66 protein-coding genes (2 of these 66 cut by a window edge) are annotated in these 55970 nt (G+C 44.8%); 25 read left to right on the top strand and 41 right to left on the bottom strand.

The window, feature by feature from the left end:
• Window positions 1-177, bottom strand: partial view of an AAA family ATPase gene (locus tag M0C34_RS01010; protein ID WP_248713813.1) — the start only. 1467 nt of this gene lie to the left of the window's left edge; only the first 177 of its 1644 coding nucleotides appear in the window; it begins with the start codon at window positions 175-177; its stop codon lies off the left edge, out of view.
• A 534-nt stretch (window positions 178-711) separates the two neighbouring features.
• Between M0C34_RS01010 and M0C34_RS01005 the strand changes: the two genes are divergently transcribed.
• On the top strand, window positions 712-1254 hold the full coding sequence (locus M0C34_RS01005; RefSeq protein ID WP_248713812.1) for a hypothetical protein: 543 nt from the start codon (window positions 712-714) through the stop codon (window positions 1252-1254).
• Window positions 1255-1557: 303 nt separating this feature from the next.
• On the opposite strand, the gene M0C34_RS01000 is transcribed toward M0C34_RS01005, so the two are convergent.
• Together M0C34_RS01000 and M0C34_RS00995 are read right to left on the bottom strand one after the other, a co-directional pair.
• Window positions 1558-1794 (bottom strand): NUDIX hydrolase, encoded by a 237-nt coding sequence (locus tag M0C34_RS01000; RefSeq protein WP_248713811.1) that lies wholly within the window; start codon window positions 1792-1794, stop codon window positions 1558-1560.
• A gap of 472 nt (window positions 1795-2266) precedes the next feature.
• Complete coding sequence (locus M0C34_RS00995; RefSeq protein WP_248713810.1) at window positions 2267-2647, bottom strand: hypothetical protein; 381 nt, start codon at window positions 2645-2647, stop codon at window positions 2267-2269.
• Between M0C34_RS00995 and M0C34_RS00990 the strand changes: the two genes are divergently transcribed.
• Window positions 2646-3800, top strand: coding sequence for a hypothetical protein (locus tag M0C34_RS00990; RefSeq protein ID WP_248713809.1), 1155 nt, complete (start codon window positions 2646-2648; stop codon window positions 3798-3800). The genes M0C34_RS00995 and M0C34_RS00990 overlap by 2 nt on opposite strands.
• A gap of 307 nt (window positions 3801-4107) precedes the next feature.
• Here M0C34_RS00990 and M0C34_RS00985 read toward each other — a convergent pair whose 3' ends face one another.
• Entirely contained in the window at window positions 4108-5430 is a 1323-nt protein-coding gene (locus M0C34_RS00985) for a 6-phospho-beta-glucosidase (RefSeq protein WP_248713808.1), read from the bottom strand.
• Between the two features lie 114 nt (window positions 5431-5544).
• Between M0C34_RS00985 and M0C34_RS00980 the strand changes: the two genes are divergently transcribed.
• Window positions 5545-6474 (top strand): LysR substrate-binding domain-containing protein, encoded by a 930-nt coding sequence (locus M0C34_RS00980; RefSeq protein WP_248713807.1) that lies wholly within the window; start codon window positions 5545-5547, stop codon window positions 6472-6474.
• Window positions 6475-6672: 198 nt separating this feature from the next.
• Here the strand turns inward: M0C34_RS00980 and M0C34_RS00975 are convergent, their stop codons facing one another.
• From M0C34_RS00975 to rpmE, 6 genes are all read right to left on the bottom strand, one after another.
• Window positions 6673-7383: a TPM domain-containing protein gene (locus M0C34_RS00975; protein WP_248713806.1), complete on the bottom strand. Its 711-nt coding sequence runs from the start codon at window positions 7381-7383 to the stop codon at window positions 6673-6675.
• A 36-nt stretch (window positions 7384-7419) separates the two neighbouring features.
• Window positions 7420-7845, bottom strand: a complete 426-nt coding sequence (locus tag M0C34_RS00970) for a DUF1493 family protein (RefSeq protein ID WP_248713805.1) — start codon at window positions 7843-7845, stop codon at window positions 7420-7422.
• A 563-nt stretch (window positions 7846-8408) separates the two neighbouring features.
• The gene (locus M0C34_RS00965) at window positions 8409-9317 is read right to left on the bottom strand and encodes a sensor domain-containing diguanylate cyclase (protein WP_248713804.1); all 909 of its coding nucleotides are present in this window, start codon (window positions 9315-9317) and stop codon (window positions 8409-8411) included.
• A gap of 135 nt (window positions 9318-9452) precedes the next feature.
• On the bottom strand, window positions 9453-10028 hold the full coding sequence (locus tag M0C34_RS00960; protein ID WP_248713803.1) for a YdeI/OmpD-associated family protein: 576 nt from the start codon (window positions 10026-10028) through the stop codon (window positions 9453-9455).
• Window positions 10029-10126: 98 nt separating this feature from the next.
• Window positions 10127-10447 carry a hypothetical protein gene (locus tag M0C34_RS00955; protein WP_248713802.1) on the bottom strand — a complete coding sequence of 107 codons (321 nt, stop codon included), beginning with the start codon at window positions 10445-10447 and terminating at the stop codon, window positions 10127-10129.
• A gap of 358 nt (window positions 10448-10805) precedes the next feature.
• Window positions 10806-11018 carry a 50S ribosomal protein L31 gene (gene rpmE / locus M0C34_RS00950; protein WP_248713801.1) on the bottom strand — a complete coding sequence of 71 codons (213 nt, stop codon included), beginning with the start codon at window positions 11016-11018 and terminating at the stop codon, window positions 10806-10808.
• A 239-nt stretch (window positions 11019-11257) separates the two neighbouring features.
• On the opposite strand from rpmE, the gene priA reads away from it, so the two are divergent.
• The 9 genes from priA to rraA all read left to right on the top strand — a co-directional run bounded on the left by priA (window position 11258) and on the right by rraA (window position 20350).
• A complete protein-coding gene (gene priA / locus M0C34_RS00945; protein WP_248713800.1) occupies window positions 11258-13462 on the top strand; it encodes a primosomal protein N' in 2205 nt (734 codons plus the stop codon).
• A 187-nt stretch (window positions 13463-13649) separates the two neighbouring features.
• Window positions 13650-15404, top strand: coding sequence for an arginine--tRNA ligase (gene argS / locus M0C34_RS00940; protein WP_248713799.1), 1755 nt, complete (start codon window positions 13650-13652; stop codon window positions 15402-15404).
• A gap of 2 nt (window positions 15405-15406) precedes the next feature.
• Window positions 15407-15967: an SPOR domain-containing protein gene (locus tag M0C34_RS00935; protein ID WP_248713798.1), complete on the top strand. Its 561-nt coding sequence runs from the start codon at window positions 15407-15409 to the stop codon at window positions 15965-15967.
• A 332-nt stretch (window positions 15968-16299) separates the two neighbouring features.
• Window positions 16300-16602 carry a PilZ domain-containing protein gene (locus M0C34_RS00930; protein ID WP_248713797.1) on the top strand — a complete coding sequence of 101 codons (303 nt, stop codon included), beginning with the start codon at window positions 16300-16302 and terminating at the stop codon, window positions 16600-16602.
• A 104-nt stretch (window positions 16603-16706) separates the two neighbouring features.
• On the top strand, window positions 16707-17375 hold the full coding sequence (locus tag M0C34_RS00925) for an AAA family ATPase (RefSeq protein WP_248713796.1): 669 nt from the start codon (window positions 16707-16709) through the stop codon (window positions 17373-17375).
• A complete protein-coding gene (locus M0C34_RS00920) occupies window positions 17362-17694 on the top strand; it encodes a replication protein RepA (RefSeq protein WP_248713795.1) in 333 nt (110 codons plus the stop codon). The genes M0C34_RS00925 and M0C34_RS00920 overlap by 14 nt, the downstream gene beginning before the upstream one ends.
• A 96-nt stretch (window positions 17695-17790) precedes the next feature.
• Window positions 17791-18321 (top strand): ATP-dependent protease subunit HslV, encoded by a 531-nt coding sequence (gene hslV, locus M0C34_RS00915; RefSeq protein ID WP_248713794.1) that lies wholly within the window; start codon window positions 17791-17793, stop codon window positions 18319-18321.
• A gap of 19 nt (window positions 18322-18340) precedes the next feature.
• A complete protein-coding gene (gene hslU / locus M0C34_RS00910) occupies window positions 18341-19672 on the top strand; it encodes an HslU--HslV peptidase ATPase subunit (RefSeq protein ID WP_248713793.1) in 1332 nt (443 codons plus the stop codon).
• Between the two features lie 189 nt (window positions 19673-19861).
• Window positions 19862-20350, top strand: coding sequence for a ribonuclease E activity regulator RraA (gene rraA, locus M0C34_RS00905; protein ID WP_248713792.1), 489 nt, complete (start codon window positions 19862-19864; stop codon window positions 20348-20350).
• 23 nt (window positions 20351-20373) lie between these two features.
• Here the strand turns inward: rraA and M0C34_RS00900 are convergent, their stop codons facing one another.
• Window positions 20374-20580 (bottom strand): cell division protein ZapB, encoded by a 207-nt coding sequence (locus M0C34_RS00900; RefSeq protein WP_248713791.1) that lies wholly within the window; start codon window positions 20578-20580, stop codon window positions 20374-20376.
• A 189-nt stretch (window positions 20581-20769) separates the two neighbouring features.
• Here M0C34_RS00900 and M0C34_RS00895 point away from each other — a divergent pair, with 189 nt between their 5' ends.
• Complete coding sequence (locus M0C34_RS00895; protein WP_248713790.1) at window positions 20770-20991, top strand: DUF1653 domain-containing protein; 222 nt, start codon at window positions 20770-20772, stop codon at window positions 20989-20991.
• Window positions 20992-20993: 2 nt separating this feature from the next.
• Here M0C34_RS00895 and cysE read toward each other — a convergent pair whose 3' ends face one another.
• Genes cysE through M0C34_RS00880 form a run of 3 tightly spaced genes read right to left on the bottom strand, consistent with a single transcriptional unit; the run spans window position 20994 to window position 23225 of the window.
• Window positions 20994-21806: a serine O-acetyltransferase gene (cysE, locus tag M0C34_RS00890; RefSeq protein WP_455905857.1), complete on the bottom strand. Its 813-nt coding sequence runs from the start codon at window positions 21804-21806 to the stop codon at window positions 20994-20996.
• Between the two features lie 9 nt (window positions 21807-21815).
• Window positions 21816-22718, bottom strand: a complete 903-nt coding sequence (locus M0C34_RS00885) for a cation diffusion facilitator family transporter (protein WP_248713789.1) — start codon at window positions 22716-22718, stop codon at window positions 21816-21818.
• A gap of 42 nt (window positions 22719-22760) precedes the next feature.
• Window positions 22761-23225, bottom strand: a complete 465-nt coding sequence (locus tag M0C34_RS00880) for a Spy/CpxP family protein refolding chaperone (RefSeq protein WP_248713788.1) — start codon at window positions 23223-23225, stop codon at window positions 22761-22763.
• Between the two features lie 160 nt (window positions 23226-23385).
• On the opposite strand from M0C34_RS00880, the gene M0C34_RS00875 reads away from it, so the two are divergent.
• From M0C34_RS00875 to trmL, 3 genes are read left to right on the top strand one after another with little or no spacing between them, the layout of a single operon-like run.
• On the top strand, window positions 23386-24072 hold the full coding sequence (locus tag M0C34_RS00875; protein ID WP_248713787.1) for a response regulator: 687 nt from the start codon (window positions 23386-23388) through the stop codon (window positions 24070-24072).
• Between the two features lie 2 nt (window positions 24073-24074).
• Window positions 24075-25427: an ATP-binding protein gene (locus M0C34_RS00870; protein ID WP_248713786.1), complete on the top strand. Its 1353-nt coding sequence runs from the start codon at window positions 24075-24077 to the stop codon at window positions 25425-25427.
• Window positions 25428-25453: 26 nt separating this feature from the next.
• Window positions 25454-25918, top strand: coding sequence for a tRNA (uridine(34)/cytosine(34)/5-carboxymethylaminomethyluridine(34)-2'-O)-methyltransferase TrmL (gene trmL / locus M0C34_RS00865; RefSeq protein WP_248713785.1), 465 nt, complete (start codon window positions 25454-25456; stop codon window positions 25916-25918).
• 27 nt (window positions 25919-25945) lie between these two features.
• Here trmL and dinF read toward each other — a convergent pair whose 3' ends face one another.
• The 5 genes from dinF to M0C34_RS00840 form a co-directional block, all read right to left on the bottom strand.
• On the bottom strand, window positions 25946-27280 hold the full coding sequence (gene dinF, locus M0C34_RS00860) for an MATE family efflux transporter DinF (protein WP_248713784.1): 1335 nt from the start codon (window positions 27278-27280) through the stop codon (window positions 25946-25948).
• Between the two features lie 158 nt (window positions 27281-27438).
• Window positions 27439-28353 carry a heme o synthase gene (gene cyoE / locus M0C34_RS00855; RefSeq protein ID WP_248713783.1) on the bottom strand — a complete coding sequence of 305 codons (915 nt, stop codon included), beginning with the start codon at window positions 28351-28353 and terminating at the stop codon, window positions 27439-27441.
• Window positions 28322-29350, bottom strand: a complete 1029-nt coding sequence (locus tag M0C34_RS00850; RefSeq protein WP_248713782.1) for a COX15/CtaA family protein — start codon at window positions 29348-29350, stop codon at window positions 28322-28324. Before M0C34_RS00850 ends, cyoE begins: the two co-directional genes overlap by 32 nt.
• Before the next feature lie 14 nt (window positions 29351-29364).
• On the bottom strand, window positions 29365-29883 hold the full coding sequence (locus M0C34_RS00845) for a hypothetical protein (RefSeq protein WP_248713781.1): 519 nt from the start codon (window positions 29881-29883) through the stop codon (window positions 29365-29367).
• Window positions 29880-30608, bottom strand: a complete 729-nt coding sequence (locus M0C34_RS00840; protein ID WP_248713780.1) for an SURF1 family protein — start codon at window positions 30606-30608, stop codon at window positions 29880-29882. The genes M0C34_RS00845 and M0C34_RS00840 overlap by 4 nt, the downstream gene beginning before the upstream one ends.
• On the opposite strand from M0C34_RS00840, the gene M0C34_RS00835 reads away from it, so the two are divergent.
• Window positions 30601-30804, top strand: coding sequence for a DUF2909 domain-containing protein (locus M0C34_RS00835; protein ID WP_248713779.1), 204 nt, complete (start codon window positions 30601-30603; stop codon window positions 30802-30804). The genes M0C34_RS00840 and M0C34_RS00835 overlap by 8 nt on opposite strands.
• Window positions 30805-30821: 17 nt before the next feature.
• Here M0C34_RS00835 and M0C34_RS00830 read toward each other — a convergent pair whose 3' ends face one another.
• The 6 genes from M0C34_RS00830 to M0C34_RS00805 form a co-directional block, all read right to left on the bottom strand.
• Complete coding sequence (locus M0C34_RS00830; protein ID WP_248713778.1) at window positions 30822-31697, bottom strand: cytochrome c oxidase subunit 3; 876 nt, start codon at window positions 31695-31697, stop codon at window positions 30822-30824.
• Window positions 31681-32262, bottom strand: coding sequence for a cytochrome c oxidase assembly protein (locus tag M0C34_RS00825; protein ID WP_248713777.1), 582 nt, complete (start codon window positions 32260-32262; stop codon window positions 31681-31683). The genes M0C34_RS00830 and M0C34_RS00825 overlap by 17 nt, the downstream gene beginning before the upstream one ends.
• 1 nt (window position 32263) lies before the next feature.
• Window positions 32264-33853 carry a cytochrome c oxidase subunit I gene (gene ctaD, locus M0C34_RS00820; RefSeq protein WP_248713776.1) on the bottom strand — a complete coding sequence of 530 codons (1590 nt, stop codon included), beginning with the start codon at window positions 33851-33853 and terminating at the stop codon, window positions 32264-32266.
• Between the two features lie 11 nt (window positions 33854-33864).
• Window positions 33865-34932: a cytochrome c oxidase subunit II gene (gene coxB, locus M0C34_RS00815; protein WP_248715570.1), complete on the bottom strand. Its 1068-nt coding sequence runs from the start codon at window positions 34930-34932 to the stop codon at window positions 33865-33867.
• 328 nt (window positions 34933-35260) lie between these two features.
• Window positions 35261-35902: a transcriptional repressor LexA gene (lexA, locus tag M0C34_RS00810; RefSeq protein ID WP_248713775.1), complete on the bottom strand. Its 642-nt coding sequence runs from the start codon at window positions 35900-35902 to the stop codon at window positions 35261-35263.
• Window positions 35903-36287: 385 nt separating this feature from the next.
• A complete protein-coding gene (locus M0C34_RS00805; RefSeq protein ID WP_248713774.1) occupies window positions 36288-36704 on the bottom strand; it encodes a hypothetical protein in 417 nt (138 codons plus the stop codon).
• A gap of 120 nt (window positions 36705-36824) precedes the next feature.
• On the opposite strand from M0C34_RS00805, the gene M0C34_RS00800 reads away from it, so the two are divergent.
• Window positions 36825-37079 carry a hypothetical protein gene (locus tag M0C34_RS00800; protein WP_248713773.1) on the top strand — a complete coding sequence of 85 codons (255 nt, stop codon included), beginning with the start codon at window positions 36825-36827 and terminating at the stop codon, window positions 37077-37079.
• 329 nt (window positions 37080-37408) lie between these two features.
• On the opposite strand, the gene M0C34_RS00795 is transcribed toward M0C34_RS00800, so the two are convergent.
• Window positions 37409-38233, bottom strand: coding sequence for a trypsin-like peptidase domain-containing protein (locus M0C34_RS00795; protein WP_248713772.1), 825 nt, complete (start codon window positions 38231-38233; stop codon window positions 37409-37411).
• A gap of 478 nt (window positions 38234-38711) precedes the next feature.
• Between M0C34_RS00795 and M0C34_RS00790 the strand changes: the two genes are divergently transcribed.
• On the top strand, window positions 38712-39695 hold the full coding sequence (locus M0C34_RS00790; RefSeq protein WP_248713771.1) for a hypothetical protein: 984 nt from the start codon (window positions 38712-38714) through the stop codon (window positions 39693-39695).
• A gap of 105 nt (window positions 39696-39800) precedes the next feature.
• On the opposite strand, the gene M0C34_RS00785 is transcribed toward M0C34_RS00790, so the two are convergent.
• A complete protein-coding gene (locus tag M0C34_RS00785) occupies window positions 39801-40280 on the bottom strand; it encodes a MarR family winged helix-turn-helix transcriptional regulator (RefSeq protein WP_248713770.1) in 480 nt (159 codons plus the stop codon).
• A 127-nt stretch (window positions 40281-40407) separates the two neighbouring features.
• On the opposite strand from M0C34_RS00785, the gene M0C34_RS00780 reads away from it, so the two are divergent.
• From M0C34_RS00780 to dbpA, 4 genes are all read left to right on the top strand, one after another.
• The gene (locus M0C34_RS00780; protein WP_248713769.1) at window positions 40408-41313 is read left to right on the top strand and encodes an EamA family transporter; all 906 of its coding nucleotides are present in this window, start codon (window positions 40408-40410) and stop codon (window positions 41311-41313) included.
• 675 nt (window positions 41314-41988) lie between these two features.
• The gene (locus tag M0C34_RS00775) at window positions 41989-42612 is read left to right on the top strand and encodes a hypothetical protein (RefSeq protein WP_248713768.1); all 624 of its coding nucleotides are present in this window, start codon (window positions 41989-41991) and stop codon (window positions 42610-42612) included.
• A gap of 207 nt (window positions 42613-42819) precedes the next feature.
• Window positions 42820-43293: an NYN domain-containing protein gene (locus tag M0C34_RS00770; RefSeq protein ID WP_248713767.1), complete on the top strand. Its 474-nt coding sequence runs from the start codon at window positions 42820-42822 to the stop codon at window positions 43291-43293.
• A gap of 174 nt (window positions 43294-43467) precedes the next feature.
• The gene (gene dbpA, locus M0C34_RS00765) at window positions 43468-44856 is read left to right on the top strand and encodes an ATP-dependent RNA helicase DbpA (RefSeq protein ID WP_248713766.1); all 1389 of its coding nucleotides are present in this window, start codon (window positions 43468-43470) and stop codon (window positions 44854-44856) included.
• Between the two features lie 39 nt (window positions 44857-44895).
• On the opposite strand, the gene M0C34_RS00760 is transcribed toward dbpA, so the two are convergent.
• From M0C34_RS00760 to M0C34_RS00740, 5 genes are all read right to left on the bottom strand, one after another.
• Window positions 44896-45921, bottom strand: coding sequence for a Solitary outer membrane autotransporter beta-barrel domain (locus M0C34_RS00760; RefSeq protein ID WP_248713765.1), 1026 nt, complete (start codon window positions 45919-45921; stop codon window positions 44896-44898).
• Between the two features lie 151 nt (window positions 45922-46072).
• Window positions 46073-46672, bottom strand: coding sequence for a glutathione S-transferase family protein (locus M0C34_RS00755; protein WP_248713764.1), 600 nt, complete (start codon window positions 46670-46672; stop codon window positions 46073-46075).
• A gap of 1 nt (window position 46673) precedes the next feature.
• Entirely contained in the window at window positions 46674-47558 is an 885-nt protein-coding gene (locus tag M0C34_RS00750; protein WP_248713763.1) for a DMT family transporter, read from the bottom strand.
• Window positions 47551-47907 carry a VOC family protein gene (locus tag M0C34_RS00745; RefSeq protein ID WP_248713762.1) on the bottom strand — a complete coding sequence of 119 codons (357 nt, stop codon included), beginning with the start codon at window positions 47905-47907 and terminating at the stop codon, window positions 47551-47553. The genes M0C34_RS00750 and M0C34_RS00745 overlap by 8 nt, the downstream gene beginning before the upstream one ends.
• A 35-nt stretch (window positions 47908-47942) precedes the next feature.
• Window positions 47943-48731: a PhzF family phenazine biosynthesis protein gene (locus M0C34_RS00740; RefSeq protein ID WP_248713761.1), complete on the bottom strand. Its 789-nt coding sequence runs from the start codon at window positions 48729-48731 to the stop codon at window positions 47943-47945.
• A 306-nt stretch (window positions 48732-49037) separates the two neighbouring features.
• On the opposite strand from M0C34_RS00740, the gene M0C34_RS00735 reads away from it, so the two are divergent.
• The gene (locus M0C34_RS00735; RefSeq protein ID WP_137672498.1) at window positions 49038-49238 is read left to right on the top strand and encodes a cold-shock protein; all 201 of its coding nucleotides are present in this window, start codon (window positions 49038-49040) and stop codon (window positions 49236-49238) included.
• Window positions 49239-49348: 110 nt separating this feature from the next.
• Here M0C34_RS00735 and M0C34_RS00730 read toward each other — a convergent pair whose 3' ends face one another.
• From M0C34_RS00730 to M0C34_RS00695, 8 genes are all read right to left on the bottom strand, one after another.
• A complete protein-coding gene (locus M0C34_RS00730; protein WP_248713760.1) occupies window positions 49349-50050 on the bottom strand; it encodes an aspartate/glutamate racemase family protein in 702 nt (233 codons plus the stop codon).
• 20 nt (window positions 50051-50070) lie between these two features.
• Window positions 50071-50319: a DUF2164 domain-containing protein gene (locus M0C34_RS00725; protein WP_248713759.1), complete on the bottom strand. Its 249-nt coding sequence runs from the start codon at window positions 50317-50319 to the stop codon at window positions 50071-50073.
• 2 nt (window positions 50320-50321) lie between these two features.
• The gene (locus M0C34_RS00720; RefSeq protein WP_248713758.1) at window positions 50322-50855 is read right to left on the bottom strand and encodes a GNAT family N-acetyltransferase; all 534 of its coding nucleotides are present in this window, start codon (window positions 50853-50855) and stop codon (window positions 50322-50324) included.
• Between the two features lie 206 nt (window positions 50856-51061).
• The gene (locus M0C34_RS00715) at window positions 51062-51484 is read right to left on the bottom strand and encodes a GNAT family N-acetyltransferase (RefSeq protein ID WP_248713757.1); all 423 of its coding nucleotides are present in this window, start codon (window positions 51482-51484) and stop codon (window positions 51062-51064) included.
• A gap of 24 nt (window positions 51485-51508) precedes the next feature.
• Window positions 51509-51994 carry a GNAT family N-acetyltransferase gene (locus tag M0C34_RS00710; RefSeq protein WP_248713756.1) on the bottom strand — a complete coding sequence of 162 codons (486 nt, stop codon included), beginning with the start codon at window positions 51992-51994 and terminating at the stop codon, window positions 51509-51511.
• A 94-nt stretch (window positions 51995-52088) separates the two neighbouring features.
• On the bottom strand, window positions 52089-53291 hold the full coding sequence (locus M0C34_RS00705) for a quaternary amine ABC transporter ATP-binding protein (RefSeq protein ID WP_248713755.1): 1203 nt from the start codon (window positions 53289-53291) through the stop codon (window positions 52089-52091).
• The gene (locus tag M0C34_RS00700) at window positions 53284-54183 is read right to left on the bottom strand and encodes an ABC transporter permease (RefSeq protein WP_248713754.1); all 900 of its coding nucleotides are present in this window, start codon (window positions 54181-54183) and stop codon (window positions 53284-53286) included. The genes M0C34_RS00705 and M0C34_RS00700 overlap by 8 nt, the downstream gene beginning before the upstream one ends.
• A 65-nt stretch (window positions 54184-54248) precedes the next feature.
• Window positions 54249-55241, bottom strand: coding sequence for an ABC transporter substrate-binding protein (locus tag M0C34_RS00695; protein WP_248713753.1), 993 nt, complete (start codon window positions 55239-55241; stop codon window positions 54249-54251).
• Between the two features lie 143 nt (window positions 55242-55384).
• On the opposite strand from M0C34_RS00695, the gene M0C34_RS00690 reads away from it, so the two are divergent.
• Window positions 55385-55876, top strand: a complete 492-nt coding sequence (locus M0C34_RS00690) for a MarR family winged helix-turn-helix transcriptional regulator (RefSeq protein WP_248713752.1) — start codon at window positions 55385-55387, stop codon at window positions 55874-55876.
• 34 nt (window positions 55877-55910) lie between these two features.
• Here the strand turns inward: M0C34_RS00690 and M0C34_RS00685 are convergent, their stop codons facing one another.
• Window positions 55911-55970, bottom strand: partial view of a pyridoxamine 5'-phosphate oxidase family protein gene (locus M0C34_RS00685; RefSeq protein ID WP_248713751.1) — the 3' portion only. It continues 501 nt past the right edge of the window; 60 of the gene's 561 nt are visible here — the last part of the coding sequence; the start codon falls outside the window, past its right edge; the stop codon is at window positions 55911-55913.

Genomic DNA, 55970 nt, shown 5'->3' with positions numbered 1-55970 from the left:
ACGATCTGTGATTTCAAGTTTGAAACCGCAATTTGCGACCAGAATATCAACTTGCTCAAATGACATGCCGAACCCAAGCAAGACATACGGATTCTGTTCAATAGCCTCAATGGATTCTTCACCGTGATGTTTGAGTAAGCGCTGCTGCACGCTGGTAGGGATTTGGTGCTCGCTCATCCAGTTACAGTAAGCCAGGTTTTTGTACTTGGCGTACCCCCTGAAAAGAGCATCTACTGAATCGTCACTCAGGATCGTTCTCAGGAGCTTTCTGGATTCAGGCGTGTCATTACCTCAGTGTGGCATGAAAGTCTTTCCCTAGGAGCTGCCAGAGCGCTCTGGCCTTACTTTCACCAACCCCCTTGAACTCTGACTCTCTGGCGATGAAGCGTATCAGTTGTTCGCCCGTTTCAGGTAAAGCACACTCAACATGCTCCGGTGATTCATAGGTGTGCTGCTGCATCACATAGTCACCCGTTTCCATATCTTTTATGGAGCGAGTGCCTTTGACTGTCCAGTGTTGGCCGAGCGACCGAGCACGTCTCTGAACAAAATGCGTTAGCGTCTTTGCCCTCTTTTTTGCTAGGTTCGATCAAACTATAATGCATTTGATAAGTCTTTATAGTATTCCGATAAGTAGCAAAGGTTCTGAGAAGAGCTATTCTTTATTAGGATTCTTGCTTACAAAGCGGCGCAATTAAAGGAGTGCTAGAAGTGGACACTAAACAATACACGCGATATGGCTGGATGTTGCTTTGCCTACCTCTACTTGTAATTGGATGTAGTTCACCCAGTGAACAAACCAAGTTAACCGATGAAGAGGTCATAGACTCGCCACCTGAGGCCGACGAGGTCAATACGTTAGATATTGGTGTGGCACCGCTCAGTGATATGAAGCCTATGAAGTACTCCATATTCACGCTTGAAAACATCGCTTTCTATAGAAAAAGCCTTCACTATGAGAACCCTGCTCAATTCACTATACATAACGATGGAAGTTGGGATTTCTATGCATCGCGCATTGCGAATTTTCGTCGTACCGGGTTGGGTGGCCAAACTTGGCACCTAACACTAAGAGCTAAGTACTATGGGGAGATTGGTTGTACGGGGCCGATAGTGCACGCACGCAATTACCACTTATTCTCGATAAAGTATCACGGTGATGAGAGAAACATCGCTAGAAGCGGACGGGATGAGAAGTTTGCAGAGCAGTCATCGCAAATACGATGCGTTAGTTACTCTCAATCGTGGCACTAAAGTACCGGTCAAATATTGACAACTAAACAGCACTGCATCAGATGACGCGCATGTTGATGTAAGGTTGTTTTGGCCCTCATAGCGAAATTTACCATTTCCACCCTCCCCCTTGCATGTGGTTAGTGGAGGATAACGCTACTAATGTGGGAAGCCAAGAATGTTTGACCGCAAATGTGAAGAATTGACACGATAACTGGCGAGTTGAGAGACAATGTTTGATCATTTTCGCACTTCATTTCGGCTCTACGAGTCCACCGAGTGACAATAAAGATTGATATATCTGAGCTAACCCTAACGTGTGCTTTATAGCGCACTGTTGTCTGCGAGTAGCTGCGTGATTTTTAGTAAAGCATGTTCAAATACAGAATGACAATCACTACATATTGGGCTTTCTAGGTCTTGCCAATAAAAAGAGAAATCTAGCCCACCATCATCCATCGTATGATTAATCCAAAAGTCCTGTAAGCCGCTTACTTCACAAAGAACGAAGTGCCATATTTGACCTTCATACCCAGTATTCCATTCGCCGAGGTATTCCACTCGAGTAATGTTTTCGATCCCTGCTTCTTCAAAAAGATCCCGCTTTGCACCGAATTCTATGGAGTCGTCACTACTCTCTAGACTGCCCTTAACGATTTAAATCCCAGCCAACGGGTGTTGGAATACAAGTATTTCAGTTCGACCATTTCGTCGTGTAACTACTGGGCAAACTCTGATCATATTTAAACCATCATTGGTAGGGATTGAATAGTTTTAACGATTAGTTTAATTAGGTCAAATTTGCATACAATAATGCGAGTCGCTATACAGTCTAAACAAACTTTGGGGCAATTTCGAGTTACGGATGGAAGCCACAAAATGTTGAGAACCTCGTATGTGGCTAGGATTCTTAGGCCTCACCAGTGGTGAAAAAAGCACATAACTGGTTCTCGGGCCTTACCATCGGCTTGGTTCTAATTGGTTGACCGCTACAATTTGCTTGGATGAAGAAACTAAAATGTTTTTTATCCAACTATGACGACCATTTCTTTGACCCGCATTTAGAGCATTTATATTTTTGATTGAAAATAACCTCCATTATCTCTTCCTTGAATGCCAAGATTGCAATGCCGCCACTCATCATTGCTACACAAATTAATAAGGCACAGCCAGTACCCGCAAATATATACTTAAGCCAAGCATAAAAGCCCATACCAGCCATGGAAGCACCAAATAACTTCAAAAAGAAATCTTTGTTGACAGTTTCGGTTTGCTCGCAGTTCATACATTGTATTTTCATGATTTTCAGCCTTTCGTTAAAGTTGCTTAAACTATAAGCCTTGAAAAACGTGTAATAAATGACATTTTTACGTACCATATTTAACGTATTCGCTCGAAAGATGGAAATGTTCATGCCCAGAACACCAAAGAATCAAACACTTGCTCTTGACCTATTTGAACTCCTTGCAACTGCAAACCTCAAGTTTTGCGTTCTAGACAACTCAATGATTAAGGCTCTTCGTCAATTAGCCATGGATATGGATACAAGCTTAAAAAAGTGTATTGATGAGCATCCAAGCACCAAAACGCTACAAACAGCACTTGGGCGTAATTTATATAAGTACCGAACGCTTAGTCTCATTATTTCCACCATTAATGCCTTCGCATACCGCGAAAAAATGAAGGGTGAGTCAATAGCGAGCCCATACCTTAAATCTGAAAGCTTTACACTGGAGGTGATAGAACTAGAGATAGAAAGAGTACAAGCGGCATACCCTAAGATTGTAAATGATGATGTTGATCTAGCTGTCGAAATGTTTATGGAGCACTACAACCTATTGGGAATGTTTTCATCGATTACTCAACAATGCTCCCAGAGTCAGTCTTTACGGTGGGATATGGGGTATTTCTATTTGTATTTTTTATTTTCGATCACACCAGCCGGAGCGGTGATAAGCCAATTCATGAGAAGAATGGAGGGGATTAACTTTTGTACACGATCAGCTAACTACCAACTCCCTACGTATGACGCACAAGACAATGAATCGTCCCACTTAATCGGATTATTCTTAGAGGGCTATATGGCATATAGGTATAGTGGCTTCTATGTTGCGAAAGCAGTGGATATTGTGAATCAAATTTCAGCCAACAAATCAATCAACCTATGCAATAAGTTCGAGCATGATGACTTAGAGCAGAGAGAGTTTGCGGTAGCAGTGAGATTGATGTATGAAAGCGATCAAGTATTACCGCATTTTGTGGTTAATGAAATCACCGATAAAGAGCTAGAGATCGCTTATACGAAAATGTTTATGGTCATTAGAGATTCATATGCCATCACAAGTGACGATTTCTTTGATGAGCTTAAACCTAGTGGGAGAAAATGGGTCAGTACCATTGGTGCTCTTATTCTCCATAATTTAAGAGTTCAACAGAACTTTGATGTTGAGGAAAAGCAATCTATAGAGGATATCAAAGAAAAAGCGGTAAATATATTAGCTAGGTACGGATGGATATTAACACCAGACACTATTTATAGGGCATATCTAAAAATGAAAATAAGATGACCGTATTGCTGGGGAACAATATAGTTTAGAGGCTTTTTTCTTAGCTCTGATACGTCAATGTGGCTCATAAATGGGCAAAGTGAGTCAGCTACAATTTGTAGACTCATAGTTGAACAAAGGGAAGTTAGAGAAAATGCTCAAATCTAATTTAACCGCAAATTGGAAAGTGACAAAATGATCCTGACAAATCCAATGTATAAAGTATCTGCATGGTCTTCGAACTCAACATAAAAAGCAGTAGAGATGATCAAATCTCTACTGCTCCATAGTTTCTTACCTTATAAGAGCAAATCACTGCGCCTTAACGTCAGACATTTTTTCGAAACTGAGGCATGTAATCCAAGTTAGCGTCAATGGTTTCATTTAAGGCTGTTTCTAGGACGGTACCAGTAGTGACAAGCGGGTTTAAAACTAGCGCTCGGTGCGCTGTGTTTCGATCTCCAGTAATGGCCGCTTCCACCGTCAGTGATTCAAATTCTTTCAATACCTGAATTAGACGCAAAGTATCGTTCGGGAATGGTGCAACGTTTAATGGAAGTGGGCCTGATTTAGTGATCACGCTGCTCACTTCTACTGTACAGTCATTGGGGAGCCCTTCAATGGCGCCATTGTTTCTTGTGTTTACATGCATAATAGTACGCTTGTCATTGAAGATAGAGCTCATTAGTTCACAAGCTGCTTCTGAATAATATTGCCCGCCACGCTTTTCTAACTCTTTAGGTTTTTCATTTTGTTCTGGATTTCGATAGATATCAAATAATCTATTTTCCATCGCTTTAACCACTTCACCACGTGTACCTTGCCCACTCGCTTCTTCCAGTTCTTGACCCAAGATGTCTTCACTGGTGTAGTAGTAACGTAAATAGGCACAAGGAATCATGCCCATATTACGCAGCAGTTCCGCAGGCCATTTAAATTTAGGGATATTCTGTGGCACAAGTGGATCATTGCCTGAAAGCATTTCTTCAACCACATCTTGCAGTTTATCGCGCCCCTCATGAAGTACTTTACGTGCCCAGATGAAGTGGTTTAGCCCAGCGACTTGCAATACGAAATCTTGTTCATTTGCGCCAAGCATTTTTGCTATGCCTTTTTGCATAATTACAGGGACATTGCACAAACCTACAGCTTTCACTTTGGTATGTTTCAAGATAGCTTCTGTCACCATACCCGATGGATTGGTAAAGTTAAGTAACCAAGCTTCAGGACACAATTCTTCCATCTCTTTTGCTATTTCTAAGGCGATAGGAATCGTGCGACATGCGTTTGCAAAACCGCCTAATCCATTGGTTTCTTGACCAATCATTCCATACTTAAGAGAAATACGTTCATCACGAATTCGACCTTCTAAACAACCCGCGCGAAATTGTGAACAAACAAAATCTGCCCCTTCAAGTGCAGGTTTTCGATCTAAGGTCACATGAACGGCAATATGTGACATATTATTCTTGGCCAGCATACGGCGTGTTAAATCACCGATGATGCTAACTTTTTCTGCACCATCTTCAATATCAACCAACCACAACTCACCAATGGGAAGTTCATCGTTACGCTTTATTAGGCCTTCAATAAGCTCTGGAGTGTAACTTGAGCCTGCACCAATAACGGTGATTTTTATATTCTTGTTCATCGTAATGCCTCGCATGGATAAGATAGGCTAATTTAAAAGCATACCCACCTGGTTTACAAACCAGAATTTAGCTGGTATGAATTAGCCAAGCTAATCCATATAGTTGTATGCACCATGAACCAAAAACAGCAAATGCTATCCAACATGTACACTTTTGCCATCGCGGGTAAATCTCTTAGCTTTACCAAAGCCGGTGAAGAGCTGTTTATTACACAAGGCGCTGTTAGCCAAAGAATTAAATCTTTAGAGAAGCAACTGGGTTTTAGTTTGTTTGTAAGGTTAACAAGGAGACTTGAACTGACCAACGAAGGAAAACGCTTACTTCATGCTTTAAATCAGTCTTTCGAGGTCATATTCTCCGAGCTAGATGATATTAAATTTAACGAGTTACGAGGCGAACTCTACATTGGCGCGGCACCCACGTTTGCTCAAAGGTGGATTCTAGAGAGGCTTCCAGATTTTCAACAACGCTACCCAAATCTGAAAATAAAGTTGAGAGTAAAAGCGAGCCGCTTAGACTTTCAACATGAACCTGTCGATATCGCCATATATTACAGCAACAACGAGCATCCAGGGTTCTATCATAAACGCTTGTTTGACGAGATATTAGTCCCCGTATGTAGCCCTCAGTATTTCGATGAATATTTTGACAATGCTGATCCAGTTGCAACGCAACTCTCAAACGTCTCATTTATCCATTGTACAGAATCATTAGAGGGCACTGAGCCAGACATAGAATGGTCAGTGTGGCGCGATCATCAACAAGACGAAGAACTACAATCCCTAGATATAATGAAAAAAACGTTTCAAATTAATCATTCTGATATGGCTATGATCGCCGCTCGAAATGGATTAGGTATAGGCATTGCTCGGAAATCACTTGTGCAAGAATATTTAGAAAATGGTCAGTTAGTTATGCCACTCTCCGAAGCGCCATCCGGTCTGGGATACGACTTAATATGTATGCAAGGACAACAAACCAGACCCAAAATAGCGGCATTTATAAACTGGATGTCATCACAGTTAACAATGTTAGACGCCTAGAGAGTTCGTTCACTACCATTTCTTAACTCACTTTATTTGGCAAACGTTTAGTAAGACTGCGTAAGCGAGTAATATATGCATGAGCTATTGCTCTTAGGTGCAATGGGCATAAAGGTGTTTAAATATCGCCTTTACTTAAACAAGAAAACGCTTGAAACCTAAAATGCAGGTGGCTGGTCGATTTGTTTCGCACTTTCTTTAATCCCCACCAGATGCGCCCCCACCGTCAGAGCTTCCTCCACCGAAGCCATCAGAGGCGTTCCCATCTTTAAGTAGACCCCAAATACCTAGAATAATAAACCCAGCAAATCCCAGTAAAACCCAGAACAATCCAGCGTTTTTCTTACGGTCAACAGAAAGGGCTATAAGTGTGGATAATAAAGCTCCGACACCGCCCAAGATATACCACTTATACCATTCAAAAAAAGAAACAGGCTCAGTGACGGCGGCTACGATTGCGTCAGTACCACTAACAATACCTTGCGAATAGGCATCAATTTTGAAGCTTGGGTATATGGTTTCATCAATGATGACCTTCATTATGTGGTTGAAGCGGCTTGGGTAGCCCGCACCAAGCTCTATACGTATCTTTCTCCCGCGTTCAGACACAAGCAACATGACACCGTCGTTTTCTGGAAGATTGCCGACTCCCCATTTATTAAAGAGGCTGGTGGCAAATGATTCCCATGTGGAGAATTGGTCACGGTATAGTTCAAAGTCATTTATGGTTACCACCGTTATCTCTATACCTGTGTAATACTCGACACTCTTTAACTTTTCAGTGAGTTCTACTTCATCACTGGAGCGGATTAAGCCCGCAAAATCATTAACGTATTCGGCTCTCGGTTTGGGTAGAGCTGCAAAACAAATATTTGATATCAATACCAATAGTAGTACGAAATGTTTCAACACTTTCTCCTTGATGTTTAACCCCTGCTGGCTTGCTTAGGTCCCAAACTTTTCAGATACCCAGAGCAATAGGCCGATTAACCCAAGGCCACCAATAATGATGTTGTTGCACATTAAATCAGGGCGCCCCTCACCCATTTGATGCGCGGGATAGGAAATTGGCCAAATTTTTGTACTGGCAGCTGCAAGTAATATATTGGGGGTTACATTAATTCTATCTACTTGGGCATAGGGTGGCTTGAAAAATAGCGCCCCGAAGTTCCAGCCTTCCTCTCGATGATGGAAGTACCAACGATATTCACTCATCTCCACACCAAATTTTTCCGCAAAGAGTTCGATGGTTTCTGACAAATCGTCTCCCTCTATACTAAGATCTTTAACTAGGTCTGAATCGGGGTGCAAACTAGACCTTTTAATAGCCTCTTCTTCAACGAGAAACGTGTATATCTCTTCGATATCCATTTGCATCTAACCTTCAGTAAGAAGCACGCGCTTCCTATCCCATTCAATGAGCATGCTTTCTAACTCAGGTAAGTGTCGCCTAATGCAAAGCCGCCAGGCTGTTCTTACTCTATCTTTAACTCATAGGCTACTTTGAAGATTTATTTTAATTTTATCAATAGTCCGTATTCACGTTTTGTGACCGCTTTGACAACCCCAGCATGATAAATGCAGGGGTTGTATGTCATTCACAGTGCTTTACTCGCCAATAAGTAGACAAGATAAAGCCGTATTTCAAATTTTTGGCTGTAGCTCACTATGCGGCATGTGCAGGTTTGCTTTTGCTTCCCTTGCCCTCTTCCATTATCGCCGAGTCGCGGAAGTAATAAGGGTTGTTTTAAACAAAGCATCGCTTTGTAAGCTTGAACACAGGATAACGATAATGCAGGGCGGCCTTTCTTTTTACTTGGCTACGCTTTGGTCGTTAAAGCTTAATGACGTCGTGAGAGACAGCAGCCAAAGGAGAACTACCTTTAACGGCCCTTCAACGATAACCGCTAACAAGGGCAAAGTATTGAACACGCTTACTGCTGCTGCGATACCAACACATAGGCTAGTTTTTCAACTTTAGACTGATACATGGCCTTATCCGCTTTATCTATCACTTGCGACAGTTCTTTACCATCATGCGGTAAGGTGCCAATACCAATACTTGCTCCAACGCTTAGGTCTTGGCCAAGTTTGTCATTGTGAATAGGTGCTGAAATCAAGCTATGTAGCTTGCTGCCAATGCCCTTTGCTTCGCCTAGATAGTCTTGATGGTCATTAATGTTAAACAGCACTAAAAACTCATCGCCACCAATTCGAAAACAAATATCACTGCTGCGTAACTGTTTGCTTAAACGGCTAGCCACTTCTACCAACAAGGCATCTCCAACATCATGCCCAAAGGTATCGTTGATCGCTTTAAAGCCATTTAAGTCTAAATATGCCACCCCTAAACAGCCAGAATCTTGAATCGCAAGGTACTGTTTGTCGATGACGTTTTCTAAGTGTCGTTTGTTAAACAAGCCCGTTAGCGGATCTGTGCTCGCTTCGCTTTTAAGCTCATCTATTAGCTCTTGCACGGTGGAGTAATCTTGTATGGTGGCAATGCCACACGCCTCACCGTTAAAAGCAATATTGGCAATAGATATTCTGGCGTTAAAGCCTTCGCCACTGGCATTTAGGCACGGCATAATGCTGCGCGACATCATCGGCTTGGCTTGCGATTGATTAACGATATAGTGGCTCACTTTAGAGCGATGCCCTTTCACAACGTTAGGCTTAATTAAGTCTTCTAAAGTGAGCTCTAATAATACTTCTTGTTGGTAACCAAATAACTTAGCGCAAGATTTGTTAGCGAACACAATGTTGGATTGCTCATTCACAATAACAATGGCGTCGGCCAGAAAATCCAAAAACCTTGCTATTTCATTCGATTGTTCGGTCACTACTCATCCTTAATGTCGACTCACTCACTGATTACAATAGTATATTTAATCAGCTACTAATGCCTTATTATTAAACAAACCATGGTGCCTAAAACGGCATTATGAGGCTAAAAAATCTAATCATACCTACCCCATTTATTTAGGTTTTTCTTGGTTAACCAGCATGTTCATGAATTTTTCAAAGCGCTTTTGTCTAGTTTCTGGTTTCTTGGCACTGAGTAAACCATAGGCGATAACATAGCGACTCGATTTATTGAGCGTTTCAAAAAAACGTTTCGCATTCGGCGTACACTCAAGCGCAGTGATGAAATCAGCCGGCACGTCCATTTCACTAACTACATAAGCGCTTTCCCAACGGCCATCGGCTTTAGCCGCACGAACGTGCACCAGCCCAGGCTCCATCATTCGGTCCGCTGCGATCAAGCGTTCTACATGCTCGGTGTTCCTTTTAGACCAGTTGCTACGCACTTTTCTAGGCGTAATACGCTGAAGATAGGCTTGATCATCAATCGACTTTTTAACGCCGTCGATCCACCCCCAGCACAGCGCCTCAATGACCACATCATCCCAAGTTACACTCTGCATACCGCTATTCTTTTTGTATATCTTCACCCACAGTTCATTTTCACAAGCGTAATTCACCTTAAGCCACTGACCGAGATCTTGTGATGTTGCAAAGGTGATGATTTTCGATGGGTCGGGCACAGGCATAAAATGAGATCCTTTAAATATATAGCGTCAATAATGCGCAACAAATACCGCAAGATCCAGCCTAGCAGGCTGGGCTATAGCGCTATGGCTTATTGATATTATTTTTTAATAAGCTTATAGGTAAAGCCAGCCATTGTGGCGTCCATTTCCTTGCTATCGAAGCGAGTAACCGTGATTTTTGCATAGCCTAGATCTATCACTGCTGGAGATACTGTAAAGGCATCAGGTGACATTCTTCTCCCAGCAATGTTTTGATAGAAATTTTGCCCCTCAAATTGCCACATATCACCATCGGGTTCTGGAGAACCATGAAACTCAGTAATGACCCAATCGCCCTGTAACGCTGACTGACTTAAGTCAGCAGCATATGCAGTGGTAGCAAAGACCATGACGATCAGAGTTAACAATACTTTTCTCATTTTACAAACTTCCTTGTTTAATAACTAAAAGATAGCGCCGCCGTAGGCAGCCATGTTGAATCGGCCTGTTTGTGATAGCAAAATGAAGCCAAACCACAAAGCTGACAACAACTAGAATATCAATTTTCACTATTTTTATCAGCTACCTAGAACACAAAATGACAAAAAAGTCATTAATGGACATAGTGAAATAAAGGGAAAGGAGGAGCAGTCATTCGCTGGTATACAATTGCTAAGCGTGAAGGGACAACTCAATCAAAGGCCTGCCGCATAGGCTTAATGGTTTGCTGAAACAGCAGACATAAAAAAAGCGCCCTTAGGCGCTTTTTCGTTACTGTATAGCGTAAATAAGGCTGGCTTATTTTTTGCCCAGTACAGCGAATTTCTTGTTGAAACGATCAACACGACCACCAGTATCAACGTTACGTTGCTTACCAGTGTAGAACGGGTGACATTTGTCACATACGTCTAGGAACATAGTACCAGTGCGAGTAGATTTAGTTTCGATTACGTTACCGCAAGAACAAGTAGCAGTAAGTACTTCGTAAGTTGGATGGATATCAGTTTTCATGGATTACCTCAATACTTGGGCCGTATCGCCATCTGGTCGTCACAATTGACACCAAACACCATACGAAAGCAACTCTATCAGAGCCTATAAATTTTAGGTGGCGGATCATATAAGAAGCCACCTAGCTTAGCAAGTACCCTGAGGCAATAAGCGAATAAAAAAACAACAAGGGCTTAATTTGCCCCACAGCGCACTCTACCAGTAGAATGAGTTAGGTTTTTCCTTGAGTTTACTAATTAGTGTCTATCGTTCGTGTTGCTTTAGCTATACCCCTGCGTCGCCTATTTGATTACAGCGTGCCTGACAACAGCCCTATGCCGGTAATTGGCAGCCGGGTTAAGGTACCGTTTGGCAAAGGTGAAAAAGTAGGTTTAGTGGTTGAGCACCCCGATGAAAGCGACATAGCTTTAGATAAGCTTAAGCCTTTCAGCGAAACCTTAGATAACCAAGCCTTATTACCAGAGAGCTTGTTTAAGCTACTTAATTGGGCCAGTTCTTACTATCACCACAGCTTAGGCGATGTATTAAACCAAGCGCTTCCTAGCTTATTACGCAAAGGTGACCCCGCTAAGCCTAAAACCGTGGTGGCGTGGCAACTTAGCGAGCAAGGCCAACAAGCTGAGCTAACCCGTTTTAGTCGCGCCCCCAAACAAGGGGTGATTATTGGCGCGTTGCAGCAACAGGCTAATTATCAGCTTAGTGATGAACAGTGTAAAAAAAGTGACTTTTCTCGCCCTGCCTTAAAAGCCTTACAAGAAAAAGGCTTTATTACGAAGCTTGAAGTAGCCCCCAAGGTTGAAGATTGGACTCAACAAGACACAAAAAAAACCCAGCCGCTAAACCTCAACGCAGAGCAAGCTATTGCCGTCGCCGCCATTAACCAAAGCTTGTCGAGCTTTCAGGCTTTTCTTATTGAAGGCATTACAGGCTCGGGTAAAACCGAAGTCTACCTCAACGTAATAGCCGAAGTGCTGGCAAAAGGGCAGCAGGCCTTAGTACTGGTACCTGAAATAGGCTTAACCCCACAAACGCTAGCCCGATTTGCCGAGCGTTTCAATGTACCGGTGTATGCCATTCACTCAGGCTTAAATGATAGCGAGCGCCTCAATGCATGGATAAAAGCCAAGCAAGGCGAGGCGGGCATTATTATTGGTACACGCTCGGCGGTATTTACGCCAATGGCAAGGCCTGGGGTGATTATTATCGACGAAGAACACGACAGCTCATTTAAGCAACAAGACAGCTTTCGTTATCATGCTCGCGACTTGGCCATTGTGCGGGCTCGCTTAGAAAAAATCCCTATAGTGTTGGGCTCGGCGACCCCTTCTTTAGAGAGTTTACATAATGCGCTATCGGGGCGTTACTCTCACCTTGAGCTAAAACAGCGGGCTGGCAGTGCCTCTTTAGCCGAGCAACAACTGCTCGACATTCGCCAGCAACCTTTGTCTTCGGGCTTATCTCCGGCCTTAATTAAAGCCATGCGCATAGAGCTAAAAGCTGGCCGCCAAGTGATGCTGTTTCTTAACCGCCGTGGTTACGCGCCAGCACTGTTATGTCACGAATGTGGCCATGTGTGTGAATGTGAACGCTGCGAGGCCTATTTTACCTATCACCAACAACCAAGGCACCTTGCTTGCCACCACTGCGGTAGCCAACGAGCGGTGCCCCATCAGTGTACTCAGTGTGGTTCTACCAACTTGGTCACTACCGGTTTAGGCACCGAGCAGCTACAAGAAGCCCTGTTAGACATTTTTCCTGAATACAAGGTGGCCCGCATTGATCGTGACAGCACTCGCCGTAAGGGCAGCTTAGAGCAGCTACTCAATGACATTCACGCTAATCAATATCAGATCTTAATTGGTACGCAAATGCTAGCCAAAGGCCACCACTTCCCCAATGTTACCTTGGTGGCATTATTGGATATTGACCATGCCCTGTTCTGTTCTGATTTTCGTGCGCCCGAGCGTTTAGCTCAGCTTTACGTGCAAGTGGCCGGGCGTGCTGGCCGCGCCAACCTGCTAGGCAAGGTATTGTTACAATCGCACCACCCAGAACACGAGCTGCTGCAAGATTTAATCAACAATGGCTACCAACATTTTGCTCGCTTTGCGTTAACTGAACGCAAAGACACCGAGTTACCGCCCTTTAGTTTTCAGGCGCTGTTTCGCTTTGAAGCCATCGACGGCAATGCAGTCACCGAGCTTAGCCAGCAGCTTTATCAAATAGCCCAGCCGCTACAACAAGGCAACACTTGGGTATTTCCACCGATGCCTGCCCCGCAGGCGCGCCGTGCCGGAAAATATAGAATGCAGCTGCTGATTCAAGCTGAGCATCGCCCTAACTTGCATCAACTGGTTCATCAATTACTGCCGCAATTAGAAAGCCTAAAACTGAGCAGAAAAGTGCGCTGGTCTTTAGATATAGACCCTTACGACATGCAATAAGCCGTGTAGTTTTAAATCGGCAATCGGCGGCTTTCAGCCAACAAGCTCCAGCATTGACTTCAGGCGATTTGAGCCGGTGAGGCGAAGTAAGCAGAATTAGCCTAGATAAGAGATAGTTTTCACGGCAAATTGTCGGTAAAATGCCCGCTTTGTATATTCTATTTACGCGAGATTGGTGTCAGCCTACATGAAAGAGCTTATTCAACAACTTCTGGAACAAACGGTCACAGCCCTGAAACAACAACAGGTGCTTCCTGAAGGATTCGAACCACGTATCCAAGTAGACCGAACCAAAGATAAAGCTCACGGCGACTTGGCGACCAATTTAGCCTTAATGGCTGCCAAACCTGCAGGCAAAAATCCACGAGAGTTAGCCCAGCTAATTGTTGATAACCTACCGGCATCAAGCTTGGTAGAAAAAACCAATATTGCTGGCCCTGGATTTATTAACTTCTACCTAAATAACGATTGGTTAGCCGCGCAAATCGAAGCCATGGCAACCTCTGCTACGGCCAACGTTAAGCCTGTTGAAAAAGCCCAAACCATTGTGGTGGATTATTCAGCCCCTAACGTAGCCAAAGAAATGCATGTAGGTCACCTGCGCTCAACCATTATTGGTGACGCGGTAGTGCGTACGCTCGAATTTTTAGGTCACAAAGTCGTTCGCGCTAATCACATTGGTGATTGGGGAACGCAGTTCGGTATGTTAATTGCCAACTTAGAAGAAGTAGAAGCCCGTGGTACCGATGCCGGTGACATTGAACTGGCCGACTTAGAAGTGTTTTACCGTGAATCTAAAGCCCGTTACGACAGCGATGAAGTATTTGCCGAACGCGCCCGTAACTACGTGGTTAAGCTACAAAGTGGCGATGAATACTGCAACACAATGTGGCGCAAATTGGTCGACATTACTCTTAGCCACAACCAAGCCGTATACGATCGCCTAAATGTATCACTCACTAAAAATGATGTGATGGGTGAGAGCATGTATAACAACATGCTACATGACGTGGTCAACGATCTTAAACAACAAGGTTTAGCGGTTGAAGATAACGGCGCCACGGTAGTATTCCTTGATGAATACAAGAATAAAGATGGTGACCCTATGGGAGTTATCATTCAGAAAAAAGATGGTGGCTTCCTGTATACCACTACCGATATTGCCTGTGCCAAATACCGCTATCAAACACTGCATGCCGATCGCGTGTTGTACTTCATTGACTCGCGCCAGCACCAGCATTTAATGCAAGCATGGAATATTGTTCGCAAAGCCGGTTACGTGCCTGAAGACGTACCGCTAGAGCACCATGCTTTTGGCATGATGTTGGGTAAAGATGGTCGTCCATTTAAAACCCGCAGTGGCGGCACGGTTAAATTAGTTGATTTACTAGAAGAAGCGGAGCAACGCGCGCAAACCTTGGTGGCCGAAAAATCTCGCGATTTAGATGCCGAGCAACAAGTACAAGCAGCAAAAGCTATCGCTATGGGCGCAGTAAAATACGCCGATCTATCTAAAAACCGCACCACCGATTACATCTTTGATTGGGAAAACATGTTGGCCTTTAACGGCAACACGGCTCCGTACCTGCAGTACGCTTATACCCGTATCCAATCAATCATTCGCCGCTCAGAAATTGACGTAGCCAACTTGCAACAAGCGGTTAGCCTTGACCAAGATGCTGAAATTGCCTTAGCGCAAAAGTTAATTCAGTTTAGCGACGCGGTGCATAACGTAGCCAACAAAGGAATGCCACACATGATGTGTAACTACCTTTACGAGCTAGCCGGTGCATTTATGACCCTTTACGAAGCCTGCCCAATCCTTAAAGACGATGTTGAGACCGAGGTAAAACACAGCCGCTTACGTTTAGCAGCGTTAACTGCCAAGGTACTTGATCAAGGGCTCTCATTATTAGGAATTGAGACCCTGGAACGCATGTAAGCATGGCTAAAGACTATGTAGGCCGTAGCAAGCCTAAGAAAAAACCGGCGGCTAAATCTAGCCGCGCGGTGAGCAACCAAAAACGCTTCCCTTTTGCCCTAGCAATTACCGTGTTGCTGGCGATTGCTGGGTTTTCGGTATTGCTATTTAACATTAAAGGCACGGCCCCGACACCGGCGCCAGAGTTAAGTGAAATAGTCAAACCGACTAAACCCGCTAAACCGGCAGCGGTATTGCCTGACCTGCCTAAAGAGCGACCTTACGTCAAAGAGTTAGAACAAAAACAGGTAGAAGTAGAACTGGCCGCCAAACCCAGCAAGCCAGCCAAACCCTATCAAATGCAGTGTGCGTCTTTCCGTAGCCGCGATAAAGCAGAAGAGAGTAAAGCCTTAATTGCTTTTGCTGGTTTAGAGAGCCAAATTCGCCGTACCGACGGAAAAAATGGCGCTTGGTATCGCGTGGTGCTAGGGCCCTATCCAACCAAACGTGACGCAGAGCGTGATAGGCACATTTTGCAACGAGCCAAAATTAACGGCTGCCAAATTTGGCATTGGAACTTTTAAGCCATTAATGATTAATTACGCCAAACTCACTTAGTTTGGCGTAATTAATAACCCCTTTATCATCACCAGCAATCTGCCCTCAGCATTTACCCTCTGGCACTCTCGAAAAGCTCAATACCGCCTCGTTAAAGTCGATGATGTTGATAAAAAACACATGTAATTAGTCATAATTTTCAAAAAATACAACGCTAAACGATTAAAAATATTACTTATTTGAACTTGTTCTCAAATATGTTATAAAAATGTAGCTAGGCTAGTATGTTAGGTACAACTAAAATATGCGGCAGGACTATTTAGCTCATTGACCGCTACTCGGACAGGAACGCGAAGTAATGGAAAACACCGATCTAGAGCAACTAGAACGACGCCGATCTATGCGACTCGACTTAGAAAACGAACCCGTACTGCTAAAATGGATGGATAGCAACGGTGACGCCCAGCAATTAGAGGCTACCTGCATCGACATTTCGCGCCGCGGCATGTTGATTTTGCATAGTGACGATCTACAGATAGGTACCAAGCTAACGGTATTATTCACCTCTGAGCATTCTGAAGCAAAAGAGATGCAAGCCAAAGTAGCGCGCTGCCATCGTAAAAACTTTTCTACTTACCATATGTTTCTGTTATTGCTATAAAAAGTACATCTAAGTAAGCAAACTTAGTACTTTGTCTTATACTTATTAAATCACTACCAACAGACAAGATTGGTAGCAAGGAAATATTTAGTAAGGAGAAGGCCATGTTGATATTAGTAGGTGGGGAAAAAGGTGGTAGCGGTAAAAGCTGCTTGGCCCAAAATATCGCCGTACACCTTAAAACCGATCTTGACGCTAATATCTTGATGGTTGATTGTGATCCACAGCGCACCACCTCAGATTGGATCCAGGCGCGTAACGAAGATGAATCTCTCCCCAGTATTAACTGCATTCAACTGTACGGTAAAATTCGAAAAGACTTACTAAGCCTAGAAAGCGCTTATGATTTCGTGATTGTTGACTGTGGCGGACAAGATAACCTAGCGATGCGCGCGGCTATGTCGGTCGCCAAATACGTGCTTATACCCCTTCGGCCCAAGCGACGAGACTTAAAAACCTTGCCTCACATGGAAGACATGTTAAGTACCTGCAAAATGGTTAACCCCAAAATGGTGGCCAATTTTGTTATCACCCAGTGCCCAGCCCTACCCAGCCAAGCCAAACGAATTTTAGATGCTAAAGATGTTTGCCGGTCCTTTGGCTTAGACGTGCTTGATTCGGTCACCTTCACGCGAAATATCTACGATGATAGCGAAGAGAGTGGGCGCTCAGTGATAGAAATCGAGCAAGATGGTAAGGCGGCAGCCGAAATAAAAGCCATTGTTACCGAGATGCTAGCTATTCAACAAGAAGACTCTCATGAGTTTAACTGATTTAAAAAAACAATCGCTGTCTCGTAACAAGCGTAAAAAAATATCAGTCGATGATTTCATCAACGATGCTGAGAACTATGCCCAAGGCAAACCCAGTGTCGCCACACTAAAAGCCGAAGCAAAGCCGCCCAAAAAAGCACACCCCAATTTTCGTCACTGCACCTTTACCTTTGATAATCTTGCGATTGTTCAGCTGCAGCAAGCATCAACTCAACATACACTCCCAAAATCAAAGTTATTGAGGATGCTACTAAAACAATTTTCCTCGCTTGATATCCAACAGCAACAACAATTGTTAGACAAACTGCAAGACAACTAAATCCGCTCAAACCTTGAAAATAGTCTAAAGCTCCCCCATCTCATTTTTATAACAAAGCTAACTCTTAGAGTAAGCCAAATTAAATGAGGAAATAACGTGACTACTATCGTCTCCGTCCGCCGCAACGGCAAAGTGATCATCGCTGGTGATGGCCAAGTATCACTTGGCAACACAGTAATGAAAGGTAACGCTAAAAAAGTCCGTCGCTTGTATCACGGTCAAGTATTAGCGGGTTTCGCCGGTGGTACAGCCGATGCCTTCACGCTATTCGAGCGTTTTGAAGCTAAGCTTGAAATGCACCAAGGCCATCTCACCAAGGCCGCTGTAGAACTGGCCAAAGATTGGCGAACCGATCGCATGTTGCGCAAATTAGAGGCCTTACTGGCAGTGGCCGACAGCGAAGCATCATTAATCATTACCGGTAACGGTGATGTGGTTCAGCCAGAAAACGACTTAATCGCCATTGGTTCAGGTGGCCCGTTTGCTCAATCAGCAGCGCTCGCTTTGCTTGAGAACACCGATTTAGGTGCTCGTGAAATTGCCGAAAAAAGCCTAACCATCGCAGGCAATATTTGTGTGTTTACTAACCTAAACCATACTATTGAAGAATTAGACGCTAAAGCTTAAGGCTTTGCAGGAAGAAATTATGTCGGAAATGACCCCAAGAGAAATCGTCTCAGAATTAGACAACCACATTATCGGCCAAGCCGATGCTAAACGTGCAGTAGCCATCGCCTTACGTAACCGCTGGCGCCGTATGCAGTTAGGCGATGAATTACGTCAAGAAGTGACCCCTAAAAATATCTTGATGATTGGCCCAACGGGTGTCGGTAAAACTGAGATTGCTCGCCGTTTAGCTAAGCTTGCTCATGCACCGTTTATCAAAGTGGAAGCGACCAAATTTACTGAAGTAGGTTATGTAGGTAAAGAAGTTGAAACCATTATTCGTGACCTCGCCGATGTCGCGTTTAAGTTAACGCGTGAACAAGAAACTGAAAAGTTTCGTTTTCGCGCCGAAGACCAAGCTGAAGACCGCATTTTAGACGCCTTGCTCCCCCCCGCGAAAGACAGCTTTGGCCACGATGAGAAAAAAGAAGATAACTCTACTCGCCAAGCATTTCGCAAAAAGCTACGCGAAGGCCAGCTAGATGATAAAGAAATTGAAATTGATGTTGCCCAACCCCAAGTTGGCGTAGAAATCATGGCGCCTCCAGGTATGGAAGAGATGACCAATCAATTACAAGGCATGTTCCAAAACCTATCGGGTAATAAAGACAGCAAAAAGCGTAAGGTAAAAATCAAAGAAGCCTTCAAGTTATTGATCGAAGAAGAAGCCGCTAAAATGGTTAACCCTGAAGAGCTAAAAGAAAAAGCCCTTCACGCGGTAGAAAATAACGGCATTGTATTCTTAGATGAAATAGACAAAATTTGTAAACGTGGTGACACCTCAGGTCCAGATGTTAGCCGTGAAGGCGTACAGCGCGACCTACTACCCTTAGTAGAAGGCTCAACCGTTAGTACTAAGCACGGCATGGTAAAAACTGACCACATCTTGTTTATTGCTTCAGGGGCGTTTCAAGTGGCGAAGCCTTCAGACCTTATTCCTGAGCTACAAGGCCGATTACCGATTCGAGTAAGCTTAGATGCTTTAACCGCTGAAGATTTTGTCAGAATTTTAACCGAGCCAAACGCCTCATTAACCGAGCAATATAAAGCCTTAATGGCCACAGAAGGTTTGAACATCGAGTTCACCGAAGACGGCATTCGCCGCATTGCTGATGCCGCTTGGCAAGTAAATGAACGTACCGAAAACATTGGTGCGCGTCGCTTACACACAGTGATGGAAAAGCTGATGGAAGAGTTAAGCTTTGTAGCATCGGATAGTGCAGGCCAACAAATCACTATTGACGCTGACTATGTAAATAACTCGCTAGATGATTTAGTGGCCGACGAAGATCTAAGCCGCTTTATTCTGTAAGCACTGCAACGCTGCTTCAGTCTGTAAGTACAATAAAGCCGCCGCTAAGGCGGCTTTATTCGTTCCACCTTCTCTCTCGCTATACCTTTGCCCTTGGGCATTCCTGAATAGATCTCATTTCTTAATTGAAAACCGCCACTTAGCGTTTATACTGGTAGCGCTAACTCGGCCAAAATCAGGATCCAAACCATGGAATATAATACCTCAGAACTTTGTGACCTATACGCAGATACGGTTGACGTTGTAGAACCCATGTTTGCCAGCTTCGGTGGCAGAAACTCTTTTGGGGGAGAAATCACTACGGTTAAGTGCTTTGAACACGCAGGGGTAATCTCACAAGTGGTACAAGAGTCGGGAACTGGTCGAGTATTACTGATTGATGGTGGTGGTTCGCTACGCCGTGCCCTGGTCGATATAAACATTGCCGAAACAGCCGCTGAAAATGAGTGGGACGGTATTATTGTTTATGGTTGCGTACGTGATGTAGACGCCTTGGAAGATTTAGATATCGGCATTCAAGCCTTGGCTTCTATTCCGGTTGGCGCTGACGTCAACGAAGAAATTGGCGATGTAAATATCCCGGTAAACTTTGGTGGAGTGACCTTCCTTCCAGAAGATCACATCTACGCAGATACCACAGGGGTAATCTTGTCACCTGAGCCCCTCGACATCGAGTAAAGGCTCAAGGTAAGCATTTACACCTACTCGGCGTGAACGTCTTCAATACGGCCTAATAAGGCTTTTAGACGTTCCTGCCAAGATTGCTGCTCTTGTAATAAACGGCCATTTTCATCACTTAGCTGGCTGTTTTGTTCTTTCAGTTCATCAATTTCCATACGTAAAAGCTCAATGCTATCTACTGCTACTTGAACTTTCGCTTCTAATTTTTCTAAAACATCAAAAGACATCTACATTACTCCCATTAACTGTGTCGAGCTTCGCTTAAGCATTTCTTTGCCAAGCTAGCGTCATGTATAAATGAACCCTAATTGGCGCCCACGTATTGATAAGAACGGCTTTAAAGCAGCATACTCTTGTCATCTTTAGCCAACAAGGGTAGAACAGTATTTACCTAACTAGTTGTCGAATTTATAGTCATGAAATTAAAGAAAGGCCGTTACCAGCATTACAAAGGTGCTGATTACCACGTTATTGATACCGTTATTCACTCTGAAACCGAAGAGTTACTAGTACTGTACCGCCCACTTTATGGGGAAGGCAAACTGTGGGTAAGGCCCTATGAGATGTTTTTTGAAACGGTGAATGTGAACGGAGAGCAAGTGCCACGATTTGCGTTCATCGAGGCACTTAAAGAATAGGCCTAAATATTTTGTCCCATGTCGATAGCCGGCATATCGCAACTTGGCGTACCCACTACTTTTGCGGGCACGCCTGCAACGGTGGTGTGGGCCGGTACATTTTCAAGTACCACACTGCCCGCGCCCACTTTAGCGCCACGCCCCACTTCGATATTACCTAAAATTTTTGCCCCTGCACCAATCAGTACCCCTTGACGAATTTTAGGGTGACGGTCACCACGATCTTTACCGGTACCGCCTAGCGTCACCGATTGTAAAATAGAGACATCATTCTCAATCACTGCTGTTTCACCCACCACAATTCCAGTGGCGTGATCGAGCATAATGCCTTTACCAATGGTTGCAGCTGGGTGTATATCCACCGAGAAAACGGCAGATATTTGGTTCTGAATATAGCGTGCTAAAGCCAAACGCCCCTGATGCCACAACCAGTTAGCCACTCGGTAACCTTGCAGGGCATGAAAGCCTTTTAAATATAACAAAGGAATAGCGTAATATTTCACCGCTGGATCTCGATCTTTTACCGCCACAATGTCGGCGGCTACCGCTTCCAATATGCAAGGGTCAGCAATTAAGGCTTCTTCGATAAACTCGCGCAACAAGATGGCCTGAACCGTTGAGCTATCTAATTTACTGGCCAACTGAAAACTCAAGGCCGAGGCAAGAGTATGGTGATTCAAAATCGTTGAATAGAAAAAGCTCGATAGCATCGGTTCATCTTCAGCCATACGGTGTGCTTCATCGCGTACTTGTAGCCACACGGTTTCCGCTAACGTTTGTTTGATTTGATAGTCCTTTAACTTTTCCTTTGCCACACTTTCACCTTACTCGAGCTCTAATTTCTTTTCTAGCGGAACCACCGACTGAGGGTCTTGGTGGATCAATACATCGGCTTCAGGCCATTGTTCAATCATTGCATCCTCAACCTTATCAGCAATGATATGCGCCTGATAAAGACTAAGTTTATCATCTAGTTCTAAATGAAGCTGAATAAATTTTGTCTGCCCTGACTGACGAGTTCTAATATCGTGAGCACCTAAAACATCGGGCACCGACAACGCGGTATTATATACCTGTAACTGGAAGGATTCTGGCAGTTCTCTGTCTAGTAGATTCTGTACTGAGTCTTTGGCTATTCCATAAGCGCCATAACAAATGTAAAGCGCAATCAAGATAGCAAACAAGCCATCGGCCCAATACCAGCCATACTGGCTAAGTAGCAAAGCAATCAACACCGCCGCGTTCATGTAAATATCCATGGCGTAATGCATCGAGTCGGCTTTAATCACACTGTTGTTGGTTTTAGCGACCACATATCGCTGAAACAACACCAAAGCGATGGTGATTACAGTCGATATTATCATCACAATAATACCCAACTGGCTATGCTCTAGGGCTTTAGGGTGAAGCAGTTCGGTGGCGCCGCCATATAACAGCATGCATGCCGAACCGGTGATAAAGGCCGCTTGGGCCACCCCCGCTAAGTGCTCGGCTTTGCCGTGACCAAAACGATGTTCTTTATCAGGGGGTTGTAAGGCGTAGCGGATCGCCAGTAGATTGACTAACGACATGCCAATATCCATTAGCGAATCAATCAGAGAGGCTAATATACTGACCGCGCCAGTATAAAAAAATGCAGCGCTTTTAATCACCAATAAAGCCACCGCTACACAGGTGGCAACCCATGTAGCTAAAGTGACTAAGCGTTTATAACTTTGCGGTTCCACGTTAATACTTCAGCGAGGTGTTTGCTAAAGTATAACGTTTAGTTAGTTTGAAGTTTGACCTTTTTTGCCGCCCTTCTCCATACGCTGCTGGTGTTTTTCCATTTTTTGGTTCACCAACTCTTGGTATTTTGTCTGCTGTTCAGGCGTTAATAATTGATATACCTGATGCTGAGCTTCTAACTTATCTAGCATGCGGCTTTGTTTCATTGCTTGCTGCTGAGTAATCAGTGTTTGGGCCGCGTCTTTATCGAACGTCGCTGAAGTGATAATAGCCATGCGCTGCTCATGCATCATTGCGCGCTGTTCAGTATTTGGCTGTTGCTTCTTCTGCGCTTGCATAATTGCTTTCACTTGCTGTTTTTGCTCTGCACTTAAGTCTAACTGTTTCATCATATGCATTTCAGCGCGCTGATCTTGTTTACCGCCTTGTTTTTCACCTTTAGCAGCGAAAGCAACAGGGGCCACAACTAACGCACCTACAAGTGCTGTTACTAGTAATTTTTTCATGATGTATTCCTCGGGTTTGTTAAGTCCTATTAAGTGTACATATGGCAATGCAAACAAATGCCAGCAAAGTGTAAAGCAATGTAAAAGCGCCAAATAAACCCTACAAAGCTCATTAAGTTTTGTACAATTTAACTACCAGTCAAATCAAAGAGAATCATTAGTGAAGCTGCTATTAATAGACGACGATAAAGAGTTAACTGAATTACTCGGTGAATTATTAGAACTTGAGGGCTTTGCTTGTGACATTAGAAATGACGGTATCAGCGGCTTAGCGCAGCTGCAGCAGCAGTCTTACGATTTAGTATTACTAGATGTAATGATGCCCGGAAAAAATGGCTTTGAAGTATTAAAAGACCTACGTAAGAACAACCAGCAGCCAGTATTAATGCTAACCGCAAAAGGCGATGAAATAGACCGAGTACTAGGTTTAGAGCTGGGAGCCGATGACTACCTTGCCAAGCCATTTAGCGAACGCGAGTTATTGGCAAGAATTCGCGCCATTTTGCGTCGCACCCAAGTGCCGGTAGCCACAGACAATCATACAGAGCTTATTTGCCACCAAGACTTAAGCTTGTCTATCGCTAAACAACAAGCTCACTGCGATGAACAAGAGCTGGACCTCACCAGTACTGAGCTATTACTACTTCAACAGCTGCTTGAGCATCCCGGGCAATTGTTAGATAAACACGATTTAAATAAAAAGGTGCTAGGCAAACGCCTACAAGCTTTTGACCGCAGCTTAGATATGCACATTAGTAATTTAAGAAAGAAGATCCCGGCTAGAAAAGACCAGCTACCCAGAATTAAAACGGTTCGGGGTAAAGGCTACATGTGGCTAGAGTGGTAAGCATGAAACGTTTCATAAACAACTTATTTGTAAAAATATTTGTCTCGTTTTGGATGATTTTGCTGGTGACGGCATTTGTATCCATTAACCTGTCGCAAATGCTCAGTACCGATAACTTTCCTGCGCCGAGCTGGGCCACCAAGAGCTTAGCCGAATTCTCAAAACGCATTGAAAGAAGCCCACAAAAAGCGCTACAACCAAGGCAAGATTCACACTTCAAAGCACGGTTTGGCAAGCCCTTCTTAGTGGACGCAGAAGGCGTGGTGGTTAATCAACCCCAAGTGAGTCGCAGTATGCGCCGTTTTATCGCTAACCATGATGCACTCAGCAACCCTAGAGTCACCTTAGACAAGCAACATATCTTAATGGGACCACAGGCTGTTACCCTGAATGACAAAAACTATTTGTTATATGTTGAGCGACGCAGCAACCCAGAACAAATGAATGCCTTACGCCACTTTGGGGTATCCCCGTGGTTTCTCTCCATGGTGGCTATCGCCTTGAGTTTAGCGCTGTGTTTTCTGCTAACAAGGCATATCGTTAATCCTTTAAAGCGGCTTCAAGCGGCGGCCAACAAAGTATCATTAGGACAGCTAGATACTCCATTACCTGAGATATCGCGCGGTGACGAGATTGGCCAACTATCCGACAGCTTACAGCGTATGGTCGATACCCTTAATCAAGCCATTAGTAACCAACAGCGCTTATTGAGCGACATATCGCATGAGCTGCGCTCGCCCTTAACTCGCTTAAACATGGCCTTAGCCATCAGTAAAAAGCGCCAAACCAGCACCCCTGAAATGGAACGCATCGAGCGCGAATCTCAACGCCTCGCAGAGATGATCAATGCTTTATTGTCATTATCTCGCATGCAGGTAAACGCTAAGCAACAATCAATAGCGTTAAGCGATGTAATGAATGACTTAGTCAATGACTGTGAGTTTGAAGCAGAGCAACTACATAAGCAGTTCTCAGCCCGTTTTCCAGAAGAAACAACACTGGTGTGTTACCCGCAGTTGCTCAGTTCGGCTATCGAAAACATTTGTCGCAATGCATTGAAATACGCCAGTAAAACGGTCTCGCTAAGCGCCACCATTGAACAGCAGCAGTTATTGATTACGGTGCGTGATGACGGGCCGGGGCTTGACGACAGTGAGCTCAGCAATATCTTCCGCCCTTTTTATCGTAGTGGCGAAGCGCGCGACCGAGACAGCGGCGGTGTGGGCTTGGGTTTAGCTATCGCTGAATCAGCCATTCGCCAACACGGCGGCGAGATCAGCGCCAAAAATCGTCACAGCGAACTGAATCAATTGAGCAAAGGGCTAGAAGTTAACCTGCGCTTACCACTACAATAGCGCTTTTGCAGCGACTTGGACTAACCATGATTAACATTGTGCTATATGAGCCAGAAATACCACAAAATACCGGCGCAATTATCCGTTTAGCGGCGAACAGCGGCTGTAACCTGCATTTAATCGAACCCTTAGGTTTTGCTTGGGACGATAAGAAAGTAAAACGCGCCGGGCTAGACTATCACGAGTTTGCTGAGGTTAAGCGCCATGCTAATTACCAAGCCTTTCTAGATAATGAGCAACCCAAGCGCTTATTAGCCTGCACCACCAAAGGCAGCGGTTTTCATAGTGACTTTAGCTTTGAAGCGGGTGATTACTTGATGTTTGGTCCTGAAACTCGCGGGCTACCCGACGAAGTATTATTGCAAATAAGCAGTGAGTTTCGTTTACGGATCCCCATGCTGGCCGATAGCCGCAGCATGAATTTGTCTAATGCGGTATCAGTATTTGCTTACGAAGCGTGGCGCCAACTAGGCTATATCGACGCAGTATAATAGCCTTGCTACTCTCAATATGACTATTTATGGCGCCTTAAACCAGCGATGCTGAATGAGGGCGCGATAATAGATATACCCTAAACTCAGCCCTCTTGCCGCCATAAAGCCACTCATGGCAAACCATAAAGCATGATTGCCCCAGGCTTGGCTTAGCCACCAAAGCGGAAAAAATACCGCGACACTGGCCAGTAACATTGAATTTCGCATGATTCGGCCTTCGGCAGTGGCAATAAACACGCCGTCTAAGATAAAACACCATACCGCCACCAGCGGCAGTAAAACCATCCAAGGCAGATATTGGTTGGCCGTTGTTCTGATGTCGGCAATGTCGGTTAATAGGGCCACCAAGGCCTCGCCAAACACGGCAAATAAGCCACTAAACCCAATGCCAGCAAACAAGGCTAGCAACAAACACCGGTTTATCACCGACACAAATTGCTGCCGATCTTGTTGGCCTTTGGCCTTGCCCGCCAGCGCTTCAACAGCATAGGCTAAGCCGTCTAAACCAAAAGACACAAACATCAAAAAGTTTAGTAATACCGCATTGGCTGCCACAATATTGTCACCAAGGCGCGAGCCCTGAAAAGTGATAAAAGCAAAGCAAGCCTGTAAAGCCAGTGAACGAACAAATATGTCTCTATTTAGTCTAAACAAGCCACCTAATTGCAAACGGTTAAACCCGCTAAAACACTCAGCCCAATCAGGTAAACCCTCAAAGCGACGCAAAAATTGCTGCCGACACAGATACAAGCCAACGGCTAAGCCAAGATAATCAGAGATGACCGTGGCTAAGGCCGCGCCAAACACGTTCATGTCAAAACCAACCACTAACAGTACATCTAAGGCAATATTCAAGCTGTTGGTTAGCATTACCAATAGCATCGGCGCGCGTGCGTTTTGCATGCCCAGCAACCACCCCAGTAATACCATATTAAGCAGGGCTGCTGGCGCCCCCCAAATCCGCGTAGCGAAGTATTCTCTAGCGTAAAATTGTACCTGCTCACTGCCACCAGCTAAGCGCATCCCTAAATCTAAAATGGGAGTTTGTAACAACAACAGCGTTAAACCTAAGCTAAGCGCGATAAGCCCTGAGTTAATCCCTAGATGAATAAGCTGACGTCGATCGTTCGCACCCGACGCTTGAGCCGCAAGCCCGGTGGTAGACATACGCAAAAAGCCACATAGCCAAAACACCAGCGTGATCATCATCGAACCCAGCGCCACCCCAGCCAAATAGTATGAGTGGTCTAAATGACCGATCACCGCGGTATCCACTAAGCCCAGTAATGGAATCGTAATATTCGACAAAATCATCGGAATAGCGATAGCGGCAATAGCCGAAAAACGAGAAGAATGCATATAGGCTTAAACGAGGGGCAATAAGCAGAGTTTAAGAGCTGGCGATAACAGCGGCAACCGTTAAATGGTTAGACGCTGATAAAGAATACACCGATGACGATAAAGCGAGAAAAATAACACTAGCCGAACAGCAGTGTTCGGCTAGTGACGGGTGGGTATCACAGCATTGCAAACAACCAATGGTCGGCCAACAAGGCCACAAACAACAACATCAAGTAAACGATCGAATAACCAAATAGTCGCATTGCATCTCGCTGGTTGTCCCCTTTGTATAAACGCCACGCCAAATAAATAAAGCGCAAGTTAAGCACACAACTGGCAGCCAAATAGAGTAAGCCGCTCATGCCGACTAAAAACGGCAACCAACACACGGCAAACAACAAAAAGCTATACAGTAGGGTTAAGATTTTAGTAAATGGAATGCCGTGAGTGACCGGCAACATCGGAATATTCACTTTGGCGTAGTCATCACGACGGGCGATAGCCAACGCCCAAAAATGCGGAGGCGTCCACGTAAAAATTAGCATCACCAATAACAATGGCTCGGCCGACACGCTGTTGTTTACCGCTGTCCAACCTAATAAGGGCGGCATGGCGCCAGCTAAACCGCCAATCACAATGTTTTGCGGTGTGGCGCGCTTTAACCACAAGGTATATACCACGGCATACCCCACCAAACTGGCCGCGGTTAGCCACGCCGTTAAGGGATTAACCCACCAATAAAGCATGGCAAAACCGACTATTGATAACAGCGAGGCCCAGCTAAGTGCTTGCCAACTGGCAATGGCGCCGGTGGGTAATGGTCGCTTATGGGTTCGCGCCATTGCCGCGTCGGCTTCACTATCAATGTAGTGATTAAACGCCGCAGCCCCGCCCGCCATTAAGCCAATACCCAGATTACCTATCAGCAATGCCTGCCAAGGAGGAAGCCCTGAGGTAGCTAAACAAGCCCCTACCATAGAGGTGAGCACTATCAGTGCCACCACTTTAGGTTTGGTAAGCTTATACAGTGCTCGCCAATTGATCCCTTTGTTTAACTGCCTAGGCTGGGTTAGCGCGTTCGATTTCGCCATAATGCCTCTCCTTCTGCAATACACGCTTACTACTCAGTGTAGCGCTTTGATAATGCGCAACCACTAAACTAATCAGACACAGCAGCAACATCGCCGCCATTAAATTGTGTGCCACCGCTACCGCCAGCGGCACCTGCCAAAGCACGTTAGCCACACCTAAACCAACCTGCATCAGTAATACAAAAATTAAGCGCGAGGCTCGCCCGCGAGTAATGTCACTGTGACGCTGCTGAATAAGGCTCAAGGCCAACACTAACAAGTAAAAAGCCGTTACGCCGGCCCAAATTCTATGGGTGACATGCACGGTGATTCGTTGTTGGTGACTCAGTACCCCAAACTCGTAGTTATCACCGCTTCGTTCAGGTAAAGGGTGAAAAGCATCCACTTGATAACTGGCGGTCCAATCTTCATGACATAGCGGTAAGCCTTGGCACGATATCGCTGAATAATTGGCCGAAGTCCAACCACCTAACGCAATTTGCACCACCAATATCGCCAAACCTAACCATAACCAGCGTCCAGAACGAACATTTTTTGCCAACGGCCGCTGACTTATCAGCAACCAAGTAAACAATAGCGCAAGCATCGAAAAGCCTCCCAGCAAATGCCCCATTACAACAATGGGCATTAAGCCAAGCGTAACGGTAAGCATTCCCAGCAGGGCTTGAAAAACAATCAGCACTACCGACGCCACCGCAATAAATCGGTGTTGTTTGCGCCACAAGGCAACGCCCGCTAAGCCCACCACCAGCAAACCTAAACTACCGGCGAAATAACGATGGATCATCTCGTTCCACGCTTTGTGCGCTTCTAGTGGTCGCTCGGGGAAGGCGTTTTCGGCATGCTCAATATGCTCCGCCGTTTGCGGAACCGCCAATCGGCCATAACAACCTGGCCAATCGGGGCAACCTAATCCAGCATCGGTTAAGCGGGTAAATGCGCCTAAACCAATCACCACCACCGCGAGTAAAATTGCGGCAATCAATCCTTTTTGCATAACTCTCCCTCTAACTACTGAAAACGAGAATTTTTAATTAAGCGTTTTAGGTCGGTAATCAAGCCTTTAACCTGCTCGTCACCCAAACTAGGTTGATAGCTCAGAATCACCCAACCGGTGGGGTCTACCACTAACCACTGTTGATCATAACCCGCCAAAGCCTGATTACGTTGGGTAAGGCGTAACTGAGCAACCCCTTCATCAATGGTCGCTAATTGCTCAACACTTAGCTGAACATCATTGAGAAGCGCCATCCGTTGCGTTTTTTGCTTAGCAATACCTAAGGCTAACCAGGCATTATCTAACTTGCTCCACTGCTCAGCACACTGCTCTTCACACTGTTGATGCACCACTTGAGCAATCGACCATTTTCCAGGGGTGTAGTTTTCTAACTGCAAGGGGGGCTCTAACCATTGCCCATGGCTTAATACACCACGCTCAAACCAGCCCATATTTAATACCAACCAAGCCAGTAGCAATGGCACTAAAAACACCGAAGCCACGAGTAACATGGTTTTTTGATGACTCTTCATGACGTTTCCTTGTCTCGATTATGCCAGTAAAAATAGCCCGTTAAGCCTGCAGCAACTAAGGCCATAAGCAACCATTGCACTGCATAGCCTAGGTGTTTTGCAGGCGATATAGAGACCAACTGCTTAGGCGAGTGGTCTATTTGGCTATCTAATACAAAGGGTAATAAGTCTATTTGCCAATATTTGGCTACCGCCTCAATATTGAGCTGCTGAACCCTTAGGCCTTGCGGTAAATCTTCTAACCAATACTGCTGATCTAGTACCAAGGGCAAACTTACTTGGCGTAGGCGATATTGCTCAGGCAATGCTTGAGCCACATCGGTTAGCGGTAATTGGCTTCTATCGTAAGACGCTTTATACCAAGCTAAACGCACCAATACATTGCCCTGCGGCGTATGCCCAACCACATACGCGTCGTAACCTACTTGGCCATCTTGTACTTGGTTATCTAACCAGAGTGAGTAATTTGAACGCTGCATGTCTGAAACATGTACCAACTGAAAGGGCACGGGGCCTTGCTCTAGGGCTTGCGGCAAACTGGTTTGCACTAACGATTGCTGCTGATATTGGTCTAACAACTGTTGTTTTTGCTCGCTCCGTTGCCATTGCCATAATGAAAGCTTGACCATCAAGACTATCAGCGCAAACATAAGCAACACAAACAGCAGCATGCGGTAAGACGCTGTTTTTTTATTAGCCTGTAGAGAGAACTTTGTTATGGTCATAAAACTTCTAATCACCGCACTCATTCTGTTTGTGGTTATTAATATGGTGTTTGCACTACGGGTAATGCTAAAAGGCGGCGATAAACCCATGAGCCATTATTTAGGCCGCCGCCTTATATTAAGTGTTATCGCTATCGCCATTGTATTGCTGGCGCTAGCCACGGGCTTAATTCAGCCCAACCCCCGTCCTTATTAGTGTTTACCCAAAGCGCTTTACAGCACGTACACAAAGATAAATAGTGTTAACCACACTACGTCGACAAAGTGCCAGTACCAACTCGACGCCATAAACGCAAAGTGACTCTTACCGGTAAAATGGCCCTTTAATACGCGCAAGAACATTACTGTTAACATGATTGCGCCTAAGGTCACGTGCAAACCATGAAAGCCAGTCAGCAAGAAGAAAGTATTGCCATAAATGCCCGAGTCGAGTCGTAGGTTCATTTCTTGATAGGCATGAACATATTCTTCAACTTGAAAAAACAAAAAGGCAAAACCCAATACCAAGGTAATGGCTAACCACAGTTTTAGCGGGCCGCGTTTATCTTTTTCTAAACTCACGTGAGCAAAGTGCAAAGTGATAGAAGAAATCACCAGAATCACCGTATTCAACAAAGGCAAGCCGTACCAGCCCATGGCTTCGGTGGTGGTGCCACCTGGGGTTTGAATTAGTGGCCATATGGCTTCAAATTCCGGCCACAATACCGCGCCGGTCATTTCGTTATTACCGGCCCCCCCTAACCATGGCACCGCAATCATTCGGGCGTAGAATAAGGCCCCAAAAAAGGCGCCAAAAAACATCACTTCAGAAAAAATAAACCAGCTCATGCCTTGGCGAAACGAACGATCCATTTGCGCGCTGTACAAGCCGTCCATGCTTTCTTGAATAACATTGCCAAACCAACCAAACATCATGGTGATGATCACCACAAAGCCACAGGACAATATCCATACTCCGTAGCTTTGTTCGCTGTTCATCTGCTGTACGGTAAAGCCTGCCCCCATTGCGATTAAAAATAGGCCTACTGCGCCAACAATCGGCCAAACACTTTGGGCAGGAACATAATACTTATCATAAGGCTGCGTCATTGCTCACCTCTCCCTCTGCACTCGCTTGTGCGGTTTTCGATTCATTTAGCTCAACGCCCTCTACGGCAAATAAGGTGTAAGCTAAGGTTAATGTGTTTATATCTTTGGGTAACTCCGGGTCAACGTAGAAAAATAACGGCATGTCTTGTTGCTGACCAGGCGCCAGCGTTTGCTGTTCAAAACAAAAACAACTGACTTTTTTAAGATGATTAGCGGCCAAGCCGGGGCTAACCGACGGCACCGCCTGCACAGTTGAGCGCTTAGCCGTTTGATTAGTGGCACTAAAGTCCACTTGCAGCGTTTCACCGGGATGCACTTTGACCCGATTAACTTTAGGGCCAAATTTCCAATTTAACCCCTGCGGTACGTAGCTGATAAATTCTACGGTCACGGTGCGCAGTTCATCGGTGCTCATGCTCACTTCGCTAGCTTGCTTAGCCGTTTTGCCATTAATACCAGTAACTTTACAAAATACGTCGTACAAAGGTACTAAGGCATAGCCAAAGCCGAACATGGCAACCACTACAATCAGTAGTCGCACCACTAAGCGGCGATGGCCTTGCATGTTACTTAATCTCCGGTGGAGTGGTGAAGCTATGGTAAGGCGCGGGTGAGGGTAAGTTATCCCACTCTAGCCCTTCTGCACCTTCCCAAGGTTTGGCTGGCGCAGGCTCACCACTACGAATACATTTAATCACCATGTATAAGAAAATAAACTGTGATAAACCAAAGGCAAAGCCACCAATACTGACAATCGCATTCACGTCAGCAAACTGCAGTGCGTAGTCAGGTATTCGCCGTGGCATGCCCCCTAGACCTAAAAAGTGCATTGGGAAGAACAACACGTTTACCGACACCAGCGAGCACCAAAAATGCAAACGGCCTAAACCTTCGTCGTACATTTTACCGGTCCATTTAGGTAGCCAGTAATAGGCCGCGGCCATAATCGAGAATATGGCACCAGTAACCAGAACATAGTGGAAGTGCGCCACCACGAAATAGGTATCGTGGTATTGGAAGTCAACCGGGGTAATGGCCAGCATCAATCCCGAGAAACCACCAATGGTAAACAACACGATAAAGGCGATAGCAAACAACATGGGGGTTTCAAAAGAAATTGAGCCTTTCCACATTGTGGCAACCCAGTTAAAGACTTTTACCCCTGTAGGCACCGAAATCAACATGGTGGCGTACATGAAGAACAGCTCGGCTTGCACCGGCATCCCCGTGGTAAACATGTGGTGAGCCCATACCACAAAACTTAAACCGGCAATGGACGCGGTGGCGTAAACCATCGACGAATAACCAAACAACTTCTTACGCGAGAAGGCAGGAACAATCGCCGAGATAATACCAAACGACGGCAAAATCATAATGTACACTTCAGGGTGACCAAAGAACCAAAAGATGTGTTGGAACAACACCGGATCTCCGCCACCAGCAGCATCGAAGAAGGAAGTACCAAAGTACTTATCGGTCAATACCATGGTGACCGCCCCTGCCAATACAGGCATCACCGCAATCAACAAAAATGCGGTAATAAACCATGTCCATACAAACAGCGGCAACTTCATGTAAGTCATACCCGGAGCGCGCAAGTTCATAATGGTAACAATCACGTTGATCGCCCCCATAATCGAGCTAATCCCCATAATATGAACCGAAAATACAAACAGAGCAGTACTATCAGGGCTGTAGGTAGTAGACAACGGCGCGTAGAAGGTCCAACCAAAGTTAGGGCCGCCACCTTCCATAAATAATGACGCTAACAACATGGTAAAGGCGAACGGTAAGATCCAAAAGCTCCAGTTGTTCATCCGGGGTAATGCCATATCTGGCGCACCAATCATCATAGGTATCAGCCAGTTCGCTAAACCTGTAAATGCTGGCATTACTGCACCAAACACCATAATTAAACCGTGCATGGTAGTCATTTGGTTGAAGAAGTTTGGTTCAACTAATTGTAACCCCGGCTGAAATAGCTCAGCCCGAATCACCATCGCCATCGCGCCGCCAGTAATAAACATGGCAAAGGCGAACCAAAGATACATCGAGCCAATATCTTTGTGGTTAGTGGTTAAAACCCAGCGCATTAAGCCGCGAGGGGCGTGATGATGGTCGTCATGCTCTGCATGAACCTCACTAATCGTGCTCATTATTACTCTCCCTACTGCGCTGCATTCTGCACGGCCACAACATCCTTGGCCTGCACTAGATCACCCGTATCATTACCCCAAGCATTTCGCTCATAGGTAATCACCGCCGCCAACTCTTTTAAGCCCAGTTGTTTACCAAAGGCCTGCATCGCGGTACCCGGCACACCATTTACCACCACATCAATGTGTTTGCTCACGTCGCCCACGGCGATTGGGCTAGCTTTTAGCCCAGGGAATACTCCCGGCAAACCTTCACCATTAACCTGATGACAAGCAGCACAGCTTTTCTCATAAACTTTTTCGCCCAGAGACATCAACTCGTCTTGCTCCATGGTCATCGCCACTAATGCAAGCTCTTGTGCCTGTTTGGCTTGATAAGCGGCTTCTTCTTCAGCCAGCCACGCATCGTATTCTGCTTGCGGTTTGGCTATCACTACAATGGGCATGAAGCCGTGGTCTTTACCACATAGCTCTGCACATTGGCCGCGGTAGATGCCCGGTTTATCGATAATCGTCCACGCTTCGTTAATAAAGCCTGGATTAGCATCTTTTTTAACCGCAAAGTCTGGCACCCACCAAGAGTGAATAACATCTTCAGAGGTCATTAAGAAGCGAACCTTCTTACCCACAGGCAACACTAAGGGCCGATCAACCTCGAGTAGATAATTAGCGCGTTTGCTCAGCTTGCCGTTCACTTCGCCCCAATCAGATGCCAGTACACTGTAATACTCTAACTCTTGGTCAAAGTACTTGTAGTGCCACTTCCATTGCGAGCCGGTAACTTGAATCGTTAGGTCTGCATCGGAGGGATCTTCCATGGCGAGTAAGGTTTTAGTCGCAGGGATCGCCATACCAATCAAAATAACGAAAGGGATGACCGTCCAAATAATCTCGACTTTGGTACTTTCATGAAACTGAGCCGGAACGGCCCCTTTAGATTTTCTATGATGAAAAATGGCCCAAAACATTGCGCCAAACACCAGAGCACCAATTGCACAACAAATATAAAAAATTGTCATGTGCAAGCCATAGACTTGCTCGCTTATTGAGGTGACACCTGGACGTAAATTGAATGACATTTCTTCCGCGTATGCTTGCGACGTAAAGAATGTCAGCAGTAATAGCTGTATCCATCGGCCCACAGCGCTCTCCTTTGCTAGTAGCCAACGACAACAACTTCCCAAATCAGGAAGTGGCTGCGAATAAAGGGATAACTCCCACCCCGAACCAACAGGTTGCAACCGCTAAACACAACCTACTGCTTATAAATTAACCTTTAAGTTATGGAATTGTAAATAAAATGTTTATTTTTTTATTGCGAGAGATAAAAGATGTGATGATAACGACAAAAGCCCAAATCAAATTGATTTGGGCTTTAAAATGCGGGAACTATTGTAAAACTTAAGCTTACATCCAATCGGCAGTGCGAATAATGCCGACTGCTAAGCCTTCAATTTCAATGCTCTGATACTCTAAATCTACCTCAATGGTACTGAGCTCTTGGTTTTCAGGGTGCAAATAAACCATTTTGCCATCGCGCTCAAAACGTTTTACCGTGACATCATCTTCCAAGCGGGCTACCACCACTTGACCATTGTGAACATCGCTGGTTTTATGCACCGCCAATAGGTCGCCGTCCATAATACCAATGTCTTTCATGCTCATCCCTTGCACACGTAGCAAGTAATCTGCGTGCGGCTTAAATAAATTAGCATCAACCGCATAGTGAGACTCTACATGCTCTTGCGCCAAAATAGGCTCGCCAGCGGCAACCTGCCCAATCAGCGGTAAACCCGCTTCTTCAGGTTGTTGATTAGCAGCCGGTGTAGACAAATAGGCATCGGCAATGCGGATCCCACGAGAGGCGCCAGGGATCATTTCAATTGCGCCTTTTTTCGCTAAGGCTCGTAGGTGTTCTTCGGCAGCATTGGCCGAGCGAAAACCCAGCTCTTTAGCTATCTCGGCACGAGTAGGCGGCATACCTGTATCTGATATATGTCGTTGAATAAGTTCAAACACTTCGGTCTGACGGGGCGTTAAGGGCTTCATAGTCTACCTGTAAGTTTATACAGCACACTGTTAGTATATACAGCATTAGCGATGAAGCAAGGTTTTATCTAGGATCAAGCTATAGTGTAGGTTTCAGTTTCATTGAAATGCTTTCCGCTACGTTGAAACTACACCCGATATTTCGTGACACCCGTGACAAATAAGTAGAGGTTGGAGTAATAGACGGATACGAACAGCCGAGCTAACTCATTTTTGGACAAATGCGTGTTACGTTATTAGCTCAAATATCGGTGGTTCGGATTAGATTCAGTACGGTTAGATCGGAGTTAACGCCCGGTTTTGGGGCGGACTTGGAGCTGCGAAGCAGCGGAAAGGCCGTCCCAGCCCCAACGGGGCGATAACAACCGCTTGTTAGGTAATTCATTTATGACAGCCGTAGAAAACTCTTATACTCAATCACGATATCGTACTTAACTCCCGCTTGCTTTAACCGACCTACGATATGATTCGCGACCTCATTTGGCCGCTCGTGCGCATATTGGACATCAACAACTAAGATATATTTCCCATCTCTCTTAAGTTCGACAAGCATGACGGCCTCCCCCTCATACTCACCACTCCAAGATCTCAACAACTCGTTACGAGGGCTGTTAGCCCAGCGGTTATAACTTCGTATCCAAGGCTTTTTATCCTGAACCAAGCCATTATCACTGCAAAAATTTTCAATGGCGCTATCAGTAATACCGTTGCTATCAGCTAAATCAATCACTGCAAAATTACCACATGCAGTCAACGGAAGGATAACGAAAAATAAAGCCACTCGAAGCATCATACTTTTCATCTGACATCACCTAGACATAATGATCCCCGGTGAAAGTGCCGACCTCCTGCGTTTATCGTGGGTTAGTCAAACTAGAGCCACACTGTTAGATGCAAAGTCTTAACAGAACAGGAGATCGACATGTCTACATCTAGCACGTTTTTTATTGGACCAGATGTTCACAAAGAAACCAAAGATGCCGCTTATTGTGTTGATAATTCGAGAGATGAGCCTGTGTTCCAAGGCACCATTCCCACCAATATTCGTTCTATCAACAAACTTATCAAAAAATACAAAGACTTGGCTAGTCATCTTTGTGTGGTTTATGACGTTGGGCTTTTTACATTGGGCTGCTGTTGCTTCAATACACATCGCGATCCAAACCGACAACAATAACAATGTCGTTACTCAGCTATGCCCTTGTAGCCAACACCCCATGCACTGCACAGGCATAAGCCGAACGAGCTAGCCGAAAGGCGAACAGTATAAGGATAATGGCAGGGCTTAACATGAGGATGAAAATACACACAAAATAACAACTTAGCACTACGCCAAACGGGTAAGGGCTTAACGCCGTTCACCCCGTCTTAGCCAAACTCGCCTTGCGAAAACTAACAAGGCCTTGACCCCGCCAACCTCAACACCGTTATTGACTATAGAAGGGAGCATCGGGCTTGTTCAACACCCGAATAAGGTGTCGGCTGCGCGACACCTATTCTTATTCGTTATACGAGTTTGCCACAACACTCTTTATAGCGTTTCCCGCTGCCACATGGACATTGAGCGTTTCTTGCAACACCTGTTAAGGTTGGAACCGTATTGTTTTTTGTTGGATTTATACATTCTTGATTAGCAAAATCTATTTTAAAGCCGATACCTATACCTGTATTTGCATTCGCTTCAAGGACGCTTGTTATAGCACCTAGACCATTAGCAATTAAGTTAGCGAATTGCCCAAAGTCGACGCCCATAATATTAACAGAACCGTTATTAGCAATTGCTTGGCAATGAGATGATAGTTCTGCGATTGGCTGGCCTAATGCTTGTAAAGAATCACCACCTAAAAACCTCCGCTGAGTAACTATACCTATAACACTTCCTGTTTCACAATCGACGATTGGACCTCCTGAGTTTCCACCATTAACTGAACCATCAATGTAGAAAGCATGGCTGTTGGATGGCCCTGAGATAATAGCCTCATGAACTAATAAGTCATGAATTCCATGTGGGAAACCTGCAAATAAAATTTTCCTACCTCTTGGTATTTGGCAAGGTTCTTCCGGATGAAGGATTATCCTACCATCAGGTAAAGGCTCAACAAGCTCAAGCACAGCGAAGTCATATTTTGATTTGTGAGAATAGTTTTTTAACGTAACTCTTAGTTTTTGACCCGACTCTGTTACTGCAAAGATAGGATTGCCACTGGATATGTGATTCTCTATAACATGGTGGTTCGTAAGGATTGTTTTATCATCCCTAAAGCTAAAACCACTACCCGAGCTACCATGGCATTCTATTCTGAATGTGGCATTAGCTAAATTTTGATACATCGACTCATCCTTTACTCGTATAACAGCTTGTTAATAGGAAAAATTCCTTGTTTAAACAAGGGATTTTTCCTATTAACATACATTTGATAAAACCCAGATTATCACCTTTCCTAAGCTGTATCAGCCACCTAGCTCGAAAAATAACAAAAACATCAGCACAAAAGAATGCAAGCCTTTGTGGAAAGAAGGAATCACAATTTATATGTGTATAAGCACAGCGCTTTGTCCACAACAGTAGAAAAATTAAGGGTACATAGGTTTAATAAGTAACCAAAAACTTGCTTGAAAGGTTCGCTTAGCTACCACATAGCGTTTATGATCTAAGCGACTTGGGGGCATAATGAGTTAACACGCTGCCTCATAGAACAAAATAATCGCGACTCTACGCAAGTTGTTAGAAAAATAGGCGTTCAAATTTTGCCGCTATCTTATGTTACCGCTACGCTTAAGCCATCTTTTCCTTATGGATATTTTCTCAATGAGCATTAAAAAAAATCAAGTTATCGCCCTTTCATCGGTCATTTTACTGGCTACAGGGTGCTCACCAGCACCGGGTATAGCGTCCAGTGGAACTATCAGCGATTACCGTGGTTCAGCAAGTATTACGCAAGGTGCTGCTCACACCTTGGAATCGAATATATTTGAGTGTGAAAACGGCCGTAGCCGAGTTGCAGGTATCGGTGAGATTACCGCTTCAGAAGGGACAGTTTGGACGGTTCCAGCTAAAAACCATTTTACTACAGCACCAAAAGCTATCGACTTATACGAAGAATGCGCAAGCATCACCCCGCAAAGCCTTGCTAACGTAGACGAAGCCTCTGTACCCGTCGCGGTGGTCGATACTGACGGTGAAGAAATCACAGGCTATATCTTTGCTGACAACTACTTTGAGTTATACATCAATGGCACGCTTGTAGCGGTAGATACCGTACCGTTCACCCCCTTTAACTCTAGCATTGTGAAGTTTAAAGTTAAAAAGCCTTATACGATTGCAGTAAAAGTCATTGATTGGGAAGAACACTTAGGTTTGGGTACTGAAGATAACCGTGGAAAGGCCTATCACCCTGGTGACGGTGGCTTTATTGCAAGCTTTAGTGATGGAACGGTGACAGGTTCAGATTGGCAAGCTCAAACATTCTATACCGCGCCCATTTACGATCTAGCCTGTCTGACAGAAGTTGAAAACAAACGTCTATCAGAGACTTGTACTACAGAGGGTACAGATCATGGTGAGCATGCTTACGCTGCCCATTGGGCAACGCCAAGCAATTGGATGGCAAAAGAATTTGATTCAAGCTCTTGGCCTCAAGCAACCTTATATTCAGAAGATGAAATAGGTGTAAATAACAAAAAGGCCTACATGAATTTCATTGAAAAATTCAGCGGTGCAGGGGCCAGTTTTATTTGGTCAACTAATGTCGTACTGGATAATGAAGTGTTACTGAGATACGAAGTAAAATAAATCTTTGATAACGCCTCTTTCTACATTGAAGCAGACAATGATGCGTGTAACGTCCATTCGGTTGCAGTGGCTCATGCACGGTAACAACCGTACTGAACACTCAGGCTACGCGTTAGCGAGTAAGCCCTTTTTCAACAAGGCCGCTAGTTGATTTTTTTCTTCTGCGTCGAACATATTTAACATTATATCCATGTTTACAATATGGGCATCGAGGGCTTCGTCGAGTTCTGTTGTGCCTTGCTCGGTGAGCTTTACCTTGCAGCTTCGGCGATCTTGCTGGCTGGCAATCCGCTCTATTAAGCCACGCTGAACCAGTTTCTCAATCCAAGTGCTCACTGCGCCCGATGACAACATTAAGGTTTTGTAGAGTTCGGTAGGGGTAAGAGGCACTTGGCTACGGCGCAGTGTTGCTAATATATCAAACTCGATACTGCTTAAATTGTGTTGCTCAAACACCCCGTCTAACTGCTTTTGCCACATAGCATTTACTTGCCGTAAACGCCCAATAATGCCCATTGCAGAGCAGTCCATATCGGGCTTTACCTTGCCCCACTGCTGCAAAATGTTGTCTACCGGATCCTTCATCGATAATGCCTAATTAACTATCTTTTCGAAAAGATACTTGAATAAAAGTGAAAATTCTATTACTTTTCACAAAGTGTCTTTTTGAAAAGATACATTATTGAAAGATAACTAAGCATGGCAAACCGTTATGACACTACGTGAAACCCTCAGCACAGTGGCACTTACCGCTATTGCACCCATTGTGTGGGGCAGTACTTATTTGGTCACCACAGAATTATTGCCGGCGAATAGCCCGCTAACCGCAGCCATGTTACGCGCACTGCCTGCTGGCATAGTGCTCGTGCTATTAACCCGAACACTGCCGCGTGGGCATTGGTGGCCTCGCCTATTGGTACTTGGTTTTCTAAATATTGGGTTCTTTTTTTACTGCTTGTTTTTTGCCGCCACACATCTACCCGGGGGGATGGCTGCGCTTGTTATGTCGATTCAACCGCTGCTAGTCATGGCCCTTAGCTACTTTTTGCTAAACAGTGCGTTAAGCATAAAGCAGATGGTGGCAGGCTTGATGGGCATAGCTGGTATCGCTTTGTTGGTAGTAAACAATCAAGCTGAATTGAGTACCCAAGGTATTTTAATGGGCATGTTAGGGGCCGTCACCATGGCTTATGGCCTAGTAATGACCAAGCGCTGGGGCCGACCAAAAGGAATGACCTTACTGGGTTTTACCGGTTGGCAACTGCTATTGGGCGGGTTAATGCTGCTACCTGTGGCATGGTCAATTGAGGGCTTACCTAGCCAACTAAGCCTTAAAAGCCTTGCTGGGTATAGCTACCTGAGTATCATGGGCTCGGTGCTCGCCTATTCGTTATGGTTTCGTGGTATTGAAAAGCTGCCGACAATTACAGTGTCATTTTTAGGGCTGTTAAGCAGTGTGTCGGCTGTGGTGCTTGGCTATATAGTGTTAGGACAATCACTCACCTGGCTGCAGCTGTGTGGCGCATTAAGCATTTTTGTTTCTATTTTGCTCGCAGCATCAAAAGCCAACAGCACACCGCCAACCGGCATCTTGAAAACTCAAGCAAACGCTGCATAAGTTTCTTCATCTAGGCTGGCGCTAAAAGTATTGTTCAACCAGCTTCAAATGAATAAAACACTAGGCATGTAAGTTCTGATACTAAAGTAACCGTGACTCCAGAGGGTGGGTTCCCCAGCGAACCTACTCATCTATAGTTAACTGCAGGGCGGTTTACCTTTTCACAGCCAGTGCATTGCCTAATCAAGTACGAAGAATCTGCTAAGGTGGCTCTGCCCCAGAGCGGCCCCATTTATTCATTTATTTTGACAAAAAGTATAGAAAGTCTCTTTCTTACCGATTATCTTCAACTCAACAAAGTAATTTTTTCTCAAAGCAGAACAAGCCTTCCACCAAAAGTAATATAATAAACGGGCGTCTCCTCTTTTTGTTTTCTTCAAGTAAATATTTATCAGTAAAGATAACTTTTAAGCCCCATGCCAGTAAGTGAGGCTTATGCTTACTGGCACTCCCTCCCAATAACAGCCAATTAGCCAATTAGCCAATTTAAGGCTCCGCCAAGCTTTTAGCCCTTGCTATTTACGAGTGTTTTAAACGCCCAAGTTTTAGTATTGCCTCACAAAACTTGAGGCTTGCTCGAACAATAGCCAAAAACGAGAATCTCATCACGGCTAAAGTACTATCATTATAAAATAATACAATAACTAGCATGCTACATTTATTGGAAGGGATTGTATGAACGTAACTAAATCTATCGCTCTAGGTACCAGCTTACTTACCAGCTGTCTGGTTTTTTCTGCTCACGCTTATGTTCAAGATCCTCAGCTTACTGAATACCGAGCAAATAAAGGAAAAAGCTCAGTATGGCTATCTCATGAAGACTCTAAAGAAGGTTATGGGGATGTGGGTAGCTCTAAAGACAGTGCATTTGACGCCGAAGGCTCATCGCGCTTTCGCTTTAAGCGCGATGTGGCCTATCATGACTTCAATTCGACTCCAGGCTTAAGCCAAATTGTTAGTGGACTACCCAAGAATACTGACATGACCTACTCACTCTACTACTGTGATAAAAAAGGGAATAACTCGCCAACTAAATTGCACTTTGGTGTAAGAACAGTGGCTGATAGTGCTCCCTTGACCGGTGATGTCATTGCCGATAGCAAAGCGCATGTCAGTGAGTTAGCTATGGCTCCTCAAGGTAACAAGAAGTGTTTCCGCCAAGTGAGTGTAGACTTCAACACCGGAGCCAATACTAGCGTTGAAATATTCAGCTTACTGGAAGTCGATACCTCGGCCGAGCTCAGCCTAGATAAAGAGCTTGAAGTCAGGGTTGATGAGTTCTCGATTACCAACAAGTAAACCGCCAAACACTAGGTAGCCTTTAGTATTAACGCTACCTAGTACTGCCCCAATACTTCCTTAAGCTAAACCATCCTCACACCATCTTGCTGATGACTTTGTGCTCATCGCAATTCAGCTACAGCTATTTGCCAGTTGCCATGTAATAATTGCTGCTTGAACCATCCACTCTAGCTGAGCTTGTAACCCCAAGCCGATAGGCCATAAGTGAAAAAAATAGCCATATTCGCCGATGTGCAAAACATCTATTACACCTGCCGTGAAGCTTATGCCAAACAGTTTAACTATCGTCGTCTTTGGCAACAGTTGCAGCACCAAGGAGACATCGTTGCCGCCTATGCTTATGCTATTGATCGCGGCGATAATCAGCAGCTTAAATTTCAAAGCGCCCTAAAACACATTGGTTTTGAGGTGAAACTTAAGCCTTTTATACAACGCAGTGACGGCTCAGCGAAAGGTGATTGGGATGTGGGAATAACCATTGATGTACTAGAAGCTGCGCGCGAAGTAGATATTGTGGTGCTACTCTCCGGCGACGGTGACTTTGCGATTCTGCTTGATAAGATCACCCAAGACTACTCCGTTGAAGCCTTGGTTTACGGCGTACCGAGTTTAACCGCGCATGCTTTAGTTAATGCTGCCAGTAACTTTCAAGCTATTGAGCAAGACTTATTGCTGTAAATGGTCGCTCTCTATATTACTGTTTAACCACATTAAACTAAGCTAAGCACCGTTAATCTGTAAAAAGCTGTCATTTTTTACCCAATTTGTAATCAATTTCAGCTATCATCGCGCCCCACTGTAAATTCTACAGCGATATACACTTTATCTTTAACCCTCGAAGAGGACGCCATTTTGAGCCAAACCGATTTTTCTACTTTAACGCTACATGCGGATTTATTAAGTAATCTAGAGACCCTAGGTTATAGCTCAATGACGCCTATTCAAGCGCAAAGCCTGCCTGAGATTTTGGCCGGAAAAGATGTTATCGCACAGGGCAAAACTGGTTCGGGTAAAACCGCCGCTTTTGGCTTAGGTTTACTCAACGCTTTAGACGTTAAACGCTTCCGTATTCAAAGCTTAGTATTATGCCCAACTCGCGAGTTAGCCGACCAGGTGGCTAAAGAAATCCGTAAACTGGCTCGTGGCATTCACAACATTAAAGTACTAACGCTTTGTGGTGGCATGCCATTTGGCCCACAAATTGGCTCACTGGAGCATGGTGCGCACATTGTGGTCGGCACTCCTGGGCGCGTAGAAGAACACTTAAGCAAAGGCACTTTAAAGCTCGATAATATTAAAAACCTGATTCTAGATGAAGCCGACCGCATGTTAGAAATGGGCTTTCAAAGCGCCATTGATGCGATCATTGATTTGGCTCCAAGCGATCGTCAAACCTTATTGTTTAGCGCCACCTTCCCTGAACAAATTGAAAGCATCTCTAAACATATCATGCGAGATCCGGTGCGCGTTGAAGTCGCCAGCACCCATGATAACTCTTCGATATCTCAGCACTTTTTTAAAGTAGACGACAATGAACAGCGGATGCTAGCTTTGCGCTTACTGCTATTAGAACATCGCCCTACCTCTAGTGTAGTGTTTTGTAATACCAAGCGAGAAGCCCAAGAAGTGGCCGACGAATTGCTCCAGTTTGGCTTTAGTGCATTAGCGCTGCACGGTGATTTAGAGCAACGCGATCGTGACCAAACCCTGCTGCAATTTGCCAATAATAGCGCCTCGGTGTTAGTGGCCACTGACGTAGCTGCACGAGGTTTAGATATTGATTCGCTAGATGCAGTGATTAACTATCATATTGCGCGTGATGTTGAAATCCATGTGCACCGCATTGGCCGTACTGGTCGTGCCGGTAGTAAAGGCATAGCCTGTTCGTTATTTAGCGATAAGGAACACTTCAAAATTGCCTTGTTAGAAGATTATTTAGAGCGCCCTATCGAAGATGAAGACCTACCATCAATGGCCTTGCTAAATAAAACACCTAACCAACCATTAATGGCTACCTTGCAGATTGATGGCGGCAAAAAGCAAAAAGTAAGAGCTGGCGATATTTTAGGGGCTTTAACCGGTGAAAATGGTATTGCCGGCTCTCAGGTAGGTAAAATCAACCTATTCGATAACCGCGCTTATGTCGCGGTAGAGCGTGAAGTACTTAAGCGTGCACGTAAAAAACTAGAACACGGTAAAATGAAAGGCCGCTCGTTCCGCGTGAGGCACTTAACGCTATAAGTGCAGAACAACGTTAAACGCCAGCTCGCAGCTGGCGTTTTAATAGGTATTGTAATTAAGCACCAAACTGCCACCTTTAAGCACACTGCCATAATTAAACAGTAAACCAATACTAACATTGTCTAACCAACCCGCTCCGTAATGCCCCGTGCCCATTAACAAATCAACACCAAATTCGTAATAATGCGGTGTTTGAAAGGCTTCATTGGTATTCCCCGTAAGATCGACACGAGACGCCGACAGCTCTCCAGAAAATGCGATGTCCCAGATTCGTCCAATGGGATGAGAGTAATACAGGGTATTGCGCCACGAACTGGCTTGTATATCTACTTGGTGGCTAGCAATGTCAGAGCCATAAGATTGGCCATAAATATATGAATAACGAGAGCGATATTTAAGCTTATGATTGGTCCAACGTTTCTGATATTGCAAAGCTAAACTGGGTTGTAACATCCACGCATTTAGCGAAAAGTTAGTGAGAACGCCATCGAAAACAGGCTGAAATATTTGGCTAACAGAATTATTGTAAGTGTAGCGCTGCTCTAACCTGCGAATACTGCCACCTAATTCACCACTAAAGCGCCAGTTAGCAAAGCTATCCCAATGAATTCCACCGGCTAAATACCCTGAGTACAGTTTCAACTTTTCTTGATCGCGAGTCGGATCTAGCTCCTCAAACAGTGTGATGTCATGGAAACGCTGGGTATACCCCAAACGTCCGGTCGTGTAAGTTTCCCAACCTTGACCACGCCAAGGTAAGCGCAAGGTCAGCGGTAGGGTGAGCGTTTTGAGCTCGTTTTTTAATCGGTTGGCATCATCCCCCCCTAGGTTATCGTCGTCTATTGGAATAAAACCTGAAGGGTCAAAATTTACAAAGCCAATGGTCACTGTTTCGCGATCATGAATCACCGCGTCAGCGGCAAAAGTTCCCGCTATATTACGTTCAAGAATCGGCAAAATTTCATTTTCTAAATGACCGTCTTTTAAGGCTGCCCGAGAACTAGCGGCTACTCCACAGGCCAAGCATATAAGCCATAAGCGGTTTAGCCATTTCGCCTTATTCATCCTTGAATAACCTTTCAATATACACCTCATCTACGCGGTAAAGGCTGAGACCTTGCTCGCTTTTATTTATCTCGTTCTCGCGATAGCGCTCATTTAGCTTAGCCTACTGGTTTTTGATTTAACAAACTAAGGATGTTGTTTAAGCAATCAACTACCATTTTTTTGCTTCAAGCAATGCTTGTTGAAACAGCGGCCAATTCACCAAGTGTTGCTGATAGCGCCCTGCATTACCATCAAGAGTTACACCATATTGCAGCAAGCGTAACGCCATCAGCGAATAAAAGGCATCAACCGCGCCTGCATGTCCAAATGCGAAACTCGGACCAAATGGTTGCCAAATACAGGTTAAGCGCGCTATTTCAGACTGGAGTGGAATAGTTGAAGCGGTATCTGGCGTCTGTAAAAGTTGAAAAGGTAATTGGCTGCGAATCAGTGAAAAACCCGAATGCAACTCTGCTAAATAACTTCGGGCGATAGCACGTTTACTGGCGCAGGCTGGATAAAGACCGCCATTACACAGCTCATTGGCAAACTCTGTTATCGCCAAAGAGTCATGAACGCTCACCTCTTTGGTGTGTAACACCGGCACTAACATCGTCGCAGATTCAGCTCGTAGCTGCTGCTGATAACCTGCATCACCCAAAGCAATCGTAGTAATATCAAAATCTAACTTGGCCAACTGCAGGCACAAATAGGCGCGAATCGACCAGGTAGACTCACGCCCTACCACGAGATTTAATTTTGGCTGCATTCTATTCTACGCCCGCGGTGACTTTTAATGCACGCTGGCGACTATAGATGGTAAGCATAATGCCCCCTAACACCAAACTGGCAGATAACACAAAAGTAAGCCCCAAGGGCTCGCTAGCAAATAACCAACCACCAACGGCGGCAATAATCGGCACTAATAGCTGCAATACTGCGGCTTGGCTCGCCGACAGACCCGATAATGCGACATACCAAATCCAATAACCTAAACCCGAAGCCAACGCGCCCGACATAACCGCAAGTAAAATACCTTGCAGACTTAGGCTTGACTGGCTGGCTAGCCACGGCAACAACAGCATTAAAAAGGCTAAACTACGCCAAAAATTAAAACAAGTATCGCGGCTGGGGCTGGTCGACCTGCGCCCATTTAAGGTGTAAACACCCCAAGCACAGCCCGCCAGCAACATTAAGATAAAACCGACAATAGATATTGAGCGTTGCTCGGACGGGGCCAATAACAGCACCAAACCACTAAAGGCTAAGGCTATACCTAAACCCTCACCCAACTTTAAGCGAGCCCCCTTAAAAATAGAAATGCCCACCATGGTGAGTTGCACCGCAGCAAACAAAATCAAAGCACCAATGCCGGTATCCAAATACACATAAGCGAAAGAAAAACAGCTGGCATAAATAAACAGCATTAAACCTGACAACCAACTGCCTTTAGCCTTGCTAGCATTGTTATCTTGCTTAAGGGTAATCAGTAAAGCGAGCGTGAATGCGCCAGCAATTAAGCGAATACTTGTGAAGCTTGCCGCGTCAATTTGTTGCTCACCCAAAGCTAAACGGCACAATACCGAGTTGCCCGCAAACGCAATTAAAGCGATAGAGGTACTCAACCAAGTCAGTAAAGGTGCAGGTTTATTCAATGTCTGACCACACAGCAAACTCATTACCGCTAGGTTCACAAAAATGAAAGCGCCGCCCCCCCGGAAAACTAAAAATAGTTTTAGTGATTTGCCCGCCAGCAGCCTCTACCTTAGCCAAGGTTTGCTCAAGTTGCTGGCTATAAAACACCAGCAGCGCTGCGCCGTTTTCGCTCGACGATTTAAGAGCCGCTTGATAAAACCCTCCATCTAAGCCTTGCCCCGAGAACGCAGTGTATTGCTCACCAAAGTCGACGAACTGCCAGCCAAAAGCCTGAGTAAAAAACTGTTTAGTCGCCGTTAAATCGGCACTGGGAAATTCCACATAATTAAGCTTTTCGTGTTGGTTCATCTTTATTTCCTTATCCGCTTATCGCTTAAGCCTGCCTATACAAACAGGGTTCCTTGCATGTAGGTGGTTGCATGTCCTGCGACAGTGACACTCTGCTTGTTTAAGGTACAGTGCAAAACACCTCCCCGAGCAGAAGCTTGGTAAGCCAGCAATGTTGTTTTATTTAAGCGCTTTGCCCAAAAAGGCGTAAGACCGGCATAAGCAGAACCCGTCACCGGATCTTCATAACCACCATTAGCCGGCCAAAAATAACGCGAAACAAAATCATATTGCTTACCTTTGGCGGTGACCACAACATCATAAGGAGCCAGCGTTTTGATCAATGCTTCGTCTATTTCAACCGCCTCAACGTCGGCTTGCTGATCATAGACCGCAAAATACGCTTGCTGATTTCGTAATATTTCTAGTGGTTTAATCGATAAGCCGTCTAACAACGCGCTAGGTATTGGCTGCAGGCTTGGTTCATGTATCGGGAAGTCCATTTCAATCAACCCCCCCTCTGCGCGACGAGCCAATAAATCCCCCACTTGCGAGGTTGAGAACTGCAGCTTGTGCAATGTTGGCTGCTGGCTAAACAAAAGATGTGCAGCCGCTAGCGTGGCGTGACCACAAAAATCGACCTCACAGATAGGGGAAAACCAGCGAATAGAATAGTGAGCCGAGCCCAAAGGGATCAGGAATGCTGTTTCTGAAAGATTATTTTCTATAGCGATGTTCTGCATCAAACTGTCATCTAACCAGCTGTCTAAAATGATCACCGCAGCAGGATTACCTTTGAATAAACCCTGACTAAAGCTATCTATTTGATAAATATTTAAAGTCATTACATTCCTTGTTATTAGACTAATTGCCAATAGCCCAAGTACTTAGCAATATGCGTCTGTCAACTTTACACAACGCACTCATCTGAACAGTTGGAGAAAGATCACACATACACCTTTACATTACCCCAATATACGTTACACTTCTCTCGCTGGTAAAGGTTACAGCGGATATTTATGCCCCATCAAGCGCGTTGATTTTTCGAAATTTATACCTGTTTGTTCGTAAGTAATTTCTGCATCTTTCGGCACCCTATAATTTACCCGTTTTTGGTGTGAATTTTATTTATTATATTTTGGAGATTACTCATGGCTACAGGTCGCGTAAAATGGTTTGACGAGCAAAAAGGTTTTGGTTTCATCGAGCGTCCAGACGGTAAAGATGTATTCGTACATTTCCGTGCTATCAAAAGCGATGGTTACAAAACTTTGGCTGAAGGCCAAGAAGTACAGTTTGAAGTAGAAGAAGGTCCTAAGGGTCCTCAAGCTGCTAACGTAACTGTTGCTTAATTTGCTTTTAAGGCATTAGTATCCATTTAGTCTTAGACTAATTAGACACTAGCTTTAAGCTAAAAAAACGGTCCTTGTGACCGTTTTTTGTTTTCTGGCGTTTAGTCAATTTAATTGGCTTTACAGTTAAAAGCCTGCTGAGCTGCAGCCGCTACATGAATCGCCGTAGTATCGTAAAGTGGTACTTGAGTATGTTGCTGCTGAACCAATAAGGCTATTTCAGTACAACCCAAAATAATTGCTTGTGCCCCACGAGCCTGTAAATGCTCAATCTCAGCCAAATAACTCTGTCTCGACGCTGATGAGATGATCCCCTGACACAATTCTTGATAAATAATCTGATGTACTTGTTCCATAGCAGCACTTTCAGGCACTAATACCTCAATGCCTTGCTCAGCAATGCTTCCTTTATAAAAATCTTGCTCCATTGTGAAACGTGTCCCTAACAAGCCTACCCGCTGAACGCCATCTTTAAGTAAACTTGCGGCCGTTGCATCGGCAATATGCAATAACGGAATATTAATCGCCTGCGCTACTTGCGGGGCCACTTTATGCATAGTGTTAGTAGCAATCAGTAAAAAATCAGCACCCGATGCTTCAACAGACAAAGCGGCTTCTATCATCTTGTCGGCAAGTGCGAGCCAATCCCCTTGATGTTGTAGTGATTCAATTTCTGCAAAATCTACGCTAACAAGGTTGATCTTGGCTGAATGCAGCCCGCCTTTTATTCGCTTTGCGGCCACATTGAGTTGTTGATAGTAACTTAGGGTCGACTCCCAACTCATGCCACCAATAATACCAATAGTAAGCATGACAGCTCCTTATTTCTGGTTTACCACTTAGTGGGTTGCTCGATTTCATATAAATCGTCGGCGACATTATCCATCCGCTTTTGGATCACTACCTGAGCATCTTGTAGACCTTGGTTATAATAAAACGCGCCCAGTTCTTCAGAGAAGAAATCTAACAGAAACTCGGCATCAAACTGACCCACTTCAATATCCAGCTGTTGTTCGCAATAAGCTTGAAGCTTGTCGACTAAGGCGGTTTTTTGCTCACGAGAGAACGCTATTTTAGACATGTTTAACTTTCCTCTGCGACTCGTTGCTCTAAGGCTTCAATTTGTTGCTCAGTTTTTATTTGTCGCTGCCAATAACCCACATTTACCCAACGACCAAACTTACGTCCAATCCGCTCGAACTCTGCCACTTTGTGAAAACCTAAACGCTCATGTAACGCAATGCTTGCTGGGTTAGGCAAAGCAATCCCACCAATCAAGGTGGCAATTGGGTAGTCTTCAAGTAAGTCTATTAACTGGCTATATAGTGCCTTTCCCACCCCTTTACCTGCGGCATCCTTGGCTAAATAAATGGAGCATTCGGCAGCAAATCGATAGGCGCTCCTCGGCTTCCATTGCCCTGCATAGGCATAGCCGAGTATTTTTTCATCGCGCTCAAAAACCAACCATACATAATGTTGTTGTAGCTGGGATATTCGCGCTGCAATTTGCGCTACATCCAGTTCCACTTCCTCGAACGTCGCACTAGAGTGCCGAATATAGTGATTATAGATATCACAAATTTGCTGACTATCCGCCTGCTCGGCATCTCTGATCATGGCTGCTTCCCTTACTGCTATGCAACAAACACTTAGGTTCAATTTATCGGCAATTATTGGTTTTCACAATAATTAGTTCAAGCATCTTTGCATAGGGAGTATTTTTAGTGGCAATTACAAGCGCTTAGGGAGTGCATTTCAGCGTTTGGTAAACTCGTAAGCGAACCCTTTCACATCATCGCCTTCATCGAGAACGGCTAGCTACGCTAATTTATATTGCGAGTGAAATGGTGACTTTTAATATCAAAGCCGTTGCGTAAATAGAAGCGATGGGCAGCAAATCGCTGTACCCCCGACCCCAAATGCAGCTGCTGACACTGTTGCTGTTTAGCATAATCTATCAGCCAATTTAGTAGTACTTGTCCAGCGCCTTGTGAACGCATAGCTTCAATAGTCACCAGATCATCAAGGTAGAGATGCTTTCCCCAAGATAGCTTCCAGCCAATAACAAAGCCAGCGACAGCGATTACCTGCTGGTTGTGACAAAGATACGCAAGCTGATAACCATGCTGACGTTGCAGCTGAATCTGTTCAACTAATTGCGCTAAGGAGATACTGGGCCTTAGCTCCTGCATTACTGCTGCCACGCTCGGCAATTCGGCCTCTGATTCAAGTCGTTTAACCTGCATGACTTGCTTCCTCGATAGATTTACTTATGGCGCCAGTTGCTTGATCATCCATACATCACAGCCCTGATGAATTGAACCACTGAAGGGTTTATCTAGATGATCAAACCCTAAAGCTTGGTATAAGCTAATAGCCGCTTTCATCGTACTCAAGGTGTCCAAATAACACTGCTGATAACTCATCTGCTTCGCCGCCTTTAAACAGTGTTCTGTCATGGCTTTACCGATGCCGAGACCTCGGTGGCGAGGAGCGACAAACAATTTGCGTAACTCACAGGTCGCCGATGCTTGATCAAAGGGGGCTATGCCACCACATCCCACCACTTGCTGGTCTAACATCGCCACCCAATAAGCGCTACCTGGCAGCGTGTAGTGTTGACTCATGGCTTTTACTTCAGCATCTGAAGGACCAAACCCTTCACCCACTGCACCAAATTCTAGGCCGCCCTGCTCAATAAGCTCGCACACTGCACGATCATGAACAGCTTCAATGGGAATAATCAAAAAACTCACATTGAGCTCCAAACAAGAAATTTAACGCTAACAGTAAAACCTAACAGAGGAGCTGTATAGCCTTGAAAGCTAAGCTTAACAAGGCTATATGACATTATGGTTTCGCGGTGTCGGTTTCTGGCTCAGCAAATACTTCTGCTACCGAGCTGCGGGTTAACTCACCTTTCAAGTTGCCTTCTTCATCTACCACAGGTAGTGAGAAGTGGGTTTCTAATGAGTCGGTTAACACACTTTCAATCACCGCATCAGGAGAGATGGTAGGTACGTCTTGGTATTCGCTAACTTCTAACTTGGCTTCGCCAGGAATTTTAGACGCTTCTTCCAGTGAATCTTGAGTTACGATCCCCTGATAACCTTCTTCTGTGACATGGTAGGCATAATCGCCTTTTAGGCGTTTCATTTGCTGTAGGGCTTCGCCAATGGTATCAGCCGTAATCCGACGCGCTGGCGGTTGCATCACCGTTTCAACGGTAAGCGCTCGTGCGCGGTTCACGTCTTTGACAAACGCTTCCACATAATCAGTTGCTGGATGCAATAGAATATCGTCAGGTGTACCTTGCTGAACCATTTCGCCATCTTTAAGAATGGCAATTTTATCCCCCAAGCGAAGGGCTTCATCCAAGTCATGGGTAATGAAGATAATGGTTTTGTGCAGGCTCTCTTGCAGCTCAATCAATTGGTCTTGCATCTCGCTGCGAATCAGCGGATCAAGCGCCGAAAACGCTTCGTCCATTAATAAGATTTCAGCATCAGTACACAACGCCCGTGCTAAGCCAACTCGTTGCTGTTGGCCACCAGATAGTTGCGAGGGGTACTGCTGTGCATAGCCTTCTAGACCTACAGTATCTAACCACTGCTGAGCTTTAGCCAAACGTTCTTCTTTAGCAATGCCTTGAACCGACAAGCCATAAGCGACATTATCAATCACACTGCGGTGAGGCATCAAACCAAAGCGTTGAAATACCATCGACATTTTGTGACGACGGAAGTCTTGAAGTTGCTTCGGACTCAACTTCATCACGTCTGTGCCTTCAACGCTAATAACCCCTTCGGTAGGGTCTATCAAACGGTTAAAGTGACGAATTAAGGTAGATTTACCTGAGCCAGATAGACCCATGATGACAAAAATCTCACCCTGATTAATTTCTAGATTAATGTCTTTCAGGCCTAAGGTATGACCGGTTTCAGCGAGTATTTTGTCTTTTGACTCGCCCGCTTTTACCCGCGACATAACTTCTTTAGAGTTATGACCAAATAGCTTGTATAAGCCCTCAATTTTAATTAGTGGCTCAGTCATGCTTTAGTCCTTGCAGATGCGCTTGAGTTCGTTTTGCGTAGGCTTGAGACACGCGATCAAAAATGATGGCCAGTGCCACAATCGCTAAACCATTGAGCAAACCCAAGGTGAAATACTGGTTAGTAATTGATTTTAATACCGGTTGACCTAAACCTTTCACACCAATCATTGAGGCAATAACAACCATCGATAAGGCCATCATAATGGTTTGGTTAATCCCCGCCATAATTGTAGGCATAGCTAAGGGAATTTGCACACCAAACAAACGCTGTGAGGAGCTCGCACCGTAGGCAGTGGCAGCCTCTAAGACTTCTTTATCTACTAAGCGAATGCCTAGATTAGTAAGACGTATAACTGGGGGGATACCATAAATAACCACGGCGATAACACCCGGTATTTTACCAATGCCCAATAACATCACGACAGGGATCAGATAAACGAAAGCGGGTAACGTTTGCATCACATCTAACATTGGAGTAATGATTGCCTGAGCACGATTTGAGCGCGCCATAACAACACCAATAGGTATACCCAAGGCTATCGCTAACATTGTACACACGGTAATAATGCTCATTGTTCGCATCATATCTTCCCACATGCCAAAGTAGCCTACCAACAACAGTGATACAACCGAGCCGATGACCAGCTTCCAAGAGCGGCTAGCTAAATACACCAAGCCTGCGCATACAATTAACACCAGCCACCACGGCGTGGTGATTAACAACTTTTCGAACCAAACTAAAAATTGTAGGAGGGGATCAAAAAACGATTCGATGGCTTCACCATACTCTCGCGAAAAATTACGATATGCACCATCTAACGACTTACGAATAACAGTGAGATCGGCTCGGCTCATTTGTGGAAAACTTTCTAACCACGACGAATCCGCCATAAAAAATACCTCTAAATAAAAAACGCGAAAGGCCAACGTTACGTTGGCCTTTTTTTTAACTCAAATTACATACTAGCTAAAGCTTTACTTACCTTCGCTGCTACATCTGTTGATACCCATGCTTTCCAAGTATCGGGGTACTCAGTCAAAAAGTGATACATGCTGGCATCACCATCGGCCTGGTTATCTTCCATCCAAGCTAATAGTTCATTCATTTGCGCATTAGTGAAACTACGTTTAGTTATGTAGTCATAAGCTTGCGGTGCTTTACTCGCAAAACTTTCAGTCGTCACCGAATGTACTGGTGAAGGTGGGTACATAGTGACTTTAGGGTTTTCACACCCTTCTTGGGTGGTACAATTTAGAAATTCTTGCTCATCAATACCGTTCCCAGTATCAACCTTAACCATTTCGTATTTACCCAATACAGCCGTTGGCGCCCAGTAGTAACCAAACCAACCTTGCTCACGGTTATACGCTTTAGCAATGGAGCCTGATAAACCAGCACCTGAACCTGGATCGATCAGTTCAAAACCAGATTTTTCGAGTTCTAATGCTTCAAAAAGGTTATTAGCAGAAATTTGGCAGTTCCAGCCTGCTGGACAGCCATAAAAACCTGACAGTTCTTTGCTTTCTGGGTGAACAAATAGTTTAGCGTGCTTTTTTACACCTTCAATGGTGGCTATCTCTGGGTATTTATCAACTAAATACTTTGGCACCCAAAAACCTTCTTCGCCACCGTCAGACAAAGACTTACCAGCAAAACGAATACGCTTTTCAGCTACGCCGCGGTCAAGTACTTCTTTGGCTGAATTACTCCACAATTCAGGAGCAATATCCGGCTCGCCTTTTTCCATCATAGAAACAGTGGTTGGCATGGTATCGCCTGGCACGAGCTCGGCATCACAACCATAGCCATGTTCCAGAATAAATTTGTCTACGTTGGCAATCACCGTCGCTGAACTCCAGTTCATATCTGCGATGGTCACACTGCCACAGCTTTCTTCGGCTTGAGCAAAAGTGCTCACCAATAATAATGCTGCATATCTTAACTTCATATCCCTATCCTTCCCTGTTTAACTTGCTTTACCTAAAGAATCATACACGTCTAATAGTTAGAGCTCAAACTAACCACTGTATATATCCACTCGTTTCACTATAGGATATACTTCGGCAAAACCAATAAGGCCTGTTTTTATCCATGCAAAAATCTGCTTACTGGCAAGATGTATTGATTTCACTTCGCAAAATTATTCGCGCTACTGACCTGCAATCTAAGCGTATAGTAAAAGCCTGTGGCTTAACAATTCCGCAGGTAATGGTGCTTAGAGCCATTGAAGAATTAGGCACAGTAACGGTAAAACGTTTATCCGATCAGGTATCTTTAAGCCAAGCAACCGTTACTACTATTCTCAATCGCTTAGAAGAACGTCAACTCATAGAAAGAGTTCGCAGTAGTACCGACCGACGTATTGTTAACCCAAGGTTGACCGAGCGAGGGGTGGATATTCTTACTACCGTACCGCCACTGCTGCATGAAGAGTTTATTCAGCGTTTCGAAGGTTTAGAAGATTGGGAAAAAACCCAAATTCTTTCTTCGTTGCAGCATATCGCTTCAATGATGGACGCTGAATCGATCGACGCTTCACCTTTATTGGATATTGAGCCACCGATAAAAGATCTACAGCGCTAGTCAATTTACTTTCAACTCAAATCAATTTGAGGTGTTAATCAGCTATTTTTGACCGGGCTAGAATATTGGTTTCTACACCATCTAAACTATGTTG

Origin of the sequence: Agarivorans sp. TSD2052 (genome assembly GCF_023238625.1) — a bacterium.
In the GTDB taxonomy this organism is placed as follows: Bacteria; Pseudomonadota; Gammaproteobacteria; order Enterobacterales; family Celerinatantimonadaceae; genus Agarivorans.
This window is presented reverse-complemented; position numbering and strand designations above follow the sequence as displayed.

What these genes read in the sequence shown, in the direction of transcription:
- M0C34_RS00990 (WP_248713809.1), top strand. Translation starts at nt 2,646, where the DNA reads ATGCCCAGAACACCAAAGAATCAAACACTTGCTCTTGACCTATTTGAA.
- M0C34_RS00995 (WP_248713810.1), bottom strand. Translation starts at nt 2,647, where the DNA reads ATGAACATTTCCATCTTTCGAGCGAATACGTTAAATATGGTACGTAAA.
- M0C34_RS00985 (WP_248713808.1), bottom strand. Translation starts at nt 5,430, where the DNA reads ATGAACAAGAATATAAAAATCACCGTTATTGGTGCAGGCTCAAGTTAC.
- M0C34_RS00980 (WP_248713807.1), top strand. Translation starts at nt 5,545, where the DNA reads ATGAACCAAAAACAGCAAATGCTATCCAACATGTACACTTTTGCCATC.
- M0C34_RS00970 (WP_248713805.1), bottom strand. Translation starts at nt 7,845, where the DNA reads ATGGATATCGAAGAGATATACACGTTTCTCGTTGAAGAAGAGGCTATT.
- M0C34_RS00960 (WP_248713803.1), bottom strand. Translation starts at nt 10,028, where the DNA reads ATGCCTGTGCCCGACCCATCGAAAATCATCACCTTTGCAACATCACAA.
- M0C34_RS00955 (WP_248713802.1), bottom strand. Translation starts at nt 10,447, where the DNA reads ATGAGAAAAGTATTGTTAACTCTGATCGTCATGGTCTTTGCTACCACT.
- rpmE (WP_248713801.1), bottom strand. Translation starts at nt 11,018, where the DNA reads ATGAAAACTGATATCCATCCAACTTACGAAGTACTTACTGCTACTTGT.
- argS (WP_248713799.1), top strand. Translation starts at nt 13,650, where the DNA reads ATGAAAGAGCTTATTCAACAACTTCTGGAACAAACGGTCACAGCCCTG.
- M0C34_RS00935 (WP_248713798.1), top strand. Translation starts at nt 15,407, where the DNA reads ATGGCTAAAGACTATGTAGGCCGTAGCAAGCCTAAGAAAAAACCGGCG.
- M0C34_RS00930 (WP_248713797.1), top strand. Translation starts at nt 16,300, where the DNA reads ATGGAAAACACCGATCTAGAGCAACTAGAACGACGCCGATCTATGCGA.
- M0C34_RS00925 (WP_248713796.1), top strand. Translation starts at nt 16,707, where the DNA reads ATGTTGATATTAGTAGGTGGGGAAAAAGGTGGTAGCGGTAAAAGCTGC.
- M0C34_RS00920 (WP_248713795.1), top strand. Translation starts at nt 17,362, where the DNA reads ATGAGTTTAACTGATTTAAAAAAACAATCGCTGTCTCGTAACAAGCGT.
- hslU (WP_248713793.1), top strand. Translation starts at nt 18,341, where the DNA reads ATGTCGGAAATGACCCCAAGAGAAATCGTCTCAGAATTAGACAACCAC.
- rraA (WP_248713792.1), top strand. Translation starts at nt 19,862, where the DNA reads ATGGAATATAATACCTCAGAACTTTGTGACCTATACGCAGATACGGTT.
- M0C34_RS00900 (WP_248713791.1), bottom strand. Translation starts at nt 20,580, where the DNA reads ATGTCTTTTGATGTTTTAGAAAAATTAGAAGCGAAAGTTCAAGTAGCA.
- M0C34_RS00895 (WP_248713790.1), top strand. Translation starts at nt 20,770, where the DNA reads ATGAAATTAAAGAAAGGCCGTTACCAGCATTACAAAGGTGCTGATTAC.
- M0C34_RS00880 (WP_248713788.1), bottom strand. Translation starts at nt 23,225, where the DNA reads ATGAAAAAATTACTAGTAACAGCACTTGTAGGTGCGTTAGTTGTGGCC.
- M0C34_RS00870 (WP_248713786.1), top strand. Translation starts at nt 24,075, where the DNA reads ATGAAACGTTTCATAAACAACTTATTTGTAAAAATATTTGTCTCGTTT.
- trmL (WP_248713785.1), top strand. Translation starts at nt 25,454, where the DNA reads ATGATTAACATTGTGCTATATGAGCCAGAAATACCACAAAATACCGGC.
- dinF (WP_248713784.1), bottom strand. Translation starts at nt 27,280, where the DNA reads ATGCATTCTTCTCGTTTTTCGGCTATTGCCGCTATCGCTATTCCGATG.
- cyoE (WP_248713783.1), bottom strand. Translation starts at nt 28,353, where the DNA reads ATGGCGAAATCGAACGCGCTAACCCAGCCTAGGCAGTTAAACAAAGGG.
- M0C34_RS00850 (WP_248713782.1), bottom strand. Translation starts at nt 29,350, where the DNA reads ATGCAAAAAGGATTGATTGCCGCAATTTTACTCGCGGTGGTGGTGATT.
- M0C34_RS00845 (WP_248713781.1), bottom strand. Translation starts at nt 29,883, where the DNA reads ATGAAGAGTCATCAAAAAACCATGTTACTCGTGGCTTCGGTGTTTTTA.
- M0C34_RS00835 (WP_248713779.1), top strand. Translation starts at nt 30,601, where the DNA reads ATGGTCATAAAACTTCTAATCACCGCACTCATTCTGTTTGTGGTTATT.
- M0C34_RS00840 (WP_248713780.1), bottom strand. Translation starts at nt 30,608, where the DNA reads ATGACCATAACAAAGTTCTCTCTACAGGCTAATAAAAAAACAGCGTCT.
- M0C34_RS00830 (WP_248713778.1), bottom strand. Translation starts at nt 31,697, where the DNA reads ATGACGCAGCCTTATGATAAGTATTATGTTCCTGCCCAAAGTGTTTGG.
- M0C34_RS00825 (WP_248713777.1), bottom strand. Translation starts at nt 32,262, where the DNA reads ATGCAAGGCCATCGCCGCTTAGTGGTGCGACTACTGATTGTAGTGGTT.
- ctaD (WP_248713776.1), bottom strand. Translation starts at nt 33,853, where the DNA reads ATGAGCACGATTAGTGAGGTTCATGCAGAGCATGACGACCATCATCAC.
- coxB (WP_248715570.1), bottom strand. Translation starts at nt 34,932, where the DNA reads ATGTCATTCAATTTACGTCCAGGTGTCACCTCAATAAGCGAGCAAGTC.
- lexA (WP_248713775.1), bottom strand. Translation starts at nt 35,902, where the DNA reads ATGAAGCCCTTAACGCCCCGTCAGACCGAAGTGTTTGAACTTATTCAA.
- M0C34_RS00805 (WP_248713774.1), bottom strand. Translation starts at nt 36,704, where the DNA reads ATGAAAAGTATGATGCTTCGAGTGGCTTTATTTTTCGTTATCCTTCCG.
- M0C34_RS00800 (WP_248713773.1), top strand. Translation starts at nt 36,825, where the DNA reads ATGTCTACATCTAGCACGTTTTTTATTGGACCAGATGTTCACAAAGAA.
- M0C34_RS00795 (WP_248713772.1), bottom strand. Translation starts at nt 38,233, where the DNA reads ATGTATCAAAATTTAGCTAATGCCACATTCAGAATAGAATGCCATGGT.
- M0C34_RS00790 (WP_248713771.1), top strand. Translation starts at nt 38,712, where the DNA reads ATGAGCATTAAAAAAAATCAAGTTATCGCCCTTTCATCGGTCATTTTA.
- M0C34_RS00785 (WP_248713770.1), bottom strand. Translation starts at nt 40,280, where the DNA reads ATGAAGGATCCGGTAGACAACATTTTGCAGCAGTGGGGCAAGGTAAAG.
- M0C34_RS00780 (WP_248713769.1), top strand. Translation starts at nt 40,408, where the DNA reads ATGACACTACGTGAAACCCTCAGCACAGTGGCACTTACCGCTATTGCA.
- M0C34_RS00775 (WP_248713768.1), top strand. Translation starts at nt 41,989, where the DNA reads ATGAACGTAACTAAATCTATCGCTCTAGGTACCAGCTTACTTACCAGC.
- M0C34_RS00760 (WP_248713765.1), bottom strand. Translation starts at nt 45,921, where the DNA reads ATGAATAAGGCGAAATGGCTAAACCGCTTATGGCTTATATGCTTGGCC.
- M0C34_RS00755 (WP_248713764.1), bottom strand. Translation starts at nt 46,672, where the DNA reads ATGCAGCCAAAATTAAATCTCGTGGTAGGGCGTGAGTCTACCTGGTCG.
- M0C34_RS00745 (WP_248713762.1), bottom strand. Translation starts at nt 47,907, where the DNA reads ATGAACCAACACGAAAAGCTTAATTATGTGGAATTTCCCAGTGCCGAT.
- M0C34_RS00740 (WP_248713761.1), bottom strand. Translation starts at nt 48,731, where the DNA reads ATGACTTTAAATATTTATCAAATAGATAGCTTTAGTCAGGGTTTATTC.
- M0C34_RS00735 (WP_137672498.1), top strand. Translation starts at nt 49,038, where the DNA reads ATGGCTACAGGTCGCGTAAAATGGTTTGACGAGCAAAAAGGTTTTGGT.
- M0C34_RS00730 (WP_248713760.1), bottom strand. Translation starts at nt 50,050, where the DNA reads ATGCTTACTATTGGTATTATTGGTGGCATGAGTTGGGAGTCGACCCTA.
- M0C34_RS00725 (WP_248713759.1), bottom strand. Translation starts at nt 50,319, where the DNA reads ATGTCTAAAATAGCGTTCTCTCGTGAGCAAAAAACCGCCTTAGTCGAC.
- M0C34_RS00720 (WP_248713758.1), bottom strand. Translation starts at nt 50,855, where the DNA reads ATGATCAGAGATGCCGAGCAGGCGGATAGTCAGCAAATTTGTGATATC.
- M0C34_RS00715 (WP_248713757.1), bottom strand. Translation starts at nt 51,484, where the DNA reads ATGCAGGTTAAACGACTTGAATCAGAGGCCGAATTGCCGAGCGTGGCA.
- M0C34_RS00705 (WP_248713755.1), bottom strand. Translation starts at nt 53,291, where the DNA reads ATGACTGAGCCACTAATTAAAATTGAGGGCTTATACAAGCTATTTGGT.
- M0C34_RS00700 (WP_248713754.1), bottom strand. Translation starts at nt 54,183, where the DNA reads ATGGCGGATTCGTCGTGGTTAGAAAGTTTTCCACAAATGAGCCGAGCC.
- M0C34_RS00695 (WP_248713753.1), bottom strand. Translation starts at nt 55,241, where the DNA reads ATGAAGTTAAGATATGCAGCATTATTATTGGTGAGCACTTTTGCTCAA.
- M0C34_RS00690 (WP_248713752.1), top strand. Translation starts at nt 55,385, where the DNA reads ATGCAAAAATCTGCTTACTGGCAAGATGTATTGATTTCACTTCGCAAA.